The sequence below is a fragment of the Motilimonas sp. E26 genome, from assembly GCF_021278025.1.
Taxonomy (GTDB): domain Bacteria; phylum Pseudomonadota; class Gammaproteobacteria; order Enterobacterales; family CBDFNC01; genus Motilimonas.
This window is the reverse complement of the sequence record NZ_JAIBHJ010000021.1, coordinates 1-57,671: the sequence shown is the minus strand read 5'-3', so window position 1 is coordinate 57,671 and position 57,671 is coordinate 1. Positions and strand designations below refer to the sequence as shown.

Sequence of the window (57,671 nt, the reverse complement as noted above, 5' to 3'; positions counted from 1 at the left end):
CCATGGATGCAACAACATTACAACGTGCTATTTATGATTTGCGTCTTGACCAAGGTAGCGTGTCACCATTGAGCCAAGTGATCAGCGAAACCGCTGAACTGGTCGCGCGCAACGCCATTATTGTGCAACATCCAGATTGCATTGCGCATTTGCACACGCCGCCACTGATTGCTGGGATCACTGCGGAGAACTTCATTGCCGCGCAGAACCAATCGATGGACTCGTGGGATCAATCGGCCTCAGCCACTTATGTTGAACAATACATAACTGATTGGCTATGCAAGCAATTTGGTTTTGATGAGCACAGTGATGGCGTATTCACCAGCGGTGGGACGCAAAGTAATATTATGGCGCTATTAATGGCGCGTGACTGGGTTGCTGATGTGATGTCCGGTCATAATATTCAAAAAGAAGGCTTGCCTGAATACGCACCGAAACTGCGTATTCTTTGCTCAACCAAGAGCCACTTTACCGTTAAAAAAGCTGCTTCAATTATGGGCTTAGGTGAAAAAGCTGTCGTGTGTGTACCAACGCACCAAGACGGCACACTTATTTTAACTGCACTTGAAGAGACGTTAACGCAATTAAAACAAGCGGAATTAATTCCGTTTGTCGTGGTCGGTACCGCTGGCACAACTGATCATGGCGCCATTGATGATCTAACGGCCATTAGTAGCATTGCCGAGCAGCACAAAATTTGGTTCCATGTTGACGCAGCCTATGGCGGCGCGGTGATCCTAAGTCAATCTAAACAGCGCTTAGCAGGCATCGAACTAGCTGACTCGGTAACGGTCGATTTCCATAAATTATGGTTCCAACCGGTTAGCTGTAGTGCGGTGATGCTAAAAAATAAGACGAATTTTAAGTACTTATTACATCATGCAGACTACTTAAACCGTGAAAGCGATGATTTGCCAAATTTAGTGGATAAAACCATCTCAACAACACGTCGCTTTGATGCGTTAAAAGTACTCATGACATTACGTGCTGTGGGCTCTGAAACACTGGGGCAAATGGTGGATCACTTGTTAGCACAAACCCAGCAAGTCGCAACCATGGTGACGCAGCACAATGAATTTGAGTTATTAGCTCAACCTCCACTATCAACTGTTTTGTTTAGATACATTGGTGAAAATACGGGTGCAAATGTTGACGAGTTTAATCGTCAGTTACGAGTGCAACTGTTGAAAGCAGGTATTGCGGTTTTAGGGGAAACAACCGTAGATGGCCAAGCAGCATTAAAGCTGACTATCTTGAACCCTTGTTTAACACTGAACAATTTTAACGAGCTGTTCGAAAAGATCGTGAAATTTGCGAAAGCGCTTAAATAATTTTTAGGAAAAAGTATGTCTATTTTACAAATAGGAGCCGGCGGAGTCGGATGGGTAATTGCGCACAAATGCGCTCAAAATAATGATGTTTTTGGCGATATTACTATCGCCTCACGAAATATTGAGAAGTGTGAAAAGATCATTGCATCAATCGCGTTACGTGATAATCAAAAAGACAAAAATGCCGCTATCAGTGCGGCAAAAGTCGATGCTGACGATTTAGATGCGCTGATAGAGTTAATTGAAGACGTTAAACCTAAACTCGTGATTAATGCTGGTCCTCCATGGGTTAATGTCACCATTATGGAAGCTTGTTACCGCACAAAAACATCGTACTTAGATACCTCTGTTGCGGCTGACTTATGTAGCCCTGGCCAACAAGTACCAGAGGCATATGATGTGCAATGGGCATACCGTGAACGCTTTAAAGCTGCGGGAATTACCGGCATTTTAGGTGCGGGTTTTGACCCTGGTGTTGTCAGTGTATTTGCCGCTTATGGCCACAAACACTTATTCGATGAAATTGACTCCATCGACGTGATGGATGTAAACGCTGGCGATCATGGACGTAAGTTTGCGACTAACTTCGATCCAGAAACCAACATGCTTGAAATTCAAGGGGATTCTTTCTACTTTGAAAATGGTGAGTGGCACCAAGTGCCTTGTCATAGTCGCGTGTTAGAGTTTGACTTCCCAGTAGTAGGTAAGCAAAAAGTGTATTCCATGGCTCACGATGAAGTGCGCTCTATGGCAGAGTTTATTCCGGCAAAACGCATTGAATTTTGGATGGGCTTTTCTGACAAATACCTAAACTATTTTAATGTGATGCGTGATATTGGCCTATTAAGCCCTGATCCGATTAACGTTGATGGTGTCGAATTGCAGCCATTGCGTGTATTGAAAGCGCTATTGCCTGATCCAACTTCTTTAGCACCCGGTTACACTGGAAAAACCTGTATCGGCACTTGGTTACAAGGTAAAAAAGACGGTCAACCACGTAGTGTATTTATCTATAATATCTGTGACCATGAAGAAGCCTATAACGAAGTTGAACACCAAGCTATTTCATATACCACAGGTGTTCCAGCCATAACAGCAGCGCTACTTTACTTCCAGAATAAATGGGCAGAGCCTGGTCTGTATAATGTAGAGCAACTAAACCCAGATGACTTTTTAGAGTTAATGCCGAAAATCGGCTTAAGCTGGGATGTGCAAGAGCTCACACCTAACGCTTAATCGAAAAGCTCCCAACTGGGGGCTTTTTTTTCGCAGATTTTAAGAGAAATAATATGACTGAATTAGCAACTCCCTACTTCATGATCCATGAAGACAAGTTAATCGACAACCTTGAAAAATGTAAAAAACTAAAAGAGCTCAGCGGCGTTAAACTGGTATTAGCATTAAAATGTTTTTCAACCTGGGGGGTGTTCAACATTATTGAACCTTATCTAGACGGCACCACCAGTAGTGGCCCTTATGAAGTGATGCTAGGCCATGAAACCTTCGGTAAAGAAACCCATGCCTACAGTGTCGGTTACAGTGAGCAAGATGTGCTTGATGTTGCCAACAAAAGCGACAAAATCATTTTTAACTCACAATCACAACTTAACCGTTTTGCGCATCTTGTGCCGGATTCATGTAAAGTGGGATTGCGACTAAATCCACAGCGCAGCGCAGCGGGACAAGACTTAGCCGATCCTGCTCGTCCGTTTTGCCGTTTAGGAGTGAGAAAGTCGATTCTAGAAGCTAACATCGCGGAGAAAATTTCAGGTGTGATGTTTCACATGAACTGTGAAAACAAGTCGGTGTCTTCATTTAGCGCCCTACTTGACCATATCACTGAAAACTTTTCTGATTTATTGGCCAAACTTGAATGGGTTAGTTTAGGCGGTGGCGTGTTCTTTACCTACCCCGGTTATGATCTTGAAGCTCTCGCCGCAAAGCTAAAAGAATTTAGTGAACTACACGGCGTGCAACTTTATCTTGAGCCAGGTGAAGCCGTCGTCACGAAAACCACTGACTTAGTCGTGACCGTAGTGGATATAGTAGAAAACAAAAAGCTAACTGCCATTGTGGACAGTGCGACTGAAGCGCATCGCTTAGACACCTTAATCTATAATGAACCTGCTAGTGTCGCAGAGGCTACTGAAGACGGCGAGCACGCTTATGTGATCGGCTCTTGCTCTTGCCTTGCCGGCGATCAATTTTGTGAAGCAAAGTTTGCGGAGCCACTTGAAATAGGCCAACGCCTAACCATCGCAGATAGCGGCGGTTATACCATGGTAAAATTAAACTGGTTTAACGGCATTAAAATGCCAGCGATTTACTGCCAACGCAGCAATGGTGAAGTTGAGCTACTTAACCAATTTGGCTATGAAGACTTCAAACGTATGCTGTCGGTGAATTCAGTTTCGGCTCAATAAAAACGATAGCAATCGGCGGTGACTGATGAAGTTCGCCGCCTATTATGAAAGCACCTAACCTTAGCTAGGTGAGCACTGGATTAAGCGGCGGTTTTTGCCATATTTTCAGTCACTTCACGGCGTTGTTTTTGCGCAGCCAATAAACTCACACTCGCGGCCATTAGCGCTTCATCATATGAAACAAGATAAGGCTCTACACTATTATTGGTTTCTTGTTCATCTGATTCATGGCTCTGCGCCATAAAAGACTCGGCTAATTGTGCTTGAGATTGTGCTGCGTAGACTCCCATTGTCTCAGCTCTGGCATCATCGTGAGTAGACAAATAATACGCTGAAGATGCCGATAGCCCTGCTCCGTTACCCGTTGCTAAATTAATTGCATCCGATGCAGCGTTATATTTATATTGAGTTTTTTTCAGCGCAATATAATCGTCTTTAAAATCGCTTGGTTTTGACCCTTCTGGTAATGGCGCAACAGGATGCACGGGTTTACCTTGCTGCTCTTGTAACATCAGCTGCTTTGCCGCATCTGAAATATTAACGGTATCGGAATATGGGCTCACCGAGGTTTGAGCAGGCCCAGCAACTGAGGCAGAATGAGATAATGCGTTTTTCATTATCATAGGTTGCATATTCGTGTGGGTAGTCGTGTTTGAAATATACATAAGTGGCCTCCTCATCGTTTCATGTATATTATCCTCCTAACACTGAACAGAGCCTGAACTGAGCAAGCCATTTTTATCACTTAGTGATAGTTAAATTTTTTGAGAACATAAAGTATGCATTATTAATGCAGCAAACTAGAGTGACGATGAAACCTTAATTGCTCACGCCATTTTGCATGCTCATCACCGGCGAGGTAAAAACCGTTTTCTATCATCACGGGTGAAACTAAACCAATAAAATCAACGGTTTTCATTTTGATCATTTCTTGGTGATTACCACCATTAAAATATATCCAAGGTTGTAATTCAAAGTCTGCGGCCATATATACCGGTAAGTGAAACAGCGGCCCTAACGGAGGGACAGCCCCCGACTCACACTGACTAAAATAGGGCATAAATTCTTCTTCACAGGCGATTAATATTCGCTCAGCATTTAGCTCCGGCGCTAATTCTTCTACATCCAGCTTATAGGGGGCTGGCACGACAACCATCGCAAGTTGTGCATCTAAATTGACAATCACGGCCTTAGCTAGTTCATAGCCTGAAATGTGTGCTGATTGCGCGCGGTGTTGGGAGGTGTAGGCGGGATCAAATTCACCAATATAATAGCTAATTTGATTTAACTCGAATAAGGCTTGCAGTTTTGCTTGGATCATAGCCGCTTCCTTTCTACTTCATTATGTAAAGTATAGAAGGAAACGGCTTAACAGCATATTTCTCTAAGTAGCAGCGGATTGTTATTGCATAATGATATTAGAGCTAACCACTTGGCTACTGATCCCCTGCCCTAAGGCTATGCCTAATTTCTTAGTAAATGCATCTATCGGTGACGGCTGCACTGTGTAGTTAATAATATCTTCAGCTTTAATCACATTACGAGCAACTTGCCCTGGGCTGCCTAGACCATCAATAAGGCCAAGCTCAAGTGCTTGTTCACCATTCCAAATTAAGCCACTGTACAAACCATCCGCTTCAGTGGCTTTTAAACGATCGCCTCGCCCATCTTCAACTACTTTAATAAATTGCTGATGAGTCTTGTTTAACACCTCTTGCCAGAACACTTTTTCCTCTTGCTTTAACGGTGAAAATGGGTCTAAGAAAGCCTTGTGCTCCCCCGCCGTAAAATGGCGGCGCTCCACACCCAGTTTTTCCATGGTGTCGGTAAAACCAAAGCTTGAAGCGGTAACCCCAATCGAGCCCACTAAACTTGCCTTATCAGCATAAATTTCATCTGCGGCAGCAGCAATGTAATAACCACCGGATGCACCTAGCTCGGAAATAACTGCATAAAGTTTCTTGTTTGGGTAAATGCCGCGTAAACGCTTGATTTCATCATATACATAACCCGCTTGCACCGGACTGCCACCGGGACTGTTGATGTGTAACATAACGGCTTTGCTGTGCTCATTCTCAAACGCCGCACGCAGTCCGGTCACAATAATATTAGCATTCGCATCTTGATCCGCCGCAATCACGCCTGTCACTTTAACCAGTGCCGTGTGCTCTTTGTCAGCAGATGCGCCCTGCTTCAAGTCTCCTATGTTTAAAAACATAAACAAGGCAACAAACAGGTAGATAAAAGTCAGTAGTTTAAAAACAATGCCCCAGCGCCGCGATTTTTTCTGCTCGCTAAAACTTTCTTTCATATATTGTTTGATCCATTGCTGTTCAGGCTCTTGGCTCACAGGTTAACTCCTTGATTGGGTGTCAATATTAGTTAGTTGATAAGAATATACAGAGCAAACAAACAATGATACCTAAACGATATTTTTTTTCGTCTCGATAACCATGTTCAACACAAAAACGCCATACTCAGCTGATTTAATCCACACCTGTTGACAACTGTATTTATCCACAGTACTTTAACCTCTCCATTGATCAAATATTTATATATAAATAGGCATATTATGATAAAAGGAAGCTGCTGTTGCGGAACTGTTCAATTTGAAATAAGCGAAAAACCGAACATGATAGGCATGTGTCATTGCAACCGATGTCGAAAAGTAGGCGCTAGCGCCTTGGCATTCGTCAAATCAGATACCTTCTGTATTACGGCAGGCCAAAGCAAAATTACAACATTTAAAGCAGTGCCTCCTTACCAATATAATCGTTGCTTTTGTTCTGTTTGCGGTACCTCACTTGGCGAAATACTGTCAGATATGGAGTTTTTCCCTATTAATGCCAACTGTATAGACAGTGAACTCGATCTGGAAGTTAAGTTTCATGAGTTTGTTTCCGAGAAACCAAGTTGGTTAGTAATTGGTGATAAGGCAAAACAATTTATTGAGCACCCACATGAATAATGAGTAAGATACTCTACTTAGGAGGCAATATGTCTACAAACATAATTAAATCTTCTGTGGCTACCGTTCAAGTTGGCGTAGCAAAAGCCGATGGCAAACTGCTGTTAACAGATTCAGTCGTTATTTTTGAACCTTACAATCAGCAATTTGGACTTGGCCCCTACCAATTTAAGCGCAATGAAATCACCTCAGTGACCAAGTGTTTAGGTAAAGGCGGTGGCATATTACCTATCACAACAGACGCGATACGCATTACCTTGTCAAGTGGACAAGTTTACGAATTGATTATTTCGGATCCCGAGCAATGGATCAGTGAACTAAGTGAGGCTGTCTAAAAAAGTATCAAACAAAAATGGCCAAAAAAAGCCGCTGTCATAGCGGCTTAGGCAAGAGTGTAAAACGAAAACTTAGCCCTGCTTAAGGCTGATCAGCGCTTGTTTTTCACTATCGGATAAAAATGCCATTGCTAAGCCATTCTTTTGCAACGTAAATATTTCGCTTTGGCTTAAGCCTATCTCGCTAGCGGCAATCTGATACTCGTGAGCGATATCAATGTTACTGACACCTGGATCATCGGTGTTAAGGCTCACGGGCACACCAGCGTTAAGGAAAGTTTTAATCGGATGCGTTTTATAATCTGCCACCGTTGAGGTGTGAATATTGCTGGTTGGACAAGACTCAATACCGATACTATTGGCCGCCATAAACGCGAGTAATTTTTCATCATGTATTGCTTTAACGCCATGGCCAATTCGCGTCGCGCCAAGCTCGTTAATGGCCTGCCAAATACTTTCGCTGCCAGCTGCTTCACCCGCGTGTACAGTGATGGCTAAATCACTTGCACGCACTTTAGCAAAGTGTTCATTAAATAATTCACCTGGGAAGCCAAGCTCATCACCGGCTAAATCCATCGCCACTAAATGCTGTTTACACGCCAATAAAGCGTTTAATTCGTCTAAACACGCTTGTTGACCAAAGGTACGCGACATAATACCTATTAAATTCACTTTGATAGCGTGATCTTTTAAACCTGCTTGAACACCATCAACCACAGCTTCAACCACACCTTGTAGTGGTAACTTATGAGCCATGGCCATGTAATATGGGCTAAAACGTAATTCGGTATAATCCAGTCCTGAAATAGCCGCATCGGCAACGTTTTCATAAGCAATACGTTTCACTGCGTCTAAATCGGCAAGCACTCCCACCATCCAATCCAGTTTAGCTAAAAAAGCCACTAGGCTACTTTCTTTTCCTTGAATTTGAACATAAGGAGCGAGCGTTGCTAGTGAGTCAGCAGGTAACTTAATATTGTGTTGTTGTGCCAGCTCCCAAATGGTGTTAACACGCACATTACCGTCTAAGTGACGGTGTAAATCAACGAGTGGGTATTGCTTATTAATCATTTTTTGCAGTCCAGATTAGGGTTATCGTGGATTATAAAAAAGTCAGGCCTAAGCCTGACTTTCATTAATTAATGGCAAGCATTAATTAGAAGTTGTAACGCATAGAGTAGATCACGGCGTTTAGGTTGTCAGCACTGCCTAGCTTTTTATCAGCGTAACGGTATTGAATACCTGCAGTGATGTTGTCTGTTGCATTCCACCAGAAGCCAAGTGCACCGTTCATTGATGTGCCCTTTTCTTCACCAGAAGAAGCAATATATGCATCTTTACGGCTAAATTCCATCTCGTGCCAGTTAGATACCCAGAAGTTTTGATCAAATGCGGTAAAGTTGTAAACCGCAGTCCAACCGGCCATGCCACCGTTGAAGCCAGAGAAACCAGAGGTCCAAGATGGGTTAGTAATGGTGTAGTGGCTACCAATGAATGGCGCTACAAACCAGCCTTCACCTTCAAAACGGTATTGACCACCTAGCACTGTGTTACTCGAAGAGAAGCCACTTGAGTCTGTCGCATAGTGCTGAGCATAAGCGCGAAAGCCTGATTCGCCAAGCTTGTAAGCTGCAGTACCTTTGTAAGCAGTACGTAGGTCACTTGAATCTTCTTGTACGTTTTCAACATCGAAGAAACCGTATAGTTCACCCCAAGAGAAGCCTGCGCCACCCTCTAGCTCAAGGTAAACGAAGTCTTTGTGGTGTGCCGCACGCTCTTCACTGCCGTTTGACCAATCAAGTGCGTTAACGCTTACGTTACCAAAACCGTATAAGTATTCTGCGCTAGCAGGTGCACTTAGGCCCAAAGTGATAGCTGCTGCAATGGCAATTTTTTTCATTTTAATATCCCTGTCTTTTTGCTCACGGTAATTAGATTGCAATGTTTAGGTGTTAACCATTGCGTTAATCTGGTGGCCGATTTTAAAGACAGTCAATCAAATAAAGCAGCGCAAAATCACACTTTTAATGCTTTTTCCTATCAGTTTTTACAGTATTAACCACACGTGTTTATTAATGAATAAAATATAAAACACCAATTTATTGTTATATTTTATGTTAATTGTTTGTTTAATAAACAGTTAACAGTGAATCCCCTGATTTAGACCTGTCCACCTTGTACTGCATTAATGGCTCTGCTGAGCAAATCAGATAAATTCAGCACTTGCTTAGTAAATCCCAGCCGCATTGCCGGCGTATCACCACTTTTCAACAAGTGGCAAAAATTATAAATATTACGTTGGATCTCGATCATTGCATCCAGTGACTTTGCACTTTTTAAGCTAGCTGCTTGATGATCTTGGATCCATTGATGTACTTTCTTTGGCCCGTTAGCATCGAATAATGAAAATGGCACCGGATATTTATTGCGATAAGTAATCGGGCAATAGGCACCATAATGGGTTCCGTACCAACGGTCACTCCACCACCCAATATTATTGCCATTACTTGGCAATTCTTTACCGCCAGTAAAGTGACGATAGACGAAAAAAACTTCCGCTTGCTCGGCTTTAATTTCCTCACTACTGGCCATTAATGCTGCGCCGCGTATGGCACTTTCATGCTCGATGTAGTGATGGAAGTGCTTGGCCGGCTGACAATACAAGCGCAATAACTGAAAATGAGCATACGATAAAGTACTGGGTTTAACGTAATGAGCACCACGCAAAGGCGAATTAATTCCGTAGTGCAGGGACTCAAAATGTGGCCTTCTCATGGTGCTTTGATAGCGAGTCGTTAAGGCGGCTAAAATGGAAGGCACTTTAGGCTCAGGTAAAATACTACTGGCCTTGCCTTCGTAGACGGTATTGGCAGGTGTGGTCAGTAACAGGTTATGGTTGTATAACAAACAATAACCTGATTGTGCTTCTGTCGTCGCTAAACACCACAATGTTTTGTCACCAGCGTAGCGCAATAAATCACTTTCTGTATGCAAGGCAAGAAAGTTACTTCGCAATAAAATTTGCTCATTCAGCCTTGCATAAGATCGTAAAATGTCAGCTAGTTTAGCCAGTAACTGGTAGTAAATTTTAGGCGCACAGGCTAACTGTTCGATGATTTCAGAGGTCGATTTATTGTCAGCAATCAGGTGTAGCAACCCCTCTAACTTATCTACTTGCTTAATTGATTTAAGGCTGTAAACATTTTGGCAATTTCCACACTTGAGACGCTGCTGACCGGCACTGGTGTGGCCATATCGTTTCGCACTGTTTTCTGCTGGCTTGTTTGTACAGTACGCAATAAAAAAAATATTCTCACAGTGGGTACAACCGGTTAAGGGTTGGCCAAAATGAATATTAATTTTCTCTTCTAGCAACAGTGCAACACTGACATCATCGACCAGTGGAGGGTAACTACCACACGCACGACAGTGAATGGCAGGATAGCCTAAATGATTACTTTCCATTTGATATTCAGAGCTATTTTCAACGCCTAAGTTATGACACGGATAACTTTTACAACAATTAAAAGTGGTACGAAACACCATTCAACCCTCAACAAAATAGCGAACGAAGTGTCGCTCTTTAATGCTAAAAACCTAGTCCTAATTTTCACGAATAACAACTCAAAGGGTTAATATTGAGATTTAAATAATATATTTGGATGTTTAGTGTGATTTAGATCTCGTTTGATAGCTAGCATGACGCCTAGACTGATTACATCAATTAAACACAACAGAACAGGTAAGGCATGAACGAAATAGTGATAGCAATATTGGCAGGGTTTGTCGTAGGTGTTGTTTTTAGCGCCTTGAAGCTACCTATTCCAGCGCCGCCTGTTTTGAGTGGTGTAATGGGTATCGTCGGTGTTTATCTCGGCGGCAAAGCTTACGCAATGATCATAGAACGTTTTTTTTCATAAGTTATTAGTAAAGGAATTTTTACCATGGCAACTCCACACATTAACGCAAACCCAGGTGATTTCGCAGAAACTATTTTAATGCCTGGCGATCCGCTTCGTGCCAAGTTCATTGCTGAAACTTATCTAGAGAACGTAACGCAAGTAACTGACGTGCGTAATATGCTGGGCTTTACCGGTGAATACAAAGGTAAGCGCATTTCAGTGATGGGTCACGGCATGGGCATTCCATCTTGCTCTATCTATACCCACGAGTTAATTAGCGAATATGGTGTTAAAAACATCATTCGTATCGGCAGTTGCGGCGCGATCAGTGAAGAAGTGAAGTTAATGGACGTAATTGTTGCCATGGGCGCAAGCACAGATTCAAAAATCAACCGTATGCGCTTTAAAGATCACGACTTTGCCGCTATTGCTGACTACAACATGCTAGAAAAAGCAGTTAACAATGCCCGCGCTCAAGACGTTAAAGTGCGTGTTGGCAATGTTTTCTCAGCCGATTTATTCTACACACCACAGCCAGAAATGTTTGATGTTATGGAAAAATACGGCATTCTTGGAGTAGAAATGGAAGCCGCAGCCCTTTACGGTGTCGCCGCTGAATTAGGTGCCAACGCACTGTGTATTTTAACCGTGTCAGATCATATTCGTCGTCATGAATCATTATCAGCTGAGCTAAGACAAACGTCGTTTAACGATATGATGCAAGTCGCGCTTGCTACAGCTATCGAGCTTTAATAGGAAGTAATATGTCAAATCAATTAGAACAATTAAGCCGTTTCACTTCGGTGGTAGCAGACACAGGCGACATTAATGCCATCGTACAATTTAAGCCTGAAGACGCGACCACAAACCCATCTTTGATTTTAGGCGCTTCCAAGTTACCGGAATATGAGGCCGTTTTCAGCCAAGCGATTGACTTTGCAATCGCACAAGGCGGCTCAGAAACTGATCAAGTCAATGCCGCTAGCGACTTTTTAGCCGTTAGCATTGGCGCTGAAATTGTGAAACAAGTGCCAGGCTTAATTTCAACAGAAGTTGATGCGCGTTTGTCTTATGACACCCAAGGCAGCATTGCTAAAGCAAAACAACTGATTGCCCTGTATGAAAGTAAAGGCATTGATAAAAGCCGCGTGTTAATTAAATTGGCATCTACTTGGCAGGGTATTAAAGCGGCTGAGCAACTAGAGCTAGAGGGCATTCGTTGTAACCTGACCTTGCTTTTTTCATTCGCTCAAGCCCAAGCTTGCGCCCAAGCTAATGTCTATTTAGTGTCTCCTTTTGTTGGCCGTATTTACGATTGGTATAAAAAGCAGAACGGTGTTGAATACACCGCTGACAATGATCCAGGCGTAGCGTCTGTTACTAAAATTTACCAATTCTACAAGCAATATGGCTACAGCACGGTAGTGATGGGAGCCAGTTTTAGAAATGTGGGACAAATCATTGCGCTAGCCGGCTGTGATAAGTTGACTATTGGCCCAGGTTTACTGGCGCAATTAGAGCAAAGCAATGAAACCGTCAGCGAAAAGCTATCTGCAGATGTGCCAGTAGAGCCAAAACCAACGCCGTTAACAGAAGCCGATTTTTATTGGCAGCACAACCAAGATCCAATGGCCGTTGAGAAACTGGCAGAAGGCATTCGTTTATTTGCCGCTGACCAAGAAAAATTGGAAGTAGTTATCCGCGAGCGTCTTCAAGCTCGTCACTAACTACCCTAGCCGCACTTACTGAGGTAATAAAAATGAAAAGAGCCATAATATTAGTTGCTGATTCTTTTGGCATTGGCGCTGCAGATGATGCAGTAAAGTTTGGTGACCAAGGGAGCGATACCTTTGGCCATATTGCTCAGCAATGTGCGGCAGGCCATTGCGATAACGAACACCGCAGTGGTTCAATACAACTGCCAAACTTAGAGCGCCTAGGTCTAGGTTTAGCCGCATTAGGCTCAACCGGCCAACTTCCCGCTGGTTGCTCAAGCAGCCCTGAGATTATTGGTGCATACGGTTATGCCGCAGAGCTTTCCACCGGTAAAGACACTCCTTCTGGCCATTGGGAAATAGCCGGAGTACCAGTATTGTTTGATTGGGGCTATTTCCATGAAAAAGAAAACAGTTTTCCAGTTGAACTATTAGACAAGATTGTCGAGCGCGCCAACTTACCAGGCTACCTCGCTAATTGTCACGCGTCGGGCACACACGTGTTAGATCAATTTGGCGAAGAGCATATGGCAACCGGTAAGCCTATTTTTTACACTTCGGCCGACTCGGTGTTCCAAATAGCCTGCCATGAAGAAACCTTTGGCCTAGATCGTTTACTTGAACTTTGCTTAATCGTTCGTGAAGAGCTTGAGCCTTATAACATTGGTCGTGTTATCGCTCGTCCATTTATCGGCCCAGCAAAAGGCGAATTTGCGCGCACCGGTAACCGTCGTGATTACTCTCTTGAGCCCCCTGCACCTACTGTGCTGGACAAGCTAGTTAATGAGATCCAAGGTGACGTGATTTCCGTTGGCAAAATAGCAGATATTTATGCGCACTGTGGCATCACCAAAAAGACCAAAGCAACTGGCATTGGCCCGCTGTTAGATGCCACTTTAGCTGAAATGAGCACCGCGCCCGCTAATAGTATTGTGTTTACTAATTTAGTTGATTTCGACTCTGCTTATGGACACCGACGAGACGTAGCGGGTTATGCGCAAGCTCTTGAGTATTTAGATCAACGATTACCTGAAGTACTCGATGCCATGCTGCCTGACGATATTTTAATTATCACGGCTGATCATGGTTGCGATCCTACTTGGCCTGGTACAGATCATACCCGTGAGCATATCCCAGTACTGATCTACGGTAAGAATGTGAAGCCTGGCGAGTTAGGAAAGAGTGAGACTTTTGCCGACATTGGCCAAACCTTAGCAAGTTATTTTGGTCTGACAAAGATGGATTATGGTGTGAACCTACTTTAATCCAATTTGCCGATTTATCCTTTTCCCCATTATTTGTTATACCCGTTTTTGTGTTACTTCCCGTTTTGCCAGTCTGTCCATTGACTGGCTTTTTTTTGCCTTAAATTCGCCCTTTACTGGCTACCTCAGCATCAATACCTACTATTAATGACAAGCTAACTTTTATCCGTGGTGATTATTTCAGCGTATCTGGCTTAAAAGACGCAATAACGCTTAAAACAATATCCCCTTGATCATGTCCAACAACACAAACGGTAAGCATCTTAAAATTTGAGTGATATCTACCCTAAAAATGTGAGGCATGGTGAAAATCGAGGCTTGTATTTCAGGCATATTGCACGGGTGATTTACAGGCAAGCGCTCAAAGTGGTGCTATGCCCAACGACAGGATTATCCATCGAGATTAATGAAAAAACTCAGTGAATAAACCTGCTAAAACTGATTAACCAAGATTAGGCGTAAGCCAGCCGTCACCGACAGCACAATGATTAACTAGATAATAAAAGGAACTACCATGGCAGCATTAATGAGTTTAATAGGGATAGGTGCATTGCTCTTAATTGCATATCTCTTAAGCGATAATAAAAAAGCAATTAACTTTAGAACCATTTTGGGGGCATTTGCCATTCAAGCTGGCTTAGGTGCTTTTGTACTATACGTCCCATTTGGTAAAGATGTATTAGAAAGCATCTCAGGTGGCGTTCAAGCTGTTATTGATAGTGCCCAAGCCGGTATCAACTTCTTATTCGGCGGTCTCGTCAGCAATAAGATGTTTGAAGTATTCGGTGGCGGCGGCTTTGTCTTCGCTTTCCGCGTGCTGCCTATTATTATCTTTTTCTCTTCACTAATTGCGGTACTTTACTACCTTGGCGTAATGCAATGGATCATCAAACTAATCGGTGGTGGTTTACATAAAGTACTTCGCATTAGTCGTCCTGAAGCCATGTCTGCAACTGCAAACATCTTTGTTGGCCAAACTGAAGCGCCATTAGTTGTGCGCCCATTCATTCCTAAAATGACCCAATCTGAGCTATTCGCTATTATGGTAGGTGGTTTAGCGAGTGTTGCTGGTTCTGTATTGGCAGGCTATGCAGGTCTAGGTGTTGAGCTTAAGTATCTAATTGCCGCTTCTTTCATGGCCGCCCCTGGCGGTTTGTTAATGGCTAAAATGATGAAGCCAGAAACGCAACAAGTTATCGATAACATGGATGACGCGATGGCTGAGCAAGAAGATAAGCCAGCTAACGTGATTGACGCTGCGGCATCAGGTGCATCGTCAGGCTTACAACTTGCTCTTAATGTTGGTGCAATGCTGTTAGCTTTCATTGGTCTTATTGCGCTAATGAATAGTTTTGTCGGCTACGTTGGTGGTGTATTTGGCCATGACAACTTCACAATTCAATTAATTTTAGGTTATGTTTTTGCACCTGTTGCTTGGCTTATTGGTGTGCCATGGGCTGAAGCGGTTACTGCTGGTAGCTTCATCGGGCAAAAGCTAGTACTTAACGAGTTTGTTGCTTACATTGACTTTGTGGGTATGCGTGAAACGCTTTCAATGAACACACAAGTTATCGTTACTTTCGCATTATGTGGTTTTGCTAACCTGTCATCAGTGGCTATTCTACTGGGTGGTTTAGGTACCATGGCACCTACACGTCGTCATGACATTGCTAAATTAGGCGTTAAAGCAATCATCGCGGCTTCATTAGCTAACTTAATGAGCGCGGCATTAGCAGGTTTGTTTATCGCTCTATAGGCTCTTTTGCTGCAACTGAATATATTAAAACCGGCCGATTGGCCGGTTTTTTATGGCTGGTGACATGCCATAGCGAAGCCTTGTAAGCTTGTTGCTTAATTGGTTAACTTCTTCCCTTTTCTTCTCTAATATCAGCAAGCGCAGCCCCTGTTGCTTTCATTAAACCTTCGCAACTTAAGGCAAGATCAAGCCCGCGTTTCCCGCCACTGATATACAAAGTTTCTAACCCGGCCGCAGAGCTGTCTAAAAAAGTAGGTAGGCGTTTCTTCTGGGCAATGGGGCTAATGCCGCCAACAATATAACCCGTTACTCGCTCGGCATGCATCGGTTCAGCCATCACCATTTTTTTTATTTTGGCGGCTTTAGCTAATGCTTTTAAATCAAGTAAACCTGCCACGGGAACAATCGCGACCACCAGTTTATTTTTATCTGTTGCGTCACAGGCCAATAAAGTTTTAAAGACTAGGTTTTGATCTAAGCCTAGCTTTTCAGCAGCTTCTTTACCAAAGTCATGATTGGCTTTGTCATGCTGGTATTCATGAATTTCGTAGGGGATGTTTTGTTTTTTAAGTAATCGTACGGCGGGTGTCATAACAGTACCAAAGACTTGTTTATTATTAGTAATTACACCTATCATATTGAAATTTTTAGATAAAAAAAAGCCCTAACATTGCTAGGGCTCATTCATTTTATTAGCTAAGTGCTATTTAGTCACTGGTGGCAAACTGTCAAAGTAGCTAGCGTGACCGTTAACAAATTTACTACCTTGGGTACGATCCCAGTTAATTGACCAAGTCATTACACCTCGTAGATTATTGTAACCTTCTGGGTTTTGCAGTACATATTTACCACCAAAGCTCTTACCTGAAATCAAGTAATCCATTGCTTTTTGGGTATCTGATACACTGACAAAGCCGCCAGATGGTGCTGCCGCTGGAATTGACGGAAGACCAATGGCCACCTGATCAGGGCGTAGGCCTGGGAAGAAGTGATCGCCGACTTTAAAGCCAGTTAACATCATTTCAGTCATCGCCACGATGAAGTCAGGTGTACCTTGACCGTATGCTTGTCCATCTAGAGCGTTAATGCTACCCGTGTTGTACAGCTGTACATGGATAACTGTTAACTCATCACGTAGTGCGTGGATAATCGGCAAGTAAGCACCTTCTAATGGGCCGTAAGCACGGTAACCACTTTGCACGTAGAGTGTTTCCGGCGCCATAGACAAGATTAAATCACCGTTAAAGTGAGCAATAATGTCTTTAACCGCGCGGATCATGTTCACTGTGGTTGGCGTGGTTGGATTACGGAAATCCTTATCATCGCTGTTCAGAGCTAACGTTGAACCACCTTCAAGGTCAATGTCCAGACCGTCGAAGCCGTAGTTTTCAATCATCGCTATCATACTGGCAGTGAATTCTTCGCGCTCAGCATCTGTTTTCAATTTCACATGGGCATTGGCACCGCCAATAGAAATCAACACTTTCTGGCCACGCGCTTGAACAAACTCGATGTCTGATTTCATTTGCGCTTCACTGTGACCTAACTTGGTCTGAATTTCTAAAATCATGTCTGATTCGCTGCCACGTTTCGGCTCAGCAAAAGAAACATTGATAATATCCCATTCAGGCGACACTTCAGGTAGTAGCGGGAAGCCACTGCCATTTTCAAAGTTATGCCAGTAACCAATCACAGCGCGATCAGCTAAAGGTGGAATACTCGTCGCTTTAACGGTTTTAGTATCTTCTGCAGCATTACCTTTACTGTCGGTAGCGACTACTTTAACTAAGTGATCACCGTCTGTCGTGAATGTCATGTTATAGCTGTATGGGTAGCTAGTATCGCTGCCAACCATCGCGCCATCTTGATAGAAATCAACTTTAGAAATAGCAGCAGGAATTGACTCAGCTGATACTTCGATTGCAACCGCTTTACCTGTGTTTACTTTACCTTTACTTGGTGCAGTAATTTCAACTACAACAGGTTTATCGCTTACTTTGATGTTACTTAATGCCACACCAACTAGGTTTTTACTGTCAGTAGCCACGGCTTTAAGGGCTACATCACCTAAGTCCATTGCTTTATAAGACACGGTAAACGGTGCGTTAGTGTCTGTGCCAATAGAGACGTTGTTAGCAAAAAACTCAACACTGGTAATGGTGCGGTTAGCATCGGTTGATTTAGCGTTAACGGCTACATCTATCAAACTGCCTTGTAAATGTGCGCTGCCTTTAACGGGCGCGGTAAAGGTAACGTCTGTAACCACTGCTGGACAGGCTTTAACTTCTGCCCAAGCATCTTGCCATGCACTGCCCACACCAGGCTCATAATAGAAGCCTTGGTCAGATGAACACCAACCACCAATGAGACACTCGTAGCCTTTTTCATTATTTTGAACAACATCGCCAGCCGCATAAGGCGTACCAGCAACATAAGTAGGCTCATCACAAACGCCAGAAGATGGCGGTGGTGTTGGCTCTTGTGTTGGTTCTAATGTTGGCTCTTGGGTAGGCTCTTGAGTCGGAGGTAAGGTCGGCTCTTGCGTTGGTTCTTGGCTAGGCTCTTGAGTTGGCTCTTGAGTCGGCTCCTGGGTAGGCACAGTGCCACCACAACTAATTTCATTCCAGAACCAGTTGCCGCCAGCCGCAGGCGTTTCCCAAGGACCTGGATTATTTTTCGCTTCAAAGCAGCGGTTGTTGTAACTGACTTGGTCGCCGTTGCTCACACTGGTTTTGCCTGGTACCCAAACAATCATATCAACCGGTGGTAGAGATGGCTCAATAGTAGGCTCAGTTGTTGGTGGAACAGAAGGCTCTACAGTTGGAGTAACAGTAGGGGCAACTGTTGGCTCAACAGTGGGAGAAGTGCCACAGCTTGTCGCTGACCAAAACCAAGAAGTGGCAGTTGGGGTTTCCCAAGTGCCGGGATTATTTTTAGCAACGTAACAGCTGTTATTATAAATAACTAAATCACCGTTACTGACTTGTGTTTTTCCGGCTTGCCACTGAATTGGCTCAGCCGCCATCGCTTGCGAACTAACGCAAGCGCCAATCACCAAAGAGGCGATGGTCGATAGTTTCATATTCATCGTATTCATCCTGAAGTTGTTACAATAAGTTCCTTTATTGCCATTTCATCATAAATCAAAATACCTAAGCGGCACTAATTACATTAGAAAAAATTGGATCAGTCTCAACTTTTTGATGTAAAACAGGGGGTTTTACCTACGCTTACGCATGTATTAAATTAGCATTCATACGCAATCAACATACAAACTGGAAATATCATGGACACTTGTATTATTCGCTGCCCCCACTGCAGTATTAAAAACCGTATCGCAACCAACAAGCTAGCGCAGCAACCACAATGTGGTAAATGTAAAACAAATTTATTCGCAGGTATGCCCGTCGAGGCGACCAGCGATAATTTTACGCACCTTATTAATAGTGGTGTCCCAATTGTGGTTGATTTTTGGGCAAGCTGGTGTGGTCCCTGCCAACAGTTTGCCCCGGTATTTTCACAAACGGCCAATGGCTATAAAAACCGTGCTATTTTTGCCAAAGTAAATACTGAAGTAGAAACACAATTAGGTAGTCAATACCGTATTCGCAGTATTCCAAGCTTAATGGTGTTTAAGGATGGCAAAGTGGTACAGCAATTAGCAGGCGCTCTGCCCGCCGGCCAGTTTAGCCAATGGCTAGATCAAGTTCTTTGATCTGTTTGAGAGAACTGATTACGACTGGATTGATAGAACCAGCCATGATTATTCAAACGCAGCTCAAGCTGCGTTTTATCCAATTCATAGCGCTGGCAAAAATCGTCTAACTGCTCCCCTTCATCACGCAACTTCATATTAACAATGCTCAGTAACATATTAATATCCATGGTTAAGTATTGGCTGAAGTTCATTTTTTCTCCAAACAGTAAAATACAAAACTACATTGTTGTCTTTATACAGGCCCGAGTAAATAACCTCAGTGTTACTTAAGCGGATAAAACGTACCATTTGCTGATCCATAACGCGCTAAAGTCGCTACTCATCCTTTAACAGTTGCATTTTTTGACACTGCTGTCGCATAAACAGACTCGCGCCGCTCAACAACAAAATTAAGGTAAAAATAGCCATTAAATGAAGATTCTTTTCCGACTCAGGTAGCGCTAAACCTGCTTTAAATATGTTGAGAACCGCATCTGGGTCATTGTTTGCCCCCGAAGTTTCGAGGTGCGCTTTAGAATTATCCAATAATGATGCTCCGACTGTACTTGCCATCGCCCAACCAGAATGAGAAAGCGCTTCAGTTAACTGCCCTTCCAAACTCTCAGCAACTTCTCGCTCCGACCAAGTGGCAGCCTTTAACGGTTGCAGTAAATTCGTTAGAAATAGTAATAGTAAAGTAATGAGCACGCTGTTGAGTATTGTCTTTCCTAGTTGATATTTCATTGTTCCCTTCCTTCATTGAACTGCCTATAGAAAACATTACAACAATAAAAAAGGGTTATTTGACGGCTAAACTGAGGCAAATCTGGGTGCAATAATGACAAATTATGACGTAGGCGATGATCACTTTTGAAAAGTTACTTACTCATTGTGCATAACTATTAACATTGCACCACACTCGGATTGCATTAAGGCCCCCTTTTCCTTATTATTCTGCGCAGAAATTAGGAAGTAGCGCTAGCTAAGGAAAATAATGAAAAACTATAAAATTGCATTACTTGCAGGTGACGGTATCGGTCCAGAAGTAATGAAGGAAGCGGTAAAGGTACTAAAGTTAGTTGAACAACGTAACAAAGATGTATCTTTTGAACTTAACGATGTGCTATTTGGTGCAGCAGCCTATTTTGCCACCGGCAAATCATTCCCTGAAGAAACAATTAAAGCTTGTGATGAAGCTGATGCTATCTTAAAAGGCACCATTGGCTTAAGCCATGAAGAGTCGAAAAAGATCCCAGTAGACGAGCAGCCAGAGCGCGGTGCGTTATTACCTCTGCGTCGTCGTTACAACACATACGCGAACTTCCGTCCAGTTTATTTACCAAAAGCCCTATCTCACTTCTCTCCTCTTAAGCAAGAAGTGATTGGCGAAGGTATCGACATTATGATCATCCGCGAGCTAGTGGGTGGTCTTTACTTTGGTCATAAAGAAGTTGGCGTTAACGAAGACGGCAAGCGTTATGTCCGTGAAGTGCTTGAATACGATGAAGACCAAATCCGTCAAATCATTGTAGTTGGTTTTGAAGTTGCGCAAAAACGTAAGAAAGTACTGCACAATATTCATAAATCAAACGTACTTAAATCATCTGTGCTTTGGAACGAGATTGTCGATGAAGTAGCTGTAGACTTCCCTGACGTTGAAGTGAAAAACATCTTAGTCGATGCGGCAGCTACCTACCTATGTTTAAACCCAGCACAATTTGACGTGATGGTAATGGAAAACATGTTTGGTGACATTCTAAGTGACCAAGGTGGCGGTATTCTTGGCTCTCTAGGTCTAATGCCTTCAGCATGTAAGGGCCCAGAGAAATCTTACTACGAGCCTTCTCACGGCAGCGCACCTGACATCGCAGGCAAAGGCATTGCCAACCCTTACTCTATGATCGGCTCAGTAGCATTAATGCTAGAAATGAGCTTTGGCATGGAGCAAGAAGCGAAAAACCTGTGGGCAGCAATGCAAAGTGTATTTGGCGCTGGCTTTTCAACACCTGACCTGTCAAAAGACAGCGAAGCTACATTAATCAGCACCGAAAAATTCGGTGACATGGTATGTGCCGCACTCGCTGAAATGCCAGTGGCATAGTTTCGCCTAAATCGTATTTCAAAGCGCACCTTCGGGTGCGTTTTTTCGTTATATCAAGATTAATCTTTATTAATAATTGACAAACAGCCTCTTACTTTCTACCTTGTGCAATATAAAAATAATGCGTTTACTAATACGCTATAAAACCGCACAAACATAATAATATTTTCAGCTCTCCAGCCTCTTGGCTTATAGCCAACTTTGAATATTTTGGAGTTATACAGTGAAACCTTTCTTAGCCGCGTTTGCGTCGATACTACTGACCCCTGTGGTAAGTGCTAGCCCGCAGCACAGTTTTCCTAGTGAATGGCAAGTACAAACCGATGTATCAAATGTCTCCTTGCAAGGAGAGAACTACCAACGGTTGATGCATTATGACACTTGGCTAGACAGCCGTCATTTTGAAGCAGCCAAGCAACAGATTACGATGGCTGGTGAGTCTCGTGTTGATGAACAACTCACCAATAACTGGCAGCAACTACAACAGGTCAATTTTTCGTTATCCAGCGCTGAAAACCGTCAGCTATTTGCTAATGCCTTGCTTTATGTTTATCGCTACAAAGAATCAATGCAACAAGTCGGTGTAGATTGGTTCTTTCAGCCAAACTCAAAGAAAAAGCAAAAGGTTGTATTGATAGGAGAGCGAACTCAAGCCTATGCCCTTTATCAGGCTCTAAAGCTAAATCAATTATCAACTTTTATCGAAGAGCAGCAGTCTCACTTTAGCCAATACCAACAAATGGCGGCAGTTAAAGAGCATTTTAATACCTTAGCAGATGTAAGCTGGCCAGTTGTAAACGAGCCAGTGCGAGTGGTTAGAGACAATGACCCTCTACAGAGTGCTGAGCAAGTGATTGATATTCTTGCCCTACTCGGTGATATTTCAGCCGAACAGGCACAACAGCTAAAAGATTTACATCTCACTTATTTGTCTGCTGAACTGCAAGAGCATATCCGAGTGTTTCAACGCCGTCATGGCTTATATGCAGACGGAATTATCGGCCCCAAAACATTAGCATGGCTCAATGCTTCTATCGAAAAGCGTCAGCAATTATTAGCCCTTAACATGTTACGTTTATCATTATGGCCTGAAGACAAAAAAGGCATAGTGGTAGTAAACGTACCTGCGTTTGAAATGGATGTATGGGTTGACGAACAACGGGTGTTTGAAACGCGTGTAATTGTTGGCCGCCCTTCTCGTCAAACGCCGATATTTATCACTCGACTCGACTCCATTGTGTTTAATCCAGGCTGGAATATCCCGGTAAAGATAATGCAAGAGGATATTATCCCAAAGGCCAAGCGTGATGAAAGTTACTTACCGAGCAAAGGCTACCAAGTGATCCAAAGTTGGAGAGCGAATGCTCCAGTGATTGCTCCTGAGGAAATAGACTGGCAGACAATTAACCCAAAACGTTTTCCTTACCGTATGCGTCAACCGCCAGGTAACAGCAATGCATTAGGTCGTTATAAGTTCAACACCCCTAATGACATGGCGATCTATTTGCACGACACACCAGGAAAATCGCTATTTAATAGAGAAAACCGTTCTCTTAGCTCCGGCTGTGTCAGGGTTGAGCACGCAAGTAAGTTTGCAGAAAAATTGCTTACATTATCGAAGAAGAATCCAAAAGATTTTGAGTACCTGCAAAAAAATGAAGGCGAAATTAAAACCAAAGCGATTTCATTACGCTTAAAATTGCCGGTACACACCATCTACCAAACAGCGTGGGTCGATGATAAGGGCAAATTAAATTTCAGAAATGATATTTATGATTTCGATCAACCAGTTATTGACACAAACATTCGCCAGACTGTTCGTAATAGTGCAAAACCGCTGGCAAAATTATAATAATTTGAGGGTGCATCTCTCACAAAACACACTAAAGGGTCAAACATAGGTTTGACCCTTTTTTGTACTACCGTTATGGTGACTGGGCTTGGAACGGCTCATACTTTTCTAATACGGATATCATCCTACAATAAAGTTTGTTGCACATGAATGGCAACATAATTGCTTTCCACGTTTTACCCATTCCATAACAGTTGAGTAGTATTTATGGCTTCGATAAATCGTAGACAATTTTTAGCATTAGGCGGGCTGACAGCAGCTTCAACCCTATTACCTAACCTTGCTCATGCAACTAAAACCGTTGTACCAAGTAATCGCATTTTGACCCTTTCAAGTGTTCATACTGGCGAGTCTGCTAGTTGTGAATACTTCAATGGCTCACAATACGTACGCGAAGGATTACTGGAGCTAAATCATATCTGCCGTGACTTTAGACAAGATCAAGCCACTATGATGGACGCAAGGTTGTACGACAAGCTAAACGCAATCCGCCTTAAACTTAAGGTTGAAGATGCGCCAATTAAAATTATCAGTGGTTATCGCTCACCTGCTACTAATAAAATGCTACGTAGCAAATCAAGCAAGGTCGCCAAAAAAAGCTTTCACATGACAGGTCAAGCAATCGACTTTTTTATTGAAGGTGTGCCAATGAAAGATGTTCACCAAGCAGCGATGTCTTTACGCTCTGGTGGTGTCGGTCGCTACCGCGATTTCATTCATATTGACACTGGGCCTACTCGCGCCTGGGGATAATAATAGATACTCAGGAAAAGTCCTCAGCCAAATAAATAGGTTTGGCTGAGCCTTAATGCTACTTGCTCTGTGATTCAGCGCTGAGTTTAGTCTGAATAAAATCACTGTGTTTTAGATAGAGTAAATCCGCAATTTTGCGAATGATGTAATCTTCATAGGGGTCTAGCTGATTGTCAGCATAGGCTACTAACCACATACCTTTAACGAAACGAACTCGCTGCTCGTAACTGAGTTGCTCTTTTAGCACCGACGTAAACGTTTGCATTGAAACTGACTTGTCTTGCTGTTGTTGCGCTTTAAGTAACAAGGCTTTTGCCTCTTCATCACTTAAACCAAAAGCCTTCACCAACATGTGCTCAATCTTGTCTTGTTCTGCCGTTGACATCTCACTATCAGCTTGTCCAACTTCTGTCAGAAGCACCGCCACCGCTAGCTCAATCTCAATTCGATCTGGTTTTTCTTCTATCTGTAAATCAGCAAAAAAACTTTTTAATGCAGCAATCATAATATTCCTATTTTTAACAAGACAACACTGGCGATACATTCAACCTTTTATAACGTGATTGTCGCGCTAGCAAAAAACAAACAACAAAAAAGCCAATAACAAACATCCTATCTAGTAGATAGTCTACTATACTTGATTTTGACTAAACGCTTGTTTTATTTAACTACAAGGATACTTCCTATGTGGTCAGACATCTGTAAAAACATCAGCAGCGCGCTCAACCAAGAATTCCAACCCATAGAGAAAAAGCCACTATTAAATGGGAACATATCCCATACTTATCGATTAAGCAGTGCTCATGAACAGTTTTTTGTCAAAATTGATGAGCTCGATAAACTCGAACTTTTTGCTTGCCAGACCGATAACTTAAGTAAAATCAGCCAAAGCCAAACAATCCAATGTCCAAAAGTAATTTGTTATGGCACCACCAGAGCGTTTAGCTACTTGGTACTTGAATACTTTAACTTTTCCTATGCAAAGGATCAAAGCTGGTATGCTACTGGCGAACAAATAGCACGTATGCATCAATACGGTGAGCAAAAAATGTTCGGTTGGGACACAGACAACTACATCAGCGCCTTGGTACAACCGAATCGATGGGCCAAACGTTGGTCTACCTTTTTTTCAGAACAGCGCATTGGCTGGCAACTAGAGCTAGCCTTAGAAAATGGCATGGCATTTGGAAATATCAACTCAATTGTTGACCAAGCCCACCAGGTATTAATCCATCATAAACCGACCCCTAGCCTACTTCATGGCAACTTATGGCTAGGTAACATTGGCTTCCATCTTGATGAGCCTGTTGTGTTTGGTACAGCAAGCTATTGGGGTGATCGCGAAGCTGAAATTGCACGAAGCCGTTTATTTAATGTATTTCCCGAGTCTTTTTATCAAGGTTATGAACATGTGTGGCCACTGGCCCATGACTACACCGACCGCGAACTGATCTATCAGTTATACTATCTATTAACCTTGTGTAATCAAGATGGCAGCGACCATCAATTCAAAACTGAAATGTTGGTTAAACGAATAATGTTACTGTAGTCAACACATGAAAGAGGTGTAGCATGATCAACTTTTATGAAGCATCAATTACTTGCCCTATTTGTGGTAATCACACTGACGTATCTCTCGACGCCAGTAATGGGGATCAAGATTTTTACGAAGATTGCCGTCAATGTTGCCATCCTATTCATATTCATTTACACGCAAATGAACTAACAAACCGACTAGAAGTCATCGTTAATTCAGATGAAGAATAGCTTATTAGGCTAATATTTTTTGACATAAACCAACATTAAAAGAGAATTTTTATTCATTTTTGTGTTTTACACACCTTGCTAGTTGAATTCTCAACGCATTACATTTATTGTGCCCGACCTGCTAACCAACCCTACTTATATTTGTTAATTTAATATATGGCAGAATGGTGAGCTCAATAATATTAATTATATAAAATTATTCACTAATCGAGGTTTCCTTTGCAAAAACAACTAGGCATTGCATCATTAGTCGCTTTAGTCATTAGCACTATGATTGGGGCTGGTATTTTCAGCTTGCCACAAAACATTGCGGCCGGCGCTTCTGCGGGTGCGGTTAGTATCGCTTGGTTGATCACCGGCGTAGGCATGTCAGCCTTGGTGCTGGTGTTTCATTTTTTAGCCAAAGTGAAACCTGAGCTTCAAGGTGGCATTTTTGACTATGCCAAGGCAGGATTTGGCGATTTTATGGGTTTTAACTCCGCTTGGGGTTATTGGATCTGTAACTTATTGGCCAATGTGTCTTATGCCGTAGTGTTTTTCGGTGCATTAAGTATTTTCACCGACACCACTGATTGGGTACTGTTCGGTGAAGGAAATACCGTTGCCGCTATTATTGGCGCCTCTATTTTAGTCTGGACCATGCACTTTTTGGTACTGCGGGGCGTGCAAGTGGCGGCAGCTGTCAACATCGTGGCCACGATAGCTAAATTACTGCCAATTATCGTATTTATAGTGGCAGTGATCTTAGCCTTTCAGTATGAAAAATTTAGCTTCGATTTTTGGGGAACTGCCACACCTGAGCTCGGTAGCGTTATGGATCAAGTTAAAGCCTCAATGATGGTGACCTTATGGGTATTTATTGGTATTGAAGGCGCGGTGATCGTTTCTGGTCGCGCCAAAAACCGCAGTGACGTTGGCAAAGCGACGATCATTGCGCTGATCTGCGCCCTCACCTTATATATCATGGTAACGCTGTTTACCTTTGGTGTTATGACACAACCAGAAATAGCCGCTTTACATAACCCATCTATGGGGCAAATTTTAGCGCATATCTTAGGCCCATGGGGGGCTAAATTTGTTAGTGCAGGCTTGGTTATTTCGGTATCAGGTGCATTACTAAGTTGGACTGTGGTATCGGCTGAAGCGCCATTTGTTGCCGCTAAATCGGGGTTATTTCCTCGTTGTTTTCGTCGTGAAAACAAAAATGGCTCAGCCTCGTTTTCATTATGGGCATCCACGTTATTAGTACAGTTTTTCTTGATCATGACACTGGTACAAGAAAGCACTTACTTAGCGTTGGTTTACATCGCCACGTCAGCGGTACTGCTACCTTACTTATTAGCTGCCGCCTACGCCGTTAAATTGGTTATTAGCCAACAAAAGCGCGAACACAAAATGAGCAGCTTAATCATTGCCATTATCGCTACTCTCTACAGCTGTTGGCTAGTTTATGCCGCCGGTTTAGACGCACTACTACTTTGCGCATTATTATATGCACCTGGCATCTGGGTATATCGCAAAGCCAAAAAAGAAGCCGATGAAAGCTTCTTAACTAGCCACAAAGAAAAAACCTTTGCTGCTTTACTTATTTTTATGGCCATAACGGCCTGTTACATGATTGCAACGGGCACCATCAACCTATAACAACATTGCCATCTGACAGGATAATGACAAACTCGGTTTGACTTTAACGCGCCAAGCTGAGTTTTTTGTTTATTCACTCAACAGCTCAAAAACAGCCTAGATAAACACTGTTGTTCTCAAACGCCCAATGGTAACCTGCTGCAAAATAAATCAAATTTCCAGATTAGCAGGCAAATATGAGCATTATAATATACTTAATTTTGGGGGCCTGTGCAGGGCTAATCGCTGGCTTATTTGGCCTTGGCGGTGGTGTGATTATCGTCCCTGTGCTGATTTTTGCTTTTGGACTGCTCAACTTCCCAGCCGATGTCTTGGTACATTTAGCCGTAGGAACTTCCCTTGCTACCATCATCATCACTTCAAGTAGCTCTGTCTTAGCTCATCACAAACGCAGAGCTATTTCTTGGCCAGTGGTTAAGCAAATGAGCATAGGCATCATTATTGGCACTTGGCTCGGCGCATTTGCCGCTGATTATATTTCAGGCCCTGCATTACAAAAACTCATTGGCGTATTTTCATTATGCGTAGCATTGCAAATGGCACTTAACCTCAAACCCAGCGCCGCGCGTAAGCTGCCTAATAAATGGGGACAAAGTGTTGCAGGCACGGTGATAGGTAGCATATCGTCTCTATTTGGTATTGGTGGTGGCTCACTTTCTGTGCCTTTTTTATCTTATTGTAGCGTTGCCATGCCCAATGCCGTGGCGACCTCCTCAGCCCTCGGCCTGCCCATCGCCATTTCAGGGACCTTAGGGTATATTTACTCAGGTTGGGATAGCGCGCAATTACCTGAATACAGCCTTGGCTATATCTATCTACCTGCATGGCTAGGCATTATTTTAACCAGTGCCCTATTTGCTAAATTAGGCGCAAAACTTGCCCACCAACTGCCTCCACTGCTAATGAAGCGCTTGTTTGCAGCTATCTTATCGCTGGTGGCCATTAAGTTTTTGTTCTTCAGCTAATGTTAAACAAAACTCTTATTCTAATGGGCAAAAAAACAGCAACTCTAAACACCGAGTGCGCAACAAAAAATCAAATTGCTTTAAAAATCAGCATTCAAACAAAAATGATAGATTAAAGATTGAAATGACCAGTCCGTTAGGTAATAATCCACACCGTTGCGAAAGCAATGAATCAATGGTGACCCTAGGGTCCTCTCGCATTGATACTCCGTGAACTCGGCCAGGACCGGAAGGTAGCAACCGCAGCGGATGACTCAAGTGCCGGGATGTGGCTTTAGGGTTACCACCCAACCTAAATTATTCTAAAATTCAACATCTTACTTCATTCATAATTTAATTATAGTCTAATCGTTATTTTTCGATAGCTCTAATGCCAAGAAATACCATTATTTTATCTCATCAATTCTTTGACTATTCCTGCTTAATTCTGTGTCGTTGCTAAGCACATTGTTCCCTGCTCCGAAACACCAACAACAAGCCACTTAAATAAACAACATGCGCTCTTAATATTGCCAATCTTCATAAGCTAGCGGAAGGCTGTTTTGTAAATTACGGAGCTCTCGCCATTGTGGTAAACAGAGAAAAAGCCTTTGGCAGTTTTGCCTTTGCCAACTTAAAAACCGATGAAAATGGCAACACGGCGGCTTGGATCAAGGCAAGTTTACTTGGCCCTAGGATTTTCAAAGAACATACTCAATTTTGTATCTTGGCCTAAAACGATCTAAAGATAATAGAATCACATCAAAATAGATCATTGATAGCACAATTTCATAAACAGTCGGAAAAAGCTCAACCAAAAATGCCCTTGCAAAAGGATATGAAACACTAGATAAAAAAATTGCCAAGCACCAGATAATAAACGACTTCTTATTCAACAAAATTCTTTTGTGTACATCAATACACATGATACAAGACTCAATACCACCTCAATAAGCAAAATTGGGCAAGTCTAAAATACCCACTCAGTTTTGTGGTACTCCATTACATCAAATAAATATAATGATAAACCTCACAGAGGTGCCATTTCTCTCTTATGACAAAAAGATTAAATGTCTATAGTTCTAGATCTCTCTTTATTGCACATATAGCAAAATAAGCAGTCAGCTTTTTAAAAAGGTTATTTAATGTCACCATCTGAACTAGTTACCTTCCTTGAATCCATTGTTGAAAATGACGTAAAACATGCCGTGATGATTTGGGGCCCACCGGGCGTAGGCAAATCGTCTATCGTTTCTCAACTTTGCAAAACGAACAAAATAGGCTTTGTTGATGTGCGCTTGAGTCAGTTGATGCCCAGTGACCTGCGTGGTTTACCCTCACCCGTAAATGGGGTGACTCATTGGAACCCTCCGGCATTTCTACCGACAGCGGGACGCGGTGTATTGTTTATGGACGAGCTCAATATGGCTCCGCCTGCACTGCAAGGCGTGGCACAACAACTTATCCTAGATAGAAAAGTAGGCGATTATGTCTTACCTGAAGGCTGGCTAGTTTGGGCAGCAGGTAACCGAAACACCGATCGCGCCGCGGTATATGAGATGCCTGGGCCACTGGCAAACCGCTTTTTACATTTAGAAGTTGCCCCCTCACTTACCGATTTTAAACAATTTGCTTTTGCTAATAATGTTTGCGAAACCATCATAGGTTTTCTGACATACCGTCCTGATCTGCTGCACAAAATGCACCCATCAGACCCAGCTTGGCCTTCTCCTCGCACCTGGGAAATGGCATCCAATCTGGTTCGCGCTGGGCTATCTATTGAATCAGCTGTGGGTCAAGGCCCTGCTGAAGAATACCGTGCCTTTGTACAACTTCGTGACCATCTACCAAATATTGACGCTATTCTTGAGGGTAAAACATCCGAGGCCTTCCCTCCCGACCCGTCCATAAGATATGCCACCATTGCCGCATTGGTGTCACGGTTCCAAAATACTGAACAGGCCGTAGCCGCATTTCAATGGTTAATTACTAACGCCAATGAAGAATGGGTTCATCTTTTCGCTAGTGACCTTTTCCCGCGCCTTCGAGCATTGGAACAGTATCAAGGGTTTGCCCGCAAAATAGTGACGGACAACTCAGCCAAACGCTTCCTTGCTGACTTTGTCTCACTGGTGTCCTAGCAAATGAATGCAACAAATGACTCTGCGAAACTATGGAGTAAGTTTTTGCTCAAGCTCAAAATGCAGAACCCTTTTTTTTCAACGTTAGCGATGTTCGCAACCTTTGAGCTCAATGACAACATTACTCACGCTCAAACACAGCATAAAAAGCTGGTCATATCGCCGGCGTTTTTACAACAGTTTAGCGAGCAACAACAGTTTAGTTACATGCTACATCAGGTGTTACATCTTGCCTTGCAGCACATTAAACGAGGTGAAGGACGCTACCAGCCATTGTGGAATATCGCTGCCGATATATCAGTGAATCAAATTATCAGCGATACCACAGACTGGCCTATAGCCCCGATGACTGCCTGGGACCACCGCTTTAAAGGACACTCAGTTGAGCGAATATATGCTTCACTGCAAAAAGAAGTAGCCAAAACAGCTGCTCACTTAAATGCCTTGGCGGTCCAGTCAAGTTATCATGCACAAAACAGTAGCTCAGATGGTAAGCCTAAAGACGACATCTCGACTGAAAAGATCAACGCACCTGAACACCTTCAAGGTATAGGCGAAACGCAAGCTATTAAACAGCTTATAAAGCTATATGAGGTCCATGCTGATTTCAGCACTCTTCCTAGTGAAGAGACCGAATTGGCGAAAACCTATTGGCGCAGCGCGGCGACTAAAGCCACTCAATTGCATCCCGATCCTCACTACGGCAATCATTCCGATAGCTTGGCTCGAGAAGTTGAGCTCAGTTGCAAAACACAGCTCGACTGGCGGCAAATGCTTTGGAAATATGCAACCCCCACTCTGTCTGACTATACCGAGTTTGATAACCGCTTTATCTATTGTGGGTATTACACAGAAACATTACAGGCTGAATCTCTTAGTATTGATCTGATCATTGATACCAGTGGTTCAATCTCAAAACGTGAGCTATCAAGTTTTGTCAGCGAAATGATTGCCATAAAACGCTGCCACCCGCTGGTAAATATTAAGGTGTATTACGCAGACGATGAATTATATGGCCCCTACGAGATGCCTGAAAAGGTGTCTGAATTGCAGATGCCGATTGGCTGTGGGGGAACAAGCTTTGCACCTTACTTCAATGCGTTAAAGCTGAAGAATCGATTTACTGATGCACCTCAAGCCGTAATTTATTTCACTGACGGCTTTGGGGATTACCCTGCTCAAGCCCCCTCAATCCCGGTCCTCTGGCTAATTACCGAAGATGGTTGTGATGATAGCAATGTGCCATTTGGCATCATCGTAAGACTTAAGGAGACATCCGTATGACACTAAATGAGATATACCAGGCTGAAACATGCCCGCCTAAAACCCAGTGGCTCCCTGAGTTAATCGCCGCCAGCCGTGAGAAAATAGATAACTTTGTTGCGTCAGAAAATACCCAAGGCTGGTTCTTAAATGGGGTATTCCATCACCGGGTGGATAATGATGATAAGGTATATCAGTCTATTTTTCAGCACCCTAATTGCCCACCAAGATTGATCGCCATAGCGCAACGGTTTAAACCTGAGTGGATAGTCGACTCACCTGCAATGGCGCTGATCCAGCTTGGCATGTTAGATCCAGATGGTAAAAAAGAATGGGAAACGACTAAAAGTTCGCTCGCCCATAAAGAGCTAGCGATGTTTATCTATTCTGGTTTGTTTCAACAAGAAAGACGCTATATTCTGAATCACTACACTTACGACAAAGACCACTTTGATGAAATCCTAGTGCTTTGCGCTAACCGTAATCGATATCAAGAATACCGACAGGGCCTGATGCGTAATTTGTTTGCATTAACTCCTCCATTCATTTTCGACGCCTTTGCCGAGGAGGCTAAAACCCCAATCTCCCTTGCCGCTTTTCAACCTATCCAAGCTCTCGCTAATAGATTAGCGGCAATGAAGGTCACCGAACTTGAGTTTGTTGCACAAAGAGACGACCTGACCGTTGAAATCCAACACTTTCTGGCATCTCATCGCTCTGTAAAAATTAAAAAGCGATTGTTAGAAAACAAATGGGCTGATGAAACGGTGTTGCTTCAACTGGCACAAGATTTAAACGCCAAAATAGCTGTGATGGCTAAAAAAAAGCTTTCTAAGGAACGCCTGAGTGAGCTGAATCAGGCTCTAACCACTACAGCTCTTAATAACAAGCTGGATGACAAAGCACTGCTTGATTTACTGCGAATTGAAGCGGTATCCACACAAGCATTATTAGAAATAGCCACAACCGCTGAGCCGCTCTGGTGCTGTGCAGCCACTCTGCACAAGTCTGCAACACAAGAGGTGTTTAACGCTGTTTGGCAGCGAGAGGATTTGCCTAACTGGGCCAAAATAGGTATTGCACTGCATACGCAAGATGCTGCACAAATCGATGCATTGATAGCAACGGGCAACAAAGATCTCTGGTTTGCGTTAAGTGATAACCCAAACCTTAGCGCAGCTCAGGCAGAAACGCTGATCGTTAAAAGTAAGGATGAAGTCATTTGGTGTGGAATTGCCAACTCCTTTATTGATAACCATGAAGTCCTTAACATTATCCTCAACCAGCGTGGCAAAAAAGTACTTTGGCAAAAACATCTAAAAATGTTGCTCGACCCTGACACCTCAAGTAAAGATGTTGTTAAAATCCAAGGCAAAACAAACCCTCATGGCATTGTGTTTTCTCGATTGATGGCCCGCCACGCTCGCTGTCCAATCAACTTCATTATTCGACTTGCAGCGTATTTTCCGCAAGACACTAAGCTCAATACAAAATATGTGCTTAAGCTACAAGAAGATCCTGAAAGTGCACAAGCCGAACAATACAGCACTGGAAAAATTGAAAACTTGCTGATGACAGGTGAAGGCTACAGTTTTGTATACGAATGGGTACTTGAGAACTTAACCGATGAACGTGATATTCGCAGGTGTATATCAGTACCAAGGTTAAACCCAAATAAAGTGCGCCACTTGGCTATCTCAGCGGATGATCAAACGCTACGACGCTTTGTTGCCACGTCAGCTAGGAAGTATTCATTCTATGAGTATCGGATGTTAGCAACCATAGGCAATGCAACAACCCTTAAAAGTCTGATCAAATCTGAATATATTGATAATGATTCGTTGAAAGAATTACTTGAACACAATGATAGTTCAGTGAAAACTTACGCATTAAAACTTGCGAAAAAACGCAAGCTTAATGTCAACACGACAACTGCCGTAAAGAAACACCCACGCCAGAATAGCCTAGGTAACAAACCAGAACGGGTAGAACTTGCAAAGGAAACGTCAGATTTAGCACTACTGACTATTCTTGCATCTGATAAAACCCGAGATGTAAGAGAACAAGTCACCAACAACAAGAATGTTTCACCCGAGCTACTCCTATTGCTCGTAGCCGATAAAGATGATTTGATCACTCTATATGCACTTAAAAATTTGAAAGAACTTACACTGTCTAAGTCTGAAAATGAACGCTTGCAACAAGTAATCAAGGATATATTTGTTGATGATAACCGCGCTGAGCGCCTCCGCGTCGAGGCGGCTAAAGTCATCGATGATGGAATTCTATTAGCTTCTCAGTTCATCAACGGTGCCAGTGATCTGGACAAAATTATCTTGGCGAAATCAAATTGCAGCGAGTTTCTTGATAAAGCCTTCTTTGCCGCCCAGCGCGGGGATGTAAATATACACTATCCGAGTTTGGCTAGTAATAAGTACCTGAATCCCCTTCACGTGAATCAGTTAATCAACAGCAAGGATATACAAGTACGAAAAAACATCGCCTGTAATCAAAGGTTAGATAATGAACAGATTTTACGTCTTTGCCATGATCGTGAGTTTATCGTTTATAACCTAGCAAGTTCTGAGCATTTAGATCTAAATTGCCTACCTACCTGGGCTTTATGTAAAGCTTATCACTACACTAACTGGGGGACTGTTCGTGAGCGTGTTGCCCAAGTCCTCGAATTAAGAGGAATTAAAAGTCACAAAATCATAATGACTCTACCGAACCTACTAAAGCTGTTTGACTTAAAGATGACGGTTAAGAATTTCAATAAAAAACTACTGGAAAAGGGGCTAGTTGAAATAACAAATATGGCTCATCATTCCGTTAAGCCCATTAGCAGAGAGCGATTTGCCAATGAAGCTTATTTATATGGACATGATTCAGACGTCCCAGAGAATATGTTCACTCCTTTATATTACCCACACAGCTTCGCTGAGCTACTTACGTTACTTGAAATAGAAGTTAAAGAGCCCTTGTCTTAACTTGGCGTAAAGAGGCCAGCATGTGCTGGCCTCTTCTGCTCTGCATGTTCGGTGATCAACACTGCTCTTTAGAAGCGTGTAGCTCTGATAAGATCTTGGTGGCTTGTCGTTTGAGTGTTGTTGCTCATTCCACTTTCATGGTTGTTTCCAGCACAAAATGTATCACTATAGTTGCACTGTCGTCGCTGTTAGGAATGCAGCTCATTGTCACTGACACAAACCTACGCTTAATTACTATTCGCTTTGCACCTTACATTTGCTTGGTATAGACTAGTACAATATTTTTGTACTTTATAATACTGGGATGGGTATGAGACAAGTTGATTGGCATTATAAGCGACCTGAGCTTGCCACTCAGTATCTAAAATCCGTTGGCTTAAGTCCTATTTCGCGGATTGCGCTGTTAGGGGTACGGCGCATTGGTAAGACCGCATTTTTGCTGAAAGATCTTGCGCCAAAAGCATCTGAGCTTGGCTTTGTGCCGATTTATCTCAATATTTGGGAGAATGAAGAAAGCCCGCAAGAACATATCATTATGACCCTTGATCGCTTTATCAGTTCAATGAAATCGAGCGCTAAGCAATCGATAAAGGACTTACTTGCGTCTGAGGTAAAAAAACTGGATATCAACCTAGGTTTGATCAAAGCAACGGTTGATACATCAACAGTGCACACCACGGTGACACCTTCTGAAATTTCTCAAATAAGCGAACAGATCAAAGAGGTGATCAGACTAGCGAATGAGATGAACAAGCGCCCTCTGTTTATCATAGACGAGGTGCAGATTTTAAATTCATCTGAAAAATTTTTGCCCCTGCAAGCCTGCTTGCGCACCAACTTTGACACCTTTGATGAAATTTGCGCTATATACGCAGGCTCTTCGCGCGGCGGTGTTGCTGCCATGTTCAATCAAAAGGAAGCTGAAGTATTAAGTGGTGATAAATTTGCGAAGCGGGAAATGCCCTTTTATAACAGCGCATCTTTGGTTGAGTTCCCTCACCTTGAGCCTGAGTGTATTGATTTTTTTCTTGGTGTGTTGGCGCAGCGATTTAGTATTAACTGTGCTAAGCGCGAGTTGTCTGATGCCTTTAAAGAGCTAGACTACTCACCTTTTTGGTTGCGTATGTTACTCACTGAGATGACCGCCAATATGCAAGATGTTAGCTCGGCGATGAAGACCATCAAGGGAAAAATAGAGGTGGATGGTGCGCTGGATTACATTACTGCTGGGCTCAGTAAACTTGACAAGTTGGTTTATCTTCGCCTTCATGGCACCCGTAGCAAATATTCGCAACAAGACATGCTGTTTTACTCAGAGCAGATGGGGAAAAGCATTAAAAAAAGCTCAGTGCAAAATGCCATCAGTAAGCTTAAACGACTGAAACTCGTCACCGAATATGATGCAGGTATGTTTTTTGAGAAAGCTGGCCTTAAGGCCTATATCGAGAAAGATTTAAATCTTTAAGCTGTTATTGTTCGTGCGCTTGTGCACCTTGAGGCGATGACGGCTAGGTAGGAAGATAGCTGGCATGTAAGTACTCAATCAATTTGGAGATGCTTGGTTTCAGCAAGCGTTTGCAGGCGTTTAGGCAAGGCATTGAGCAGGTAATGCTTTCCCTTATCAAAACCAATCACGTGGCATAAACGCCTGTAAAACTTGCCCTTTGGGAGTGCCACCGTGTTTCCCTAATTTAAAATTAAGATCGTTGTTAACACGGTGACGCTCTGAAACATGCATCTTCAAGTTGATTGGGCATAAGCTTGATGTGGTTCAGATTACTACATCAACAGCGCTAGCATGTGCGAGTTATGCTGCACTTAACACAAAGGTGCGGTAATCTTCGCTAACCAAGTCTTGGTCTAATTCAAGTGATAACTGTGACGCTATTTGCTCAACTGCAGCAAACTTCCAAGTTAAACCACTGGCTTTATTTTTTGAAAGAAAAACTTCGCCCGCTGGCGTTGCTTGGCGCGCTTTACCTGTTTGTTTGGCTTCTTGAAAGGCAATATCTTCAAGAAGTTTATTCACTTTTGCCGCGCCCACATTAAGCAGTTTACCCATGATGGTTGGCGTTAAATCGTCAGATTTAATTGCTGTGTCAACGGCCTTGACCACGTCTAGTGGGTGCTTCACGTCAAAAGCAGTGGTTGGCTCAGCAGGCTTAGCTGTTGCAACGGGCTTGGCAGCTTCAGAATGAGTGACTTCAGATTTGTTTGCTGCAGCCTTAGTTACTTTAGTCGCTGTTGTTTTAGCAACAGGTTGGCTTTTTGATGCCGAGGCAGCTCTGTGCGCGACTTTATTAACAGATTGCGCTTTATGTGCTTTTTGTTGGTTAAATTTTTGTTTTTTACTTTTCGCTCTTGCTTGGCGTTTTGATAACTTCATTACAGCTTGTTTTCCATTATTTATTGCGTTTGCATACTTCGCCGAGTCATCCATCTCGGCCACTTCATGCCCTTATTTTTCGCGGCTATTATAAAGCAACTGAGCAAAGCTTCAAATTGCGCCAGCGCAAGAACAGCGCACATGCTACTTATTTATCTCTAACGCACTGAATTGCAAAAATAAATAAACAAAACACCATTGAAACCAACAACACCGCCCACACCATGTTTAAGCCAAGTTGTAATGAATTAAGTAAGCTAGTTACAAGCAGTAACACAGTACTTAACAACATTAATTGTTTAAATTTTTGCTTTAATGAGGCGGGTGTATCTTGTTCAAGCTGCTGCTGGCGTAATTGCCAACCTGCCAGCCCGGCAGCAAAAGCGGTAACAATAAAGTAAAAGTCTCCCTGCCCTCCCGCACTATTTATGGCAATTAAACACAGTGCCACATTGCTAAGGTAAAAAATGGTCGCAGAGATATTTTTATGGAATCGATAAAAAGGAAATAAACACACAATAACTAACACCATCGTCCCCGTTGGATAATACATAACGCCAATACCAAGCACGGGTAATAGTTGTAATAAAAATGCATAGATCATTTCATCTTCCTCTGTAGCCGCAAAGCAGGTAGTAACTTTTGGTGGTAAAAAGCGTTAAAAGATTGCTCCATCTGCCAATTGATTAAATAAAAGCCTTGTTGCCTAAATTTATCCAAGATGTTTTGCCGCGCTAAATGATACAACGCTTTTATCTGCTCGTGATGCTCGCCTGTCACTAAACCAGAGGGATCGGGTACAATCACCGTTATACAATAACCGGCGCGTTTAAGGCCTTTTAGCAGCGGCAAATCACTGGGCTGTAATTGACTAATAAATACGATATTCGCTTTATTTGGAAAGTACATTGTCGGTTTGTGCTCAAGAGCCCACAGGTTAATTTCACTTCCCGTTGATGGCTCCACTTTAGTCAATGCTTGCTCTATTTTGAGCAATTGCCTACGACCAAAGTTTGGATACACATAATCCATTTTCTGGCCGAGAGTAAGCAAGCCTAGACGGTGACCGCTGTTCAGTAAGCTCTTAGCCATGGTTAAACCAAGCGATAAAGTGTTGTCTAAACAGGTTGCCAGCGCCTTAGCTAGCTCACTGCTGCCATGTAAATGGCCGTGTTGACGACCATCAACAATCAAGCCAACATTCATATTGCTGTCTTGTTCAAACTCGTTGGCCAGCAACAACTCTTCATGTTTTGCACTGGCACGCCAATTGATCCCTCGACTTGACATCTGGTCTTGATACTGAGTTAAGCCAAAAAAAGCCTCACCCGTGCCCGCCTTACCCGCAGCTACCACACCATTAAAGCCAAAGGTTTTATTAGATTTAAGTGGAATACTGCCCATGTGTTTTGCCACAGGAGCCTTACTCACAGTTTGAACATCACGTGCATTTTCACGGTGATAAACTTGGCCAATAAAATCTGCTACAGATATTTCCATATCACTAAATTCAAAATGCCCTCTCTTTGCCACTAATTCATGTTGGTGATTGAAAACTCGCTTTTGTGTTAACGGCGCAGCCATGGTTACACTGGTCCCGTTAGCTTGGTTCAATGCCTGTTCATTAAGCGCTAGGGCCTCTGGTATCGCCTCTTTGAGGTATATCAACTGTAAACTGCTTGCCAAATTTTCAACCTGATAACTCAGGGTAAAGTGGCTCTCGCTTGTGGCCACATCACGACTTACTTTTAATTTAACAGGCCGCTGAGTTGCTGCAGCCGCTAATAAGTACGCCAGCGGGAACAAGCTCATTGCGACTAACGTGACATTGGTGGTAACCAAGCCCATTACAAAAAAGATAACAAACAACAGCTGTAAGGATTTAGTTTGCTCCATTACCTTGCTCCATTGGCACGGCAAGTTTATTCAAAATGCCTTGAATGATTTTTTCAGCGGCTTGATCTTGCCCCCATAGCTCAGGCGATAAACTTAATCGATGGGCTAAACACGGTATGGCAATAGCTTTAATATCGTCTGGCAATACATAATCGCGTCCCTGCATGGCAGCCCATGCTCGGCTAATACTTAGCAACGCGAGACTGGCTCGCGGACTGGCGCCAACCACTACATTGGGCAAATTGCGGGTAGCTCTAACAATTTGTACTATGTAGCTTTGCAGTGCATCGCTCACTGTGACTTGCTCGATGGCATTTTGCATCGCAACAAGTTCACTGCACTCGGTGATCACCTCTAAACTAGCTTGCGCTGTATGGCGGTGTTGCCTGGCGGCTAGAATGGCTATTTCTTGCTCTTGCGAGGGGTAACCGACAGAGAGCTTGAGTAAAAACCGATCTAACTGCGCCTCTGGCAACGGAAAAGTAGACTCATACTCAATCGGGTTTTGTGTCGCCATGACAAAAAACGGCTGTGGCAACATTAAGGTTTCACCGTCTAGGGTCACTTGCTTTTCTTCCATCGCTTCTAACAAGGCCGACTGCGCCTTAGGTGATGCGCGGTTAATTTCATCGGCTAATAGCAGTGAGGTAAAAATGGGGCCTTTTTTTAGCTGAAACTGATTGTTTTGGCGATCAAATATAAAGCCACCTAAAATATCACCAGGGAGTAAATCAGGGGTAAATTGAATGCGCTTAAAGTCTAATCCTAACACCCTGGAAAAGCTTTTCGCTATTTGGGTTTTAGCCACCCCCGGATTATCTTCAAGTAACACATGCCCTTGCGACAATAACGCTGCAAGCACTTGTTCTAATACGTGCCTTTTGCCGATAATTGCTTTTTCAACCTCTGCCAATACCGCCTGACAAATATCAGGAACTTGTTGTAAGCCTATTTTATGTTCGTTCATCGCTGATTCCTTAAGATTGATTAGAGTGATGGCTACACAAAGCCGTTAAGATAATTTGAGTATGTGGCAAGTAAGGCTGCGTATTCACTGGCCAATAACCAAAGCTCAAGGTTTGTTGCCAATTTGGCTTTACCGCAAACGCCAGCGCTTGTTTTAAGTCCGTAGCAATGGCGGGGTCTTGCTGCAACTGTTTTAGTCCGTCTCTGCTGCTCAGCTGATGTTGCGTACAATACCTGTTCATATACAAACCTTTTACATAGCTGTGTAATTGGGACTCATTTCCCGCTTCAAAATAATCACTTAATGTTTGCAGTAAATGCTCATCTGTTGCTGGCGTGCCTTGGTAATTAATCAGCAACACTTCTGCAGCCAAGTCCGCTTTTCTAATGCGTTGTATACTGATAAAAAACAGCATCAATAGTAATGACACCCAAACAAACACCGCTGGCAGCGCCAATGCCCAAGTGAATAATGTCAACAGCCATAGTGGTGGATAGCTAGCCAGTATTAGTAGAGTGACCAATGACATCAAAATAAAGATCAATACTTTTCGAATGCTATAAGCGCTGCTTTTGTTCATGCCTTCGCCTCCGCAATTTGATTTAAATAGCCAATAGCTAGCGACAAGTCTTGTTGGTCAAATGGTGCTTGGCTGTAACAGGCTTTTTCAAACAGCAAGGTTATTTGATAAAGGGGCTTGGCAGGCAAGTTCCCTTGACATAACAGCTGATAAAACTCATGTGCAGTTTGCGTTGGCTGCCGCACTAGTTGGTATTGCTCAGCCAGTAACGTTAATAATTGTTGATAACATTCAATAATTTGTTCTTTACCTGCCGCTTGGTTAGTTTGCATCGTTTCTGCTTGGGCCTTTGCTAGGCTTGCCAGCACTGGCACAGGAGCAACGGGCGCACCTATGTCCCTGCGCGAGCGCCGCTTTCGTAACATTGGTGCGACGATCAACCCTAACAGTGTGGCTAAAATAGCGGCAATCACCCACGGACTAATGTGAATAGATTGGCGAATCTGTTGCTGAAGTTGCTCAGGCTCGGTCTCAGTCCAAAGGGGTAAGACTTGCTCATTTTCAATGGAAGTCGGCCTTTCTTGTTTCGCCACAACAGACGCTGAGAATTCTGTTTGCTCGGTTGCTACCGAATTCATAAATAAGGTGAATGCACCAAAGAAAAGCACCATGCCAATGGCATAAGCAATCACAATTTGACGAATATGAGCCGCGTTAAACAAAATAAAAAAACATCCGCCAGCTGCCACTATCATAAAGCCTATAAGGGGGATCCCCATTGGACTGCCAAGCATGATGTTGAGGGCATCTTTATAATACTCAGGCACCTGAGTTTGCAACGCGATGCTGTTAATGCAACTAAGCAATAAAGCCGCCAGAATAAAAGCCGCAAGATAAAAACGTGTGGCGCGATTTAACATTCAATAGTCCTTTTTATTACACATGCAAGAACGATATATACCTAATCAACCTAGAAATGCATAATTTCAATGCACCTTCAAGATGATTGGGTATATAGCACTTAAAAATCATATATATAGACTTGCTTACAGCAATGGACTTAGATTATATACTGAAGGGAAAAAAGTCTGACCCAAAATGCGTAATTGCAGAAATTTACGAATTTGACGTAAGCAAAAGGGATTGATTCACTTAAAATTAACTGAGTTTATGTGGTGAATGATTAAGCTTGGATCATCTTACAGCAACATATTAACGTAACTAACGGAATGATATCGCAGGCAACAGTTTACAACACGCGTTTTAATCGCGTAACACCTCACCTTTACAAGGATCAGCTATGAAAGCAGTCGGATATTTACAACCGCAAGACATAACACAAACAGACAGTTTGATTGATATTGAGCTAGATATACCTCAAGCACAAGGCCACGATCTTCTTATTAAGGTTCATGCCATTTCTGTCAATCCCGTCGATACTAAGGTACGTAAATCGGCATCACCTACGCCCGGTGAACATAAAATACTGGGTTGGGATGCCGTTGGCGAAGTGGTTGCAACCGGCAGCGAAGTAAGCCTGTTTAAGGTTGGCGACAAAGTGTGGTATGCCGGCGATATCACTCGCTCAGGCTCTAATGCTGAATATCAATTAGTTGACGAGCGTATTGTTGGAATTAAACCTGCCTCATTATCAGACGTTGAAGCAGCGGCAATGCCACTAACAGCTATCACCGCATGGGAATTATTGTTCGATAGACTCGACTTTACACCGAATTTACCTACTCAATCAGATTCAAATGTAGCCATACAGCAAGCAAAACCATCTGCACCCAAACCCATCATTTTAATCATGGGCGCGGCCGGCGGCGTTGGCTCGATTTTAACGCAGTTGGCGGCAACATTAACTCAGGCTACGGTCATTGGCACCGCATCGCGGCCACAAAGCCAAGATTGGGTTAAAGCGTTAGGTGCTGATCATGTTATTGATCACCATCAGCCATTGCTACCTCAACTCAACAAATTAGGCATTTCACACGTCAGTCATGTGATCAGCCTGACCCATACTGATCAACACTTCAGCCAATTAATAGAAGTGCTCGCGCCGCAAGGTAAACTAGCGCTGATTGACGACCCACAGCAAGATATCGACATTAAAAAACTTAAGCAAAAATCCCTCTCATTGCATTGGGAGTTGATGTTTACACGCGCCATGTTTACTACTTGGGATATACAAAAGCAGCATGATCTCTTAACTCAAGTTTCGCAACTGGTTGACGCGGGGATACTGAAAACAACCTTAGGGCAGCACTATGGCGCAATCAATGCAAGTAACCTTAAACGCGCTCATGCCTATATTGAAACCCATCAAGCCGTGGGTAAGGTGGTATTAGAAGGGTTTGACCAATAACCAGCTCTTTAGGGATAAAGAGCAGGGCTGTAGGTTATTATTGACATGTAACCTTGACCGCCCTGCTTGCTATCTTGCCAGCGTGGAGTCAGCACGACAGTTACAATTAAATAGCTCATTTATGCTAGTTAAACTGTCATCCATACTTATTTTACTTGTCACATTAACAACTTAGTCTAACCATTGTTTTTATAACTAACCTCAGTTTTGCTAAGCCAATTACGAGCGGATACCGTATATTTTACTGCCAAGTTCGTTTTCAGTGATGAAAGCGCAAAGCGTATAGGGATATACCCAAACAATATCAAGAAGCAAAGTCCAACGTTATTTTTTAGGTCTATTTACGCGTTTTTGCAGGAAAAATACTGCTTTGCTTATCCAGAGCTCGGGTTAACTATCATATCTATACAATGGAGCCATAACATGTCGATAAGTTGGAAACGTAAACTGGGAATGGCAAGTACATTAAGCAGCGTATTATTTCTCAGTGCCTGCAATGACAATGACAGTGTTGAGAAAACGGCAAAAAATGTGATTAACGAAGTCGTTAAACCAGACGCTAACGCGGTTACTGTTGGCCCTCGCCCACTGTTTCTGGTGTCTGAAATGCAATCAAGCCCACTGAAAACCAAGCTTGAACAATGTGCATCTGGCTCATTTTATCGCAGCGATTTTTCCATTGGCCACCGCGGCGCAGCGCTACAATTTCCGGAGCACACTAAAGAGTCTTACCAAGCAGCCATTGATACTGGCGCAGGCATAGTAGAATGTGACGTCACTTTTACTAAAGATAAAGCGCTTGTGTGTCGCCATTCGCAATGTGATTTAGCCACCACTACCAACATTCTGGCAATGCCAGAATTGGCAAAAAAGTGTTCTGTGCCATTTAGCCCAGCCGATCCCGCTAACGGTGTAAAAGCCACCGCAACCTGTTGTACCAGCGACATTAGCCTAGCAGAGTTTAAAACCTTGAAAGGCAAAATGGATGGCAGTAACCCTAATGCAACCACAGTTGAAGAATTTATGGCGGGTACCCCAACTTGGCGAACCGACTTGTACTCTGGCAATGGAACATTGATGACTCATGCCGAAAGCATCGCGTTATTTAAAGCAGCTGGGGTTAAGATGACACCAGAGCTTAAGTCTGCCAGTGTGACGATGCCGTTTGATGGCTTTACTCAACAAGACTATGCGCAAAAAATGATTAATGAATATACTGCTGCTGGTGTTGATCCGGCCGACGTTTATCCACAATCATTTAATTTAGAAGATGTAAAATACTGGATAGCGAATACACCAGAGTTTGGCCAGCAAGGTGTCTATCTGGACGACCGTTACGACTTAGCTAATTTTGATCCACAAAATGCGACGACTTGGTCACCCTCTATGACTGAGTTAGCAAATGATGGCGTTAAAATCATCGCCCCACCGCTATGGGTATTGTTAACCTTAGATGCCGACAACAACATTGTCCCATCCGAGTATGCCAAGGCGGCGAAAGCGGCTAATTTAAAAATCATTACTTGGACGTTAGAGCGCTCTGGGCTACTCAGCCAAGGCAATGGCGGTTGGTATCACCAGTCGATTGCAAACGCAATTGACAACAAAGGCGATACCTTTGAAGTATTAGACGTACTAGCAAAACAAGTCGGCGTGATAGGTGTGTTTTCTGACTGGCCTGCAACGGTAACTTACTACGCAAATTGTATGGATAATTAGCAGAAATACATCAACATTAAGCGGCTGGAAGCAGCCGCTTAACTTTGTCACTTTTGCACATGGTTAACACGCTGCTACACAAAATGTTTAATTTTAACTCTCTATAACGCTATATATGACCATCTGCCCCATCGAATCACTTCACCAGCCTCTTTATTAGCAGACAATTAATGTTACTGACATGAATGCTCACCTAAAAGCACTAATCAATACATAGCATGATGGCATAACAGAATTACTTAAAGGTTGCAGCTTGCGACCTGTTTTCCACGCAAATTTTTCAACGTCAACATTAGCCTGAAACGGTTTGTCTTTCTGGATGGGAGCCAGCAACCTTCACGATGAAAGCGCCTCAGTGTCACGCCTTAGCTGATAACGATATCATCACAAAGGCCTGACTGCGTGGATTGTCCTGAACATCATTTAGTAAAAAAGCGTTTCCAAACAGCGAGCAGCGTTTTTAGTGTCTCAGCTTGATGATTTAAGCTCTATCATCGGCTTCCACATTTCATATAGCTCTTCTTCAGAAGGCACTTCGCCGTGCTCAAGTTTACGGATCACTTTACATGGGTTGCCAAAGGCTAAACAATCTTCAGGGATATCTTTGGTAACAACACTGCCAGCACCAATCACGCTGCGAGCACCAATGGTAACGCCGTCTACAACAACAGCCCCTGCACCAATCCAAACACTATCACCTATGTGGATAGGATTGCCTAATGCCAAAGGTAATACGCGCTCCGCTATATCAAGTGGATGCCCTGCGGTGCTGATGACCACATTTGGCCCGATTTGCACATAACGGCCAAAATAGACTGGGGCAATGTCTAAAATAGTCACGCCACTGTTGAGAAACCCTCCTTCTGCAAAGTGGATGTTTTTACCCATGTCGCAATAGAATGGTGGCACAATAGTGGCGCCATTATAGCTACCAAGAATGTCCCCCAGTAGCGTAGCTTTTAATGCGTGTTGAGAAGGCCGAGCATGGTTAAAGTCATAAAGCTTTTCTTTCATTTGAGTTTGAAATTCAAACAACTCAGGGTTGATAGCAAGTTGCACTTCAAAATCAGATATTTTATGGCTCATCGTCTATTGCCTCTCATCAAAGGAATACTTCATCCTATGCTTATCAAAAAGATAATCAAGCTTTAGTGATGATAATGAGTAAGTTAGCGAGCATTTTAGCGCAAACTAAAACACTGGCCTTCTCAAAGCATCATAAATCATTAATCTTCCATTTCTCGGGCTTTTGACAAGGCTGAAGCCACCATACCCGCGGGAATAGAAACGACACCTAGTCCAATAATTAAGATAAAAAAGGTGAAAATTTTGCCGCCAACCGTAATGGGGTAAATATCGCCATAACCCACGGTCGTTAACGTAGCTACAGCCCACCATAAACTATGAAATATTGAGCTAAAGGCCTCAGGTTGTACTGAATGTTCAAAGTAGTAAATTCCTACCCCAGCTAAATAGAGGATGATCAGTGAAGCGAACAAGAATAAGGTTAATTCTTCTTTTGCAATAATAAATGCGCGGTAAAAGCGGCGTGATGCAGCACTGTAACGTACTAACTTTAAAATACGGATCAACCGCAACATTCTAAAGGCCCGCACAGTACGTAAATCTAATCCAATGGCGAGGTAAAACGGCAGAATAGCAAGTAAATCAACCATGCCAAAGAATGAAAAAATATACTTACGTTTACTATCAGCCACCACTACCCGAGCAATATATTCAAAGGTAAAAATAAACACAGTTACGGCTTCAAACAAAAATAAGTTAGCTCTTAACTCTGCACTGATATTCGGTAAGGTTTCAACAGAAAAGCTGATTAGTGATAACACTATCATGATCTGCGTAAAAATCTCAAAGCGACGACCTATGGCAGTATTGTTATCCTCTACCATGTCTTTAATTGTTTTAAACAAGTTGACTCCTTTTTAATAGTACGTTCGGCTCATCATCTTGTATTATAAGCATTATTTCCCCTGTTTACCCAGCCCAATTACACCAACATTTCCTGCTTCATGTAAAAAACTCAAGTATTGGGCAAATTTTCTGTCTAAGCCATTTTTTTCGATCCGAACATAGCAAGCCAACGTAGAGTTCCGACGGCAACATTTTTCACTGATATTTTAGTCAAGACACTGTCAGTAACATATAAAATATAGCGAAATCACCCGATTCATTTGTCAAGTCGACTATTCATCAACCACACTTACATGCAATCATGTATTAAAATTATTTCCTTTGTAAGCGGATAACAAAATATGAAAACCCAAAGCAAAATGTTTTCTCTCCTGTTTGTGGCTCTTTTCATTGAATCCGTGGCCATGTCGTTTGTCCATTCTACCTACCTTGAAGTGATCTTTATTGGTTTACCTGCGCTTATCGTTCCTCTTTATCTTATCAAGTCAGTGCCAACGAGCCCGCTTACCCGACACGTTTCAGCCATAGCAGCAATGATTTTTGCTTGTTTACATATTCATCAAATGAATGGCTTGATTGAGGTGCACTTTGAGATATTCATTTTGATGGCATTCTTAATTATTTTTAGTGACTGGAAGGTGTTTATCACTGCTGTGACGGTTGTAGCCGTCCATCATATGTCATTTTATTTTTTACAACTGAACAACGCTGGCGTTTACATCTTTGACGCTGACCGCTTAATGTTCTCAACGGTAATTATTCACGCTGTTTATGCTATCGTCGAGTCAATCGTGGCAGGTTTTATTGCTAAAACCTTAAGAGACGATAGTTACGTTGGCGCTGAGCTTGCTGCTATTACTAAGCAACTAACCCAAAACAAGCAGTCGATTGATTTAACGTTGCGAGTGGAAAGCAAAAAAAGTAAAACGCTACGTGGGTTTAACGAGCTGTTAACATTACTTAACACCCTTATTCACGACGTTAAAACCCAAGCCAAAGAATTAGTGGTAAACACCACAACCTTGGCTGAACTCAAAGAGTCTCTGAATACTTCGGCCAATGTTAAGCGACAAGAAACGGATAGCATTGCCTTATCCGTTGAGCAGATGCTTGACACCGTAAACATGATTGCCAATCAAGCTGGGCAACTTAGTAGTCAAATGACCCAAGCCAACACATTAAGCCATTTGACCGAAAACAACGTCAATGACATTAACAGTAAAAACCAGCATCTATTAGATGCATTAAATGGGACCAGTGAACAAATACATCAGCTAGCACAAGCCAGTGACGTTATTACCAAGGTGCTTGAGGACATTACCAGCATTGCTGACCAAACTAACTTGCTGGCACTAAATGCCGCCATCGAAGCGGCTCGAGCTGGGGAACAAGGCCGTGGCTTTGCCGTCGTTGCTGATGAAGTGAGGGCTTTAGCAAATCGCACTAAAGACAGTACTACTAAAATAGCCAAAACAATTAGTGAGCTTAACACGCATTCAAAAAGCTCAACGCAAGCAATGCAGTCTTGTATCAGCATTGTTGACGACGTTATTGCTGTGGCAACGTCTGCCAATCAACAAATGAAAGAGACCTCACAATTGGTCAGCTCTGCAAATGAAATAGCAAATTCGGTGGCCAATGCCGTCAATGAACAATCTGAGGCTACCGCCAGTATTGCCGCCAGCACCGAAAACATGAAGTTGACCAGCCAAGATGATCTGTCACAAATTGCACAACTGTCCATTGAGACAGATAACATTAAGCGAGCCACCGAAAGCCTACAACATGATATTGAAAGCTTTAAATAACCCAGATCCCAATCAACAAGTTAAGCGCCGCCATGTGGTCATAGTGTTACTGTGGATCATGAGTACGTTAATTGCTGCTATCTATTTTATCGGCGCGCGATTAGTTGACTTCGATCCCACTGGTAAACTGAGACAACAAGATAGCCAAGATTTTGCATTATCATTATTGAAACAGATCCAGCTAGACCCTCTCAATATGGGCAATACCATTATCCACTTTACCGCTTCAGGCTGCGTGTGTAATTCCTATAGTCAAGCTCACAAACAAAGCCTAAACCAGCAAGCAATAAGCGACGGTTATCAAGTCATTAACCTGACAATGACAGCGGCCTTGCGTGAATTAGTCCCCGCAACCCCCGCCGCGCTGGTTATGAGTAATAAAGGTAAATTAGTCTATTTTGGTCCTTACTCAGAGGGCTTAGCTTGCTCAAGCTCGAATAGTCTTATTGAGTTAGCAATAAATAACTACAATAAAGGCTTCAACCCTGAGCTAATCATCGATAAAGCGAAAGGTTGCTACTGCCCAGCATAAAGTATGAATCAAACTAATTGAGACTGTAAGTCTATCGTTTTCCATGAGTAACATCATACAAAATGTAATCACTGGCTGTTAGAATAACCATGGTTTCAACAACATAATAAGGATTTTTATGATAAAACAACTCGCAACAGAAACAATCGCATTACTGGGTGGTAGCAAAAATATCACTGAAATTGACCACTGTATTACACGGGTGCGCGTTAAAGTGGCCGATTACGCTAAAGTCGACTTCGCCCAGTTAAGCAAAGAATATGACAGTGCGGTAAAAGGCGTTGTTGAAGGCAGTGTTCATCTCGTTGTTAATCAATATAAGCACGACTTTACTACCAGTGATATAGCAACCGAGCTTAAAGCGCTGAAAGGATAAAGCCCATTACAGTCGGCTAAATACTTTAATCCCATAAGGCTTACTCAGCTCGCTTTTTCACCGTTCAACAAGCGAGCTACAAAGGCACTTATTCAATACAATTAATTTTTTGAAATGGCTGATGTTGAACACAAGTAGTGATTTCGTTTGTGTAAATTGCCATTTCCTTCTAGCACATTTGAGGGGTAATTTAACCGTAATTCCAATAAGAATAAGAAATGGCTACTTGTACAACCCACTTTATTAATAACAAAATACCCATTAACCAACCCAATCTTCGCCCTTCTCTCCTAAGCTAACCATAAAGTAGCGTATCACTAACATTGACGAACACGGCTAAACTAAGTTAATGGCTAATAAAATAGCGATCCTTTTTTGAAATAACAAAGGGAAAGATGTTAGGTTAGTTAGCTCATCGCTTATTAAGCAACCTTAACTCGGCGTTTTCTTATTCCGAGTCCAATTAATTAGCGCCACCATTAATTGTGTTAATAAGGATTTTTAGTTAACGATTTATTAAGGAGATAAAGAATGCCTGGAAATCAAGTCAATACTAAACATACTTTCAACATTAACGGCCAAGCTTACCATTACTACCCCCTATCCTGCGCGCAGACAACCAATCAAAATGACATTGCTCGCTTACCCGTTTCAATCAAAATATTATTAGAAAACTTGTTACGTCATCATGATAACGGAGCAGATAACCAAGCAGCTATTGACGCACTGATCAGCAGTGCCGGCCACGCCAGCAGCCAAGAGATTAACTATCAACCTGCGCGCGTGTTAATGCAGGACTTTACCGGCGTACCTGCGATTGTTGATCTTGCCGCTATGCGCGATGCATTAGTTAAACAAGGGCTAGACCCGCAAAAAGTAAATCCGCTAGCCAAAGTTGATCTCGTCATCGATCACTCAGTTAACGTCGATAAGTTTGCTAACTCATCAGCATTTGAAGAAAATGTCGCCATTGAAATGGCACGAAACGACGAGCGTTATGCCTTTTTAAAATGGGGCCAGCAAAATTTTCATAACTTTAGCGTAGTGCCGCCAGGTACCGGTATTTGTCATCAGGTCAATCTTGAATATCTCGCTAAGGTGGCATGGACTGAAACCAACGAAAACGAATGCGTGGTTTATCCCGATACACTGGTTGGAACCGACAGCCATACCACTATGATTAATGGTTTGGGCGTACTCGGCTGGGGCGTAGGCGGCATTGAGGCTGAAGCTGTGATGCTCGGTCAGCCAATTTCTATGCAAATACCCGATGTGGTTGGCTTTGAGCTAACCGGTAAACTAGCAGAAGGGATCACCGCAACTGACTTAGTGCTCCAAGTGGTGCAAATACTAAGGCGACATGGCGTGGTCGGCAAATTTGTCGAGTTTTATGGCGCGGGCCTGTCGCATTTACCATTGGCAGATCGCGCCACCATTGCCAATATGGCACCGGAATATGGCGCCACTTGTGGGTTTTTCCCGGTCGATCAGCAAACCCTTGATTACTTAGCCCTAACAGGCCGCGATCAACAAACAATCGCACTGGTGGAGCACTACTGTAAATTACAAGGGCTATGGCGCGATGAAAACACCGTTAAGCCAGATTTCTCTGAAACCCTATCCCTAGACATCAGTACAGTGGAGCCAAACCTCGCGGGACCCAGTCGTCCCCAAGACCGCGTACCGATGCGCCAGCTTAAAACAGCCACCGATGATTTTATTGCGCTGAAAGGTAAAGAGGCGCAAAAATCGACTGCATTTCCACTTAAAAGTAGCGAACAAACGCTTAGTAATCAGACTCTGAGCCATGGCGATCTCGTGATTGCTGCTATCACATCCTGTACCAATACTTCTAACCCTGCAGTGATGCTCGCGGCAGGGCTACTCGCGAAAAAAGCCATCGACAAGGGACTTGTCACCAAACCATGGGTTAAAACTTCCCTCGCCCCCGGCTCGCGAGTGGTCACCGATTATTTACAAGCCACCGGTTTACAGCAATCGTTAGACACATTAGGTTTTAATTTGGTTGGCTACGGTTGCACAACCTGCATTGGTAATTCCGGCCCGCTGCCCGTGGCGGTGCAAGAATGCATAGTAGAAAACGATCTGATCGTCTGCGCGGCATTATCGGGTAACCGTAACTTTGAAGGCCGAATCCATCCACTGGTCAAAGCGTCATGGTTAGCGTCGCCGCCATTAGTCGTTGCGTATGCATTAGCGGGCACCACGCGTATCGATCTCACTCAAGATCCTATTGCCACTAGCGCTGACGGCGAAAGAGTCTACCTAAAAGACATCTGGCCCAGTAATGCTGAAATTACCGAGTGCCTTAACAGCGTCAGTCATCAAATGTTTGAACAGCGCTATAGTGCTGTTTTTGATGGTGACCAAATATGGCAAGCAATTGAAGCAGGTAAACAGGCTAATTATGCCTTTTCAGAGCAGTCTACTTATATCCAATTACCGCCGTTCTTTGAACCGGAGTATCGCGATAATAACAGCAACATTGTTAACGCTCCTATCCTCGTGATGCTGGGAGATTCAGTGACCACAGATCATATCTCACCTGCTGGCGCGATAGCCAAAGACAGCGCCGCAGCTGATTATTTACGCAGTAATGGTGTAAATGAGGCCGATTTCAACTCTTACGGCTCACGACGCGGTAACCATCAAGTCATGATGCGTGGCACCTTCGCCAATATTCGCATCCGCAATGAAATGACACCCGAGTGCGAAGGCAGCTATACCCATCTCCAAGGTCAGTCTACGCCCTTATTTATCTATGATGCGGCCATGGCATACCAGCAAGAAAAACGTGCCAGTGTCGTCATTGCCGGTAAAGAGTATGGCACCGGCTCAAGCCGAGACTGGGCCGCGAAAGGCACGCTATTACTCGGGGTTAAAGCCGTGATAGCAGAAAGTTTTGAACGCATTCACCGCTCTAACCTTGCTGGTATGGGCGTGTTGCCATTACAGTTTATGCCGGGTGAAGACAGAAAGACATTACAGTTAACTGGTAATGAGTCGTTCGACATTTTAGGTTTGGACAAAAAAATGCAGGCCAATCAAACCTTAAATGCGGTGATCTATTATCCGTCCGGTGAGCAGCGTAACATTCAATTGCGGTCGCGACTCGATACCGCGGTAGAAGTTGAATATTATCGCGCCGGCGGCGTGCTGACTTATGTGCTTAATCGCATGGCCGCTGAGCGTTAAGGCTAAACGTAAACCTGATGGGCCGGCAGGCCCATCAATTACCTTGCTGTTCCCCTCTTTGGGTTGCCTACTTTGAATTGAAGGAAATAAAATGGATTTACAATACCGCACAGAAAAAGACAGTTTAGGTGAAGTAAAAGTGCCATCAAACGCCTTGTTTAGCGCACAAACTCAACGCGCCAAAGATAACTTCAACATTAGTAGTCTGCTGATGCCCGCCCAATTTATTCAAAGTCTCGGCCTGATTAAAGCCTCTGCTGCCAAAGTGAATGGCCAACTGGGTTTACTGGAGCCAACCGTTGCAGATGCCATCTACCACGCAGCAATGACTTTAGCTGCAGGTCAGCATATTGAACAGTTTCCCGTCGACGTATTTCAAACTGGCTCGGGCACCAGTACCAATATGAACGCCAATGAAGTGATCGCCACCCTTGCCAGCGAACAACTCAAACAAAGTATTCACCCCAATGATGCGGTAAATTGCAGTCAGAGTAGTAATGATGTCATTCCAACGGCCATTCACGTCAGTGCGCAATTGGCCATTTCACAACAACTACTCCCTGCTTTAACTAAGCTACAAGCTACGTTAGCAGCAAAAGAGCAAGACGTGGCTGGCCAGCTTAAAACCGGCCGTACCCATCTAATGGATGCCATGCCTCTGAGCTTAGCGCAGGAGCTTTCCGGCTGGCGCGCGCAATTATCCCTAGCGGCAAATCGAATTACTGATAGTCAAAAAAGATTATGCCAAATAGCACAAGGGGGAACCGCCGTTGGCACAGGAGTCAATGCCCCCGATGATTTCGCCGCACTATTTGCCCAGCAATTATCAACCTTAACTGGTCAACCATTTAGCAGCGCCGATAACCTATTTAGTGCACTGAGTAGTCAAGATACCGCGGTTGAGGTATCAGGGCAGCTGAAGGCATTAGCAGTCGCGTTAATGAAAATAGCCAATGATCTGCGCTGGATGAACAGTGGCCCGTTAACCGGCCTTGCTGAAATAACCCTTAAACCGCTGCAACCAGGTAGCAGTATCATGCCCGGCAAAATTAATCCCGTACTGCCTGAGGCCGTGGCAATGGCAGCGGCACAGGTGATAGGTAATGACACAACGATTACGATTGCTGGCGGCTCAGGCAATTTTCAATTAAATGTAATGTTACCTGTAATTGCTTTCAACTTATTACAAAGTGTTGAACTACTCACCGGAAGCTGCGACGCCTTAATGACCACCATTGCTGATTTTACAGTGAATGCTAGCCAGTTAGAGCAAAGCTTAGCTCGTAACCCTATCTTAGCGACCGCCCTGAATAACGAAATTGGCTATAACAAGGCAGCCGAGATAGCTAAGCGTGCCTACGCGGAAAAGCGCCCAATATTAGATGTCGCAAAAGAGATGACCGATTTAGACGAGGCTTATTTAGCTAAGTTGCTCAACCCCGAAGCCTTAATTTAGCATGATTAACATGCTCGCTCTCCAGAACCAACAAACCATTTAATGGGCCATTGCGCTGATAGCAGCCGCAATGGTTCATCAAAAGAGCATATTGGCAAATACTCACATCAATAAGCTGCCATTCACTCCTTGCTCTTTTCCCTTAAACACCTCCCTTAGTACAGAGAGAATAAGTACTCAGAGAGTACTCTGACAGACAGCGCCCAGCCAGAATCAACAACACAAAACAGTTTAAATCACCTAGTGCTTTTCCCCTACTTGGATCTATTTTTATCAAGCTACACTAAAGTAATCATCAAATAAAAGGAGGTGTTAATGGCGAAGTTGAATCTTTTATAAATGACATTAACCCTCACCTACAACCCAAGTTAATTGCGTCGGGTTCCAGGGTGAATAAAAGGAATGAGACCATGCAAACGATTGTTAAAAAGCTTAGCTATTTTCCATTAACACTCACCCTTGCCGCAGTGATATCGGGCTGTGATTCAAACACGGCTGAAATTCACTGGACCAGCTATGGGGTGCCGCACATTAAAGCCAATAACTACACGGCACTGGGCAAAGGGCTGGGTTACGTGATGGCACAAGACCGCGCGTGTAACTACCTTGACGGTATTATTACCGCAAAAGGCGAGCGCGCTAAGTTCCTAGGAGCAGGTATCAATAATGCCAACATTACCTCCGACTTTGCTTATCTACACTTAGCCACTTACCAAAATGCAAAAACAAACTTTCAGCAACTTGATCCTAGAAGCCAAGCGTTGATGACTGGCTTTACTAAAGGATTTAATCATGCGGTACAGAAAAATAAACATTACGCAAAAGAGTGTGCAGCACTCGTGCAACCGATAGATCAATACGATCTGTATGCACTTAACCAATCATTGAATTACTGGGCATTTGTTGAAGTATTCTTGGCTGAGATTGGCTCAGCACAACCAACGGCACCCAGCGCGAACAAGCGGCTATTAAACAAGCCCGATTCGTTCCTTGATAAAATGAAGGGCAGCAACGGTTGGGCATTAGGTAAAGCAATGACCGACAGCGGTAAAGGCATGTTACTGTCAAATACACATCTGCCCCATGGCGGCAAATTTGCTTGGTATGAAGCGCAGCTCACTATCCCTGACGAACTGAATGTCTATGGCAGTTTTTTACCCGGTTTTGTTACTCCTGCTCTTGGCTTTAATGAGCGCTTCGCTTGGACGCACACTTGGACCAACTCAACGCCAGGCTCGGTTTACACGTTAACTCCCGCCGCTGATCAAGCATTAGCGTACCAATATGGCAATCAAGTTAAGCCACTGCAAGCCAACAACTATCAGATTAGTGTTAAACAACCCAATGGCTCATTATCTGAGCTATCACGTACCTTATATTCAAGTCACTACGGGCCAATCATCGAATTTACGGCACAAGGTGGATTTGTCAGCTTGAAAGATGGAGCCAGCCAACGCAGTGATCAAACTGATTACTGGCTAAAATTAGCCCTAAGTCAAAATGTAGATGACGCCATCGCTTTAAATGAACTCGGCTATCGCACTGGCTCACAAAATATAGTGATGTCAGATGATCAAGGCAATACCTTCTATGCTGACTTGGCATCCGTGCCTGATCTCAGTGCAACAGCGTGGTCAATCATCAACGCAGTACCTGAATTACGCGCTTGGGGCGGTGTATTACTCGACGGCTCTAATCCCGTCTTTGAGTGGCAACAAGCCGTTCCTTTTAACCAAGTACCACAACGCCAATCTGAACATTATGTACAAAATGCCAATGAATCCCCTTGGCTGGTTAATATCGAAAACCCCATTGTTGGCTATTCGCCCCTATATGGACCCAGTGAATACCCGCAATCACCACGCACTCGATTAAGTGTGGCAATGCTTGAGCAATTTAAAACAAGTGGTAAAAAAGTCACCCTAGGGGATCTGCAACATACCATGTCCGACAAGCGCATCTTTCAAGCTGAGTTGGTCATTGAAGACTTGATCCAACGCTGCCAAAGCTATGATCAAGTGCAAGTGAACGACGAGACTGTCAACATAACACAAGCTTGCCAAGTACTATCTAACTGGGACAAAAAAGCCAATATCGACAGCGTTGGCACTCATATATTCAGAGAATACGCCCTGCAGTTTTACAAAATTCGCGATTTGGCCAGTTGTAATGGCCAATGTTGGCTAACTCAATTTGACCCACAAGATCCGGTTAATACACCGGCTGGTTTGCCCGCGGTATCAGATCCAACTACCGATCTTCATCTGGTCGCATTAGCCAAAGCAGTCATCCAGCTTAACCAAGCCAATATTCCTTTAAACGCCCCTTTAGGCAACATTCAATCCCTCGTCAAAGGTGAAGCGGAGTATCCTATTGCGGGAGGGTATGGTGACGTGACAGGCAGCTTTAGTACTGTTGCCGATAACATGTCGCAAAACCCTGCTAATGCACTAACGGAAAAAGGCTATCGCATTAATGTTGGCGACAGCTTTATCTTTCTCGCGGAGTTCACCGACCAAGGTGTAAATGGACGAAGTGTGCTGCTTTATAGTCAATCAAATAATCCAAACTCACCCCACTACTTTGATCAAGCCCCCTTAATCGAAGGCGCGCAATACAAACCAATACGGTTTAAGCAAACCGACATACTCACCGATGAGGATTACCGCTTTGAGCTGGTTTATATTAAATAACCGCAGGTTCCTAAGCAGTTTAAACAAGGGACTTGTCTAAGATCGAGCCAAAATACTGCCCCTGAGCAACGAGTAATCATTGCGCAGGGGCCTTGAAATAACCATTGAAGGACAAGACTTTTGGATAAAAATCATTTTGGAAAATAAACTACCCATTTCACTTTTTATCAAAATGCTTCAAGGGTAATGTGGTGCAGGAGGCGAGAAACCTCTAGCTAGCAATCATGGCTTTTTACATGAAAATTCAAGGGCTCTTTCAGGATCATTAGGCAAAGACCAACCTGGTCCAGTGCTGAGTTCATAATCTAATCTCAACATCTCATTTTCATGAATTACAATAGGGGCGCATCGACGAAAACGAGTGCAAATACAGTACTCACCCGTCTCTAGTTCATGTTCATAAAAACCTTTCTCGTCACTTTGTATTGACACTAATGGTGTCACGGCTTCATTTAGATCCATTGAAGGTTGATCATAAAAAATATCAATGTTGAAACCTGAGGCAAATTCAACATGGTTATCACCAATATCATCATGGCTAGTTATCGCACCAAAAACCCCCTGAGTAATTGAGAGTTTATTTTTCACATCTAGTGGCACAGGTTGGTTATCTGAGGACTCACTAGTACAAGAAATTAAAAAACACGCAAAAATGGGCAATATTGATTTAGGAAAAAATTTGTTACTTAGATAGTTCATTCTTCACTCTTATAATTGGCTTAGTCTAACTGAAATGTCTTTAAGGTGCCTGTTTAGCAAGTTAACTGACCAGGGTAACTAATGGACATTAAAGAATCTTACCAAAAAAAAAAGAATTATATATATTTTTGACTAAATTTTGCTAATTATAAATAGTGCTCTTTCTTTAACTGAAACCTTAGGGCGTGTTGATCTTTCGCGATGGATTTTTGAGCAGCATGGTAAAGGGTTATAATTTGCTTCGCCAAAAGTAAAA

Annotated in this window: 50 protein-coding genes and 1 other RNA gene (1 of these 51 running past the window's edge); 31 read left to right on the top strand and 20 right to left on the bottom strand. The window is 43.2% G+C overall.

The window, feature by feature from the left end; translation table 11 throughout:
• The 3 genes in view from K1M91_RS15960 to nspC are tightly spaced (at most 53 nt apart) and all read left to right on the top strand, a layout consistent with a single transcriptional unit that may run on beyond the window.
• A protein-coding gene (locus K1M91_RS15960; protein WP_232803257.1) for an aspartate aminotransferase family protein crosses the window boundary here: on the top strand, window positions 1-1,331 show its 3' portion. Its footprint begins 127 nt before the window's first position; the window shows 1,331 of its 1,458 coding nt (coding positions 128-1,458); its start codon lies off the left edge, out of view; its stop codon occupies window positions 1,329-1,331.
• Between the two features lie 15 nt (window positions 1,332-1,346).
• Complete coding sequence (locus tag K1M91_RS15955) at window positions 1,347-2,567, top strand: carboxynorspermidine synthase (protein ID WP_232803256.1); 1,221 nt, start codon at window positions 1,347-1,349, stop codon at window positions 2,565-2,567.
• A gap of 53 nt (window positions 2,568-2,620) precedes the next feature.
• On the top strand, window positions 2,621-3,754 hold the full coding sequence (gene nspC, locus K1M91_RS15950; RefSeq protein ID WP_232803255.1) for a carboxynorspermidine decarboxylase: 1,134 nt from the start codon (window positions 2,621-2,623) through the stop codon (window positions 3,752-3,754).
• An 80-nt stretch (window positions 3,755-3,834) separates the two neighbouring features.
• Here nspC and K1M91_RS15945 read toward each other — a convergent pair whose 3' ends face one another.
• The 3 genes from K1M91_RS15945 to sppA all read right to left on the bottom strand — a co-directional run bounded on the left by K1M91_RS15945 (window position 3,835) and on the right by sppA (window position 6,104).
• Window positions 3,835-4,419 carry a hypothetical protein gene (locus tag K1M91_RS15945; RefSeq protein ID WP_232803254.1) on the bottom strand — a complete coding sequence of 195 codons (585 nt, stop codon included), beginning with the start codon at window positions 4,417-4,419 and terminating at the stop codon, window positions 3,835-3,837.
• Window positions 4,420-4,541: 122 nt separating this feature from the next.
• Window positions 4,542-5,075, bottom strand: a complete 534-nt coding sequence (locus tag K1M91_RS15940) for a YbaK/EbsC family protein (protein WP_232803253.1) — start codon at window positions 5,073-5,075, stop codon at window positions 4,542-4,544.
• Between the two features lie 81 nt (window positions 5,076-5,156).
• Complete coding sequence (sppA, locus tag K1M91_RS15935) at window positions 5,157-6,104, bottom strand: signal peptide peptidase SppA (protein WP_232803252.1); 948 nt, start codon at window positions 6,102-6,104, stop codon at window positions 5,157-5,159.
• A 222-nt stretch (window positions 6,105-6,326) separates the two neighbouring features.
• Here sppA and K1M91_RS15930 point away from each other — a divergent pair, with 222 nt between their 5' ends.
• Complete coding sequence (locus tag K1M91_RS15930; RefSeq protein ID WP_348983272.1) at window positions 6,327-6,722, top strand: GFA family protein; 396 nt, start codon at window positions 6,327-6,329, stop codon at window positions 6,720-6,722.
• Window positions 6,723-6,751: 29 nt separating this feature from the next.
• Window positions 6,752-7,057, top strand: a complete 306-nt coding sequence (locus tag K1M91_RS15925; protein ID WP_232803250.1) for a hypothetical protein — start codon at window positions 6,752-6,754, stop codon at window positions 7,055-7,057.
• Between the two features lie 72 nt (window positions 7,058-7,129).
• Here K1M91_RS15925 and add read toward each other — a convergent pair whose 3' ends face one another.
• From add to K1M91_RS15910, 3 genes are all read right to left on the bottom strand, one after another.
• Window positions 7,130-8,128, bottom strand: coding sequence for an adenosine deaminase (gene add / locus K1M91_RS15920; protein ID WP_232803249.1), 999 nt, complete (start codon window positions 8,126-8,128; stop codon window positions 7,130-7,132).
• 85 nt (window positions 8,129-8,213) lie between these two features.
• A complete protein-coding gene (locus K1M91_RS15915) occupies window positions 8,214-8,957 on the bottom strand; it encodes an outer membrane protein OmpK (RefSeq protein WP_232803248.1) in 744 nt (247 codons plus the stop codon).
• Window positions 8,958-9,217: 260 nt separating this feature from the next.
• A complete protein-coding gene (locus tag K1M91_RS15910; RefSeq protein WP_232803244.1) occupies window positions 9,218-10,522 on the bottom strand; it encodes a hypothetical protein in 1,305 nt (434 codons plus the stop codon).
• Window positions 10,523-10,806: 284 nt separating this feature from the next.
• On the opposite strand from K1M91_RS15910, the gene K1M91_RS15905 reads away from it, so the two are divergent.
• The 5 genes from K1M91_RS15905 (at window position 10,807) to K1M91_RS15885 (ending at window position 15,695) form a co-directional block, all read left to right on the top strand.
• Window positions 10,807-10,977, top strand: coding sequence for a DUF1427 family protein (locus K1M91_RS15905; protein ID WP_232803242.1), 171 nt, complete (start codon window positions 10,807-10,809; stop codon window positions 10,975-10,977).
• A gap of 24 nt (window positions 10,978-11,001) precedes the next feature.
• Window positions 11,002-11,712: a purine-nucleoside phosphorylase gene (deoD, locus tag K1M91_RS15900; protein WP_232803240.1), complete on the top strand. Its 711-nt coding sequence runs from the start codon at window positions 11,002-11,004 to the stop codon at window positions 11,710-11,712.
• An 11-nt stretch (window positions 11,713-11,723) separates the two neighbouring features.
• Window positions 11,724-12,686 (top strand): transaldolase, encoded by a 963-nt coding sequence (tal, locus tag K1M91_RS15895; RefSeq protein WP_232803238.1) that lies wholly within the window; start codon window positions 11,724-11,726, stop codon window positions 12,684-12,686.
• Window positions 12,687-12,718: 32 nt separating this feature from the next.
• Window positions 12,719-13,939 carry a phosphopentomutase gene (locus K1M91_RS15890; protein WP_232803236.1) on the top strand — a complete coding sequence of 407 codons (1,221 nt, stop codon included), beginning with the start codon at window positions 12,719-12,721 and terminating at the stop codon, window positions 13,937-13,939.
• A gap of 514 nt (window positions 13,940-14,453) precedes the next feature.
• Window positions 14,454-15,695, top strand: coding sequence for a NupC/NupG family nucleoside CNT transporter (locus K1M91_RS15885; protein WP_232803234.1), 1,242 nt, complete (start codon window positions 14,454-14,456; stop codon window positions 15,693-15,695).
• A 103-nt stretch (window positions 15,696-15,798) separates the two neighbouring features.
• Here K1M91_RS15885 and ybaK read toward each other — a convergent pair whose 3' ends face one another.
• Window positions 15,799-16,287, bottom strand: coding sequence for a Cys-tRNA(Pro) deacylase (gene ybaK / locus K1M91_RS15880; protein ID WP_232803232.1), 489 nt, complete (start codon window positions 16,285-16,287; stop codon window positions 15,799-15,801).
• A gap of 111 nt (window positions 16,288-16,398) precedes the next feature.
• Window positions 16,399-18,783, bottom strand: a complete 2,385-nt coding sequence (locus tag K1M91_RS15875) for a glycosyl hydrolase family 18 protein (RefSeq protein ID WP_232803230.1) — start codon at window positions 18,781-18,783, stop codon at window positions 16,399-16,401.
• Between the two features lie 198 nt (window positions 18,784-18,981).
• Between K1M91_RS15875 and trxC the strand changes: the two genes are divergently transcribed.
• Entirely contained in the window at window positions 18,982-19,410 is a 429-nt protein-coding gene (trxC, locus tag K1M91_RS15870; protein ID WP_232803228.1) for a thioredoxin TrxC, read from the top strand.
• On the opposite strand, the gene K1M91_RS15865 is transcribed toward trxC, so the two are convergent.
• A complete protein-coding gene (locus tag K1M91_RS15865) occupies window positions 19,398-19,604 on the bottom strand; it encodes a DUF4250 domain-containing protein (protein ID WP_232803226.1) in 207 nt (68 codons plus the stop codon). The two genes, trxC and K1M91_RS15865, sit on opposite strands and share 13 nt — an antisense overlap.
• A 124-nt stretch (window positions 19,605-19,728) precedes the next feature.
• A complete protein-coding gene (locus tag K1M91_RS15860) occupies window positions 19,729-20,136 on the bottom strand; it encodes a hypothetical protein (RefSeq protein WP_232803224.1) in 408 nt (135 codons plus the stop codon).
• Window positions 20,137-20,386: 250 nt separating this feature from the next.
• Here K1M91_RS15860 and leuB point away from each other — a divergent pair, with 250 nt between their 5' ends.
• The 3 genes from leuB to K1M91_RS15845 all read left to right on the top strand — a co-directional run bounded on the left by leuB (window position 20,387) and on the right by K1M91_RS15845 (window position 24,098).
• Complete coding sequence (gene leuB / locus K1M91_RS15855; protein WP_232803222.1) at window positions 20,387-21,493, top strand: 3-isopropylmalate dehydrogenase; 1,107 nt, start codon at window positions 20,387-20,389, stop codon at window positions 21,491-21,493.
• A 223-nt stretch (window positions 21,494-21,716) separates the two neighbouring features.
• Window positions 21,717-23,345 (top strand): L,D-transpeptidase family protein, encoded by a 1,629-nt coding sequence (locus K1M91_RS15850; RefSeq protein ID WP_232803221.1) that lies wholly within the window; start codon window positions 21,717-21,719, stop codon window positions 23,343-23,345.
• Window positions 23,346-23,552: 207 nt separating this feature from the next.
• The gene (locus tag K1M91_RS15845) at window positions 23,553-24,098 is read left to right on the top strand and encodes a YcbK family protein (RefSeq protein WP_232803219.1); all 546 of its coding nucleotides are present in this window, start codon (window positions 23,553-23,555) and stop codon (window positions 24,096-24,098) included.
• Between the two features lie 58 nt (window positions 24,099-24,156).
• Here the strand turns inward: K1M91_RS15845 and K1M91_RS15840 are convergent, their stop codons facing one another.
• The gene (locus K1M91_RS15840) at window positions 24,157-24,603 is read right to left on the bottom strand and encodes a TerB family tellurite resistance protein (protein WP_232803217.1); all 447 of its coding nucleotides are present in this window, start codon (window positions 24,601-24,603) and stop codon (window positions 24,157-24,159) included.
• 180 nt (window positions 24,604-24,783) lie between these two features.
• Between K1M91_RS15840 and K1M91_RS15835 the strand changes: the two genes are divergently transcribed.
• The 9 genes from K1M91_RS15835 to K1M91_RS15795 all read left to right on the top strand — a co-directional run bounded on the left by K1M91_RS15835 (window position 24,784) and on the right by K1M91_RS15795 (window position 36,312).
• A complete protein-coding gene (locus K1M91_RS15835; protein WP_232803215.1) occupies window positions 24,784-25,647 on the top strand; it encodes a fructosamine kinase family protein in 864 nt (287 codons plus the stop codon).
• A gap of 23 nt (window positions 25,648-25,670) precedes the next feature.
• Window positions 25,671-25,865 carry a CPXCG motif-containing cysteine-rich protein gene (locus K1M91_RS15830; RefSeq protein WP_232803213.1) on the top strand — a complete coding sequence of 65 codons (195 nt, stop codon included), beginning with the start codon at window positions 25,671-25,673 and terminating at the stop codon, window positions 25,863-25,865.
• A gap of 219 nt (window positions 25,866-26,084) precedes the next feature.
• Window positions 26,085-27,509 (top strand): basic amino acid/polyamine antiporter, encoded by a 1,425-nt coding sequence (locus K1M91_RS15825; protein ID WP_232803211.1) that lies wholly within the window; start codon window positions 26,085-26,087, stop codon window positions 27,507-27,509.
• Between the two features lie 176 nt (window positions 27,510-27,685).
• The gene (locus tag K1M91_RS15820) at window positions 27,686-28,474 is read left to right on the top strand and encodes a sulfite exporter TauE/SafE family protein (RefSeq protein ID WP_232803209.1); all 789 of its coding nucleotides are present in this window, start codon (window positions 27,686-27,688) and stop codon (window positions 28,472-28,474) included.
• Window positions 28,475-28,658: 184 nt separating this feature from the next.
• Window positions 28,659-28,755: signal recognition particle sRNA small type (gene ffs, locus K1M91_RS15815), an RNA gene on the top strand.
• Window positions 28,756-29,598: 843 nt separating this feature from the next.
• Entirely contained in the window at window positions 29,599-30,594 is a 996-nt protein-coding gene (locus K1M91_RS15810) for a MoxR family ATPase (protein WP_232803205.1), read from the top strand.
• Window positions 30,595-30,597: 3 nt separating this feature from the next.
• Entirely contained in the window at window positions 30,598-31,878 is a 1,281-nt protein-coding gene (locus K1M91_RS15805; RefSeq protein WP_232803202.1) for a VWA-like domain-containing protein, read from the top strand.
• Entirely contained in the window at window positions 31,875-34,847 is a 2,973-nt protein-coding gene (locus K1M91_RS15800; protein WP_232803201.1) for a hypothetical protein, read from the top strand. The genes K1M91_RS15805 and K1M91_RS15800 overlap by 4 nt, the downstream gene beginning before the upstream one ends.
• A 310-nt stretch (window positions 34,848-35,157) precedes the next feature.
• Window positions 35,158-36,312 (top strand): hypothetical protein, encoded by a 1,155-nt coding sequence (locus tag K1M91_RS15795; RefSeq protein ID WP_232803199.1) that lies wholly within the window; start codon window positions 35,158-35,160, stop codon window positions 36,310-36,312.
• 342 nt (window positions 36,313-36,654) lie between these two features.
• Here the strand turns inward: K1M91_RS15795 and K1M91_RS15790 are convergent, their stop codons facing one another.
• The 6 genes from K1M91_RS15790 to K1M91_RS15765 form a co-directional block, all read right to left on the bottom strand.
• Window positions 36,655-37,233: a hypothetical protein gene (locus K1M91_RS15790; protein ID WP_232803197.1), complete on the bottom strand. Its 579-nt coding sequence runs from the start codon at window positions 37,231-37,233 to the stop codon at window positions 36,655-36,657.
• Between the two features lie 148 nt (window positions 37,234-37,381).
• On the bottom strand, window positions 37,382-37,837 hold the full coding sequence (locus K1M91_RS15785) for a hypothetical protein (RefSeq protein WP_232803195.1): 456 nt from the start codon (window positions 37,835-37,837) through the stop codon (window positions 37,382-37,384).
• On the bottom strand, window positions 37,834-39,129 hold the full coding sequence (locus K1M91_RS15780) for a DUF58 domain-containing protein (RefSeq protein WP_232803194.1): 1,296 nt from the start codon (window positions 39,127-39,129) through the stop codon (window positions 37,834-37,836). Before K1M91_RS15780 ends, K1M91_RS15785 begins: the two co-directional genes overlap by 4 nt.
• On the bottom strand, window positions 39,116-40,096 hold the full coding sequence (locus K1M91_RS15775) for a MoxR family ATPase (RefSeq protein ID WP_232803193.1): 981 nt from the start codon (window positions 40,094-40,096) through the stop codon (window positions 39,116-39,118). Before K1M91_RS15775 ends, K1M91_RS15780 begins: the two co-directional genes overlap by 14 nt.
• A gap of 10 nt (window positions 40,097-40,106) precedes the next feature.
• Complete coding sequence (locus K1M91_RS15770; protein ID WP_232803192.1) at window positions 40,107-40,676, bottom strand: hypothetical protein; 570 nt, start codon at window positions 40,674-40,676, stop codon at window positions 40,107-40,109.
• Entirely contained in the window at window positions 40,673-41,536 is an 864-nt protein-coding gene (locus K1M91_RS15765) for a DUF4129 domain-containing protein (RefSeq protein WP_232803191.1), read from the bottom strand. The genes K1M91_RS15770 and K1M91_RS15765 overlap by 4 nt, the downstream gene beginning before the upstream one ends.
• A 380-nt stretch (window positions 41,537-41,916) precedes the next feature.
• On the opposite strand from K1M91_RS15765, the gene K1M91_RS15760 reads away from it, so the two are divergent.
• Entirely contained in the window at window positions 41,917-42,984 is a 1,068-nt protein-coding gene (locus tag K1M91_RS15760) for a zinc-binding alcohol dehydrogenase family protein (RefSeq protein WP_232803190.1), read from the top strand.
• Window positions 42,985-43,407: 423 nt separating this feature from the next.
• Complete coding sequence (locus K1M91_RS15755; protein WP_232803189.1) at window positions 43,408-44,703, top strand: glycerophosphodiester phosphodiesterase family protein; 1,296 nt, start codon at window positions 43,408-43,410, stop codon at window positions 44,701-44,703.
• 468 nt (window positions 44,704-45,171) lie between these two features.
• Here K1M91_RS15755 and K1M91_RS15750 read toward each other — a convergent pair whose 3' ends face one another.
• A complete protein-coding gene (locus K1M91_RS15750; protein WP_232803187.1) occupies window positions 45,172-45,789 on the bottom strand; it encodes a sugar O-acetyltransferase in 618 nt (205 codons plus the stop codon).
• Between the two features lie 140 nt (window positions 45,790-45,929).
• Window positions 45,930-46,634 carry an ion transporter gene (locus K1M91_RS15745; protein ID WP_232803185.1) on the bottom strand — a complete coding sequence of 235 codons (705 nt, stop codon included), beginning with the start codon at window positions 46,632-46,634 and terminating at the stop codon, window positions 45,930-45,932.
• 342 nt (window positions 46,635-46,976) lie between these two features.
• Here K1M91_RS15745 and K1M91_RS15740 point away from each other — a divergent pair, with 342 nt between their 5' ends.
• The 6 genes from K1M91_RS15740 to K1M91_RS15715 all read left to right on the top strand — a co-directional run bounded on the left by K1M91_RS15740 (window position 46,977) and on the right by K1M91_RS15715 (window position 56,716).
• Window positions 46,977-48,443, top strand: coding sequence for a methyl-accepting chemotaxis protein (locus tag K1M91_RS15740; RefSeq protein WP_232803183.1), 1,467 nt, complete (start codon window positions 46,977-46,979; stop codon window positions 48,441-48,443).
• The gene (locus K1M91_RS15735) at window positions 48,421-48,975 is read left to right on the top strand and encodes a DUF6436 domain-containing protein (RefSeq protein WP_232803181.1); all 555 of its coding nucleotides are present in this window, start codon (window positions 48,421-48,423) and stop codon (window positions 48,973-48,975) included. The genes K1M91_RS15740 and K1M91_RS15735 overlap by 23 nt, the downstream gene beginning before the upstream one ends.
• Window positions 48,976-49,093: 118 nt before the next feature.
• Entirely contained in the window at window positions 49,094-49,351 is a 258-nt protein-coding gene (locus K1M91_RS15730; protein WP_232803179.1) for a PTS transporter subunit EIIB, read from the top strand.
• Window positions 49,352-49,882: 531 nt separating this feature from the next.
• Window positions 49,883-52,567, top strand: a complete 2,685-nt coding sequence (gene acnA / locus K1M91_RS15725) for an aconitate hydratase AcnA (protein ID WP_232803177.1) — start codon at window positions 49,883-49,885, stop codon at window positions 52,565-52,567.
• A 91-nt stretch (window positions 52,568-52,658) separates the two neighbouring features.
• Complete coding sequence (locus K1M91_RS15720; RefSeq protein ID WP_232803175.1) at window positions 52,659-54,023, top strand: class II fumarate hydratase; 1,365 nt, start codon at window positions 52,659-52,661, stop codon at window positions 54,021-54,023.
• Window positions 54,024-54,433: 410 nt separating this feature from the next.
• Complete coding sequence (locus tag K1M91_RS15715) at window positions 54,434-56,716, top strand: penicillin acylase family protein (protein ID WP_232803173.1); 2,283 nt, start codon at window positions 54,434-54,436, stop codon at window positions 56,714-56,716.
• Between the two features lie 222 nt (window positions 56,717-56,938).
• On the opposite strand, the gene K1M91_RS15710 is transcribed toward K1M91_RS15715, so the two are convergent.
• Window positions 56,939-57,415, bottom strand: coding sequence for a hypothetical protein (locus K1M91_RS15710; RefSeq protein ID WP_232803170.1), 477 nt, complete (start codon window positions 57,413-57,415; stop codon window positions 56,939-56,941).
• Between the last annotated feature and the right edge of the window lie 256 nt (window positions 57,416-57,671).

Coding starts and splice junctions, on each gene's coding strand:
- K1M91_RS15955 (WP_232803256.1), top strand. CDS start 1,347: ATGTCTATTTTACAAATAGGAGCCGGCGGAGTCGGATGGGTAATTGCG.
- nspC (WP_232803255.1), top strand. CDS start 2,621: ATGACTGAATTAGCAACTCCCTACTTCATGATCCATGAAGACAAGTTA.
- K1M91_RS15945 (WP_232803254.1), bottom strand. CDS start 4,419: ATGTATATTTCAAACACGACTACCCACACGAATATGCAACCTATGATA.
- K1M91_RS15940 (WP_232803253.1), bottom strand. CDS start 5,075: ATGATCCAAGCAAAACTGCAAGCCTTATTCGAGTTAAATCAAATTAGC.
- K1M91_RS15930 (WP_348983272.1), top strand. CDS start 6,327: ATGATAAAAGGAAGCTGCTGTTGCGGAACTGTTCAATTTGAAATAAGC.
- K1M91_RS15925 (WP_232803250.1), top strand. CDS start 6,752: ATGTCTACAAACATAATTAAATCTTCTGTGGCTACCGTTCAAGTTGGC.
- add (WP_232803249.1), bottom strand. CDS start 8,128: ATGATTAATAAGCAATACCCACTCGTTGATTTACACCGTCACTTAGAC.
- K1M91_RS15915 (WP_232803248.1), bottom strand. CDS start 8,957: ATGAAAAAAATTGCCATTGCAGCAGCTATCACTTTGGGCCTAAGTGCA.
- K1M91_RS15910 (WP_232803244.1), bottom strand. CDS start 10,522: ATGGAAAGTAATCATTTAGGCTATCCTGCCATTCACTGTCGTGCGTGT.
- K1M91_RS15905 (WP_232803242.1), top strand. CDS start 10,807: ATGAACGAAATAGTGATAGCAATATTGGCAGGGTTTGTCGTAGGTGTT.
- deoD (WP_232803240.1), top strand. CDS start 11,002: ATGGCAACTCCACACATTAACGCAAACCCAGGTGATTTCGCAGAAACT.
- tal (WP_232803238.1), top strand. CDS start 11,724: ATGTCAAATCAATTAGAACAATTAAGCCGTTTCACTTCGGTGGTAGCA.
- K1M91_RS15890 (WP_232803236.1), top strand. CDS start 12,719: ATGAAAAGAGCCATAATATTAGTTGCTGATTCTTTTGGCATTGGCGCT.
- K1M91_RS15885 (WP_232803234.1), top strand. CDS start 14,454: ATGGCAGCATTAATGAGTTTAATAGGGATAGGTGCATTGCTCTTAATT.
- ybaK (WP_232803232.1), bottom strand. CDS start 16,287: ATGACACCCGCCGTACGATTACTTAAAAAACAAAACATCCCCTACGAA.
- K1M91_RS15875 (WP_232803230.1), bottom strand. CDS start 18,783: ATGAATATGAAACTATCGACCATCGCCTCTTTGGTGATTGGCGCTTGC.
- trxC (WP_232803228.1), top strand. CDS start 18,982: ATGGACACTTGTATTATTCGCTGCCCCCACTGCAGTATTAAAAACCGT.
- K1M91_RS15865 (WP_232803226.1), bottom strand. CDS start 19,604: ATGAACTTCAGCCAATACTTAACCATGGATATTAATATGTTACTGAGC.
- K1M91_RS15860 (WP_232803224.1), bottom strand. CDS start 20,136: ATGAAATATCAACTAGGAAAGACAATACTCAACAGCGTGCTCATTACT.
- leuB (WP_232803222.1), top strand. CDS start 20,387: ATGAAAAACTATAAAATTGCATTACTTGCAGGTGACGGTATCGGTCCA.
- K1M91_RS15845 (WP_232803219.1), top strand. CDS start 23,553: ATGGCTTCGATAAATCGTAGACAATTTTTAGCATTAGGCGGGCTGACA.
- K1M91_RS15840 (WP_232803217.1), bottom strand. CDS start 24,603: ATGATTGCTGCATTAAAAAGTTTTTTTGCTGATTTACAGATAGAAGAA.
- K1M91_RS15835 (WP_232803215.1), top strand. CDS start 24,784: ATGTGGTCAGACATCTGTAAAAACATCAGCAGCGCGCTCAACCAAGAA.
- K1M91_RS15830 (WP_232803213.1), top strand. CDS start 25,671: ATGATCAACTTTTATGAAGCATCAATTACTTGCCCTATTTGTGGTAAT.
- K1M91_RS15820 (WP_232803209.1), top strand. CDS start 27,686: ATGAGCATTATAATATACTTAATTTTGGGGGCCTGTGCAGGGCTAATC.
- K1M91_RS15810 (WP_232803205.1), top strand. CDS start 29,599: ATGTCACCATCTGAACTAGTTACCTTCCTTGAATCCATTGTTGAAAAT.
- K1M91_RS15805 (WP_232803202.1), top strand. CDS start 30,598: ATGAATGCAACAAATGACTCTGCGAAACTATGGAGTAAGTTTTTGCTC.
- K1M91_RS15800 (WP_232803201.1), top strand. CDS start 31,875: ATGACACTAAATGAGATATACCAGGCTGAAACATGCCCGCCTAAAACC.
- K1M91_RS15795 (WP_232803199.1), top strand. CDS start 35,158: ATGAGACAAGTTGATTGGCATTATAAGCGACCTGAGCTTGCCACTCAG.
- K1M91_RS15790 (WP_232803197.1), bottom strand. CDS start 37,233: ATGAAGTTATCAAAACGCCAAGCAAGAGCGAAAAGTAAAAAACAAAAA.
- K1M91_RS15785 (WP_232803195.1), bottom strand. CDS start 37,837: ATGATCTATGCATTTTTATTACAACTATTACCCGTGCTTGGTATTGGC.
- K1M91_RS15780 (WP_232803194.1), bottom strand. CDS start 39,129: ATGGAGCAAACTAAATCCTTACAGCTGTTGTTTGTTATCTTTTTTGTA.
- K1M91_RS15775 (WP_232803193.1), bottom strand. CDS start 40,096: ATGAACGAACATAAAATAGGCTTACAACAAGTTCCTGATATTTGTCAG.
- K1M91_RS15770 (WP_232803192.1), bottom strand. CDS start 40,676: ATGAACAAAAGCAGCGCTTATAGCATTCGAAAAGTATTGATCTTTATT.
- K1M91_RS15765 (WP_232803191.1), bottom strand. CDS start 41,536: ATGTTAAATCGCGCCACACGTTTTTATCTTGCGGCTTTTATTCTGGCG.
- K1M91_RS15760 (WP_232803190.1), top strand. CDS start 41,917: ATGAAAGCAGTCGGATATTTACAACCGCAAGACATAACACAAACAGAC.
- K1M91_RS15755 (WP_232803189.1), top strand. CDS start 43,408: ATGTCGATAAGTTGGAAACGTAAACTGGGAATGGCAAGTACATTAAGC.
- K1M91_RS15750 (WP_232803187.1), bottom strand. CDS start 45,789: ATGAGCCATAAAATATCTGATTTTGAAGTGCAACTTGCTATCAACCCT.
- K1M91_RS15740 (WP_232803183.1), top strand. CDS start 46,977: ATGAAAACCCAAAGCAAAATGTTTTCTCTCCTGTTTGTGGCTCTTTTC.
- K1M91_RS15735 (WP_232803181.1), top strand. CDS start 48,421: ATGATATTGAAAGCTTTAAATAACCCAGATCCCAATCAACAAGTTAAG.
- K1M91_RS15730 (WP_232803179.1), top strand. CDS start 49,094: ATGATAAAACAACTCGCAACAGAAACAATCGCATTACTGGGTGGTAGC.
- acnA (WP_232803177.1), top strand. CDS start 49,883: ATGCCTGGAAATCAAGTCAATACTAAACATACTTTCAACATTAACGGC.
- K1M91_RS15720 (WP_232803175.1), top strand. CDS start 52,659: ATGGATTTACAATACCGCACAGAAAAAGACAGTTTAGGTGAAGTAAAA.
- K1M91_RS15715 (WP_232803173.1), top strand. CDS start 54,434: ATGCAAACGATTGTTAAAAAGCTTAGCTATTTTCCATTAACACTCACC.
- K1M91_RS15710 (WP_232803170.1), bottom strand. CDS start 57,415: ATGAACTATCTAAGTAACAAATTTTTTCCTAAATCAATATTGCCCATT.